The organism is Actinoallomurus rhizosphaericola (genome assembly GCF_024055675.1).
In the GTDB taxonomy this organism is placed as follows: Bacteria; Actinomycetota; Actinomycetes; order Streptosporangiales; family Streptosporangiaceae; genus Actinoallomurus; species Actinoallomurus soli.
The window spans coordinates 1-57,671 of record NZ_JAMXMW010000010.1 but is presented as its reverse complement, the minus strand read 5'-3'; the positions used below and the strand labels follow the sequence as shown (position 1 = coordinate 57,671).

Below are 57,671 nucleotides of genomic sequence, written 5' to 3'. Positions count from 1 at the left end.
GGCCTTGAACCGCGTCATGCCCGTCGTGTCGAACTTCAGGTAGCCGTTGCCCGGCTGGGACGGCAGCTCGTACGCGTCGGGGACGCCCAGCACCACGCGGCTCTCCATCGCGGAGAACGTCCGCAGGCCGATGCGGTACGACAGGTGGGTGTCGAGGCCGCGCAGCTTGCCCTCTTCGAGGCGCTGCGAGGCGAGGAGCAGGTGCACGCCGAGGGACCGGCCGAGACGGCCGATCATGACGAAGAGCTCGGCGAACTCCGGCTTCGCGGACAGCAGCTCGGAGAACTCGTCGAGGACGACGAACAACGTCGGCATGGGCGGGATCTGCGCCCCGCGCTCCCGCGCGGCCTCGTAGTCGCGCAGTGAGGCGTAGTTCCCCGCGGCGCGCAGGAACTCCTGGCGCCGGACCATCTCGCCGTGCAGCGCGTCGTACATGCGGTCGACGAGCGGGAGCTCGTCCTCCAGGTTGGTGATGATGGCGGAGACGTGCTGCAGCGACTCCATCCCCAGGAACGTCGCGCCGCCCTTGAAGTCGACGAGGACGAAGTTGAGCACCTCGGAGGAGTGGGTGACGGCGAGGCCGAGCACGAGCGTCCGCAGCAGCTCCGACTTGCCCGAACCGGTCGCGCCGATCACCAGGCCGTGCGGGCCCATGCCGCCCTGCGCGGACTCCTTGATGTCCATCTCGACCGGGCGGCCGTCGCCGTCCACGCCGATCGGCACCCGGAGCCGGTTGCGCGGCGGCCGGGGACGCCACAGCACCGAGGTGTCGATTCTCGTCGGGTCGTGCAGACCGAGGAGGGAGGTCAGGGTGAGGTTCGCGGCCAGGGCGCTCTGCTCGGGCTCGCTGGCGCTGCTGGTCCGGAGCGGGCAGAGCTGCCGGGCCAGCCCCTCCATGGCCGGGATGCCGAAGAAGTCCGGCTTTCCCAGCCGGGAGGCGACGTCCTTGCCCGTACGGTCGGTCCTGAGCATCTGCAGCGACTCGGACGTCACTTGCAGGCGGAGCATGGTCGCCTCGGAGGTCGGCGTCACCGATCCGCTGAGGTCGATGACGGTCACCCCGTCGATGCCGTCCGCGCTGATCTGGCTGTCGACGCTGACCATGCCGCCGTCGATCACGACGACGTGGTACGGCAGGTCGTCCGCGGAGATGCCGGGCGTGAAACGCGGCCGGTTCTTCAGGTCCGCGCCGAGCATCTCCTCCAGCTCGGACAGGGACTTCGTCATCAGGCGCACGGGCCCGGCGGCGTCCGTACGGTCCGGGTGCATCGCGTGCGGGAGCCACTTCAGCCAGTCCCACAGCGGCATCCGCTCCGGGGAGGCGCAGACGCAGATCCGCAGGTCGTCGGGGGAGTGGAAGGAGGCGACCTGGGCCAGGAGGGCCCGGACCATGCCGCGGACCGCCTCGGGGTCGCCCATCGGGACGATGCGCGCGAAGGAGGACAGGGACACCGCGATCGGCAGGCTCGGGACGTTGGAGTGCGCGCGGATGAAACGGCGCAGCGCCCCGGCCGTCATCGGCTCCAGGTCCTCGACCGGCTTGGTCTCCGGCGGGATCAGCTGCACCGCGAGCCGCTGGGGTCCGCTGCCGATGCGGACGTTGCCGAAGTCACCGTCGGACGCCCGGCGCTCCCACAGCCGGGCGCTCATGACCAGGGACCACAGGGACTCGGGGGCCGGGCTGTTCCATTCCAGGGCCTCGCGCTGCTGCGCGGCCGCCCGGCGTACCTTGCGGCGTACCTGATCGAGGTAGCGGAAGTAGTCGCGGCGGGCGCCGTTGAGGCGCTGTTTGCGGTCTCCGCTGCCGCGCCCGATCTGGCCGAGCATCATCCCGAACATGGACAGCGAGAACATCCCGCTGGACACATAGCTGATGGGACTCGCGCCCGGAGTCACGACCATGAACACCATGGCGCCCGCGCCCGCGAGCATCGGCAGAAATGTCAGAACCTGCTGGAACCCGGCGGACGCGGTCTCCGGCACCTCCGGTGGCGATTCGAGGAGCACCTCGCCTCGCGGCATTTCCGGCGGCGGCCGGCGTTCCTGCCTCCGGACGATGACCGTCCCCAACGGAGTACCTCCCGAGGCCGCTGGCGTTGTGCAGAAGTTAGCGCCATCCTATTAAGCCGGATGATCGTGTTTGGTCAAGATCCGTCGTTAGGGGAGAAGTGAGCCCGACAGCAAGAGCCGACCTGTGCCGGGTCACGATCGTCGCGCCGGGCCGACGCATAGATCTGTCGCTGCCGGCCGAGGTGCCGCTCGCGCACATGCTGCCGACCCTCCTCCGCGTCTCCGGAAACGACCTGGCCGACCGCGGGCTGGCCCACGCGGGCTGGGTGCTGCAGCGGATCGACGAACCCCCGCTCGACACGGGCAAGAGCCTCACGCAGCTCGGCGTACGAGACGGCGAGATCCTGCACTTCCGGCCGCGCATGGCGCTGATCCCGGAGATGGCGTTCGACGACGTGGCCGACGTCGTCGCGACGGGCAAGAAGGACCGCAGCGACCGCTGGCACACCGAGACCACCCGCCGGTTCGGCCTGGGCACCGGGGCCGCGGCGCTCGCCTTCGGCGTCGTCCCCCTCCTCGCCGGCGGACCGCCCTGGCGGATCCCGGCGATCCTCGCCGGCATGGTGGCGCTGCTCCTCGTGCTCCTGGGCTCGGCGATGTCCCGGGCGGTCGGCGACTCCGTCGCCGGCGCCGTACTGGGCTACTCCGCGCTCCCGTACGCCTTCGTCGCGGGCCTCCTGGTGCCCGCCCGCCCCCACCTCCCGCTGGCGCACGTCGGCGCTCCGCACCTGCTCACCGCCTTCGCCGCCGTCACCGTGCTCGCCGTCCTCGCCGGCTTCGGCATCGCCGACGGGATGCCGTGGTTCATCGGGATGGCGTTCGCCGCGCTGATCGGCACCATCGCCGGAGGCGTCGCCCTGGCCTTCCCGAGCCTCGACCCGGCCGGGGTGGCGGCCGCGACCGTCGCCATCGCGGTGGCCCTGAGCGCGCTCATCCCCACCCTGTCGTTCCGGTTCGCCCGGGTCCCGCTGCCGCCGATCCCGGCGAACGCCGAGGACCTGCGCAGCGACGCCACGGTCGTCGACGGCCAGGCGCTGCGGCGGCGCACCATCACGGCGGACCGGTTCGCGACCGGGCTGGTCGCCGGGATCGCCCTCATCGCGGTCGCCGCGCACCTGTTCCTCGCCTTCAGCTCCGGCTGGCCGGGGCCGGTGATGAGCGCGGTGGTGTCGGTGACCCTCCTGCTGCGGGCCCGGATCTTCCGCGGCCGGTCGCAGCGGGGCTGGATGCTCATCGCGGGTCTGGCCGGGTTCGGGGTGCTGGGAGTGTCCCTGTCGCTGCGCGGGAACTCGACCGGCGCGCTCCTGCTGCTCCTCCTCGGGGCCCTGGTGGTCGCCGCGATCTCCCTGACGATGGGCATGTGGCTGCCCGGCCACCGCCCGACCCCGTTCTGGGGCCGGGCGGGTGACATCGTCGACGCGATCGCCGTCGTCGCCCTCATTCCGCTGGCCCTGGCGGTCCTGCACGTCTACTCGAAGATCCGCGGCCTCGGCGGCTGAGCGGCGGGAAGAAGGACAATGAACGAGTTCGGGCACCTGGCCAACCTCGACATCGATCGGCTCATGCGGATCGCGGAGGAGCAGGCCGGCCGCGTCGAGGAGATGCAGCGGCTCGCGGCCGAGATCCAGGGGGTCGCCGAGTCCCGCGACAAGCAGGTCAAGGTCGTCTGCACCGTCAATGACGGCGTCGCCGACATCAGCATCTCCCCGCGGGCGATGCGCATGCCGTCGGGAGAGTTCGCCGAACTGCTCAAGACCCTCATCCGGGACGCGCAGAAGAACCTGAACGACCAGCTCCACGAGCTCATGACGGAGGCGTACGGCGAAGAGGCGAACCCTCTGGCGCTGGCGGCGAACCAGGAGGCGATCCAGGAGCGACTGCACCAGGCCGCGGCCGCCTACGACCGTACGCTGAACGACGCGATGTCCGAGATGGAGCGCATCGCGAAACAGCTGGGGCTCTGACGCTGGATCAGGCTGACATCGGGCCCGAAGCCGGTTTGACGCCGGGCCAGACGGTGCCCTGCGGCTTGGAGGCGCCGAGCTCCATGTTCTTCATGTACCCGCCGCCGTAGTACAGGGCGCCGAGTCCGAGAAGGCCCTTGATCGACTTCATCAGGTTCGCGGCCTTCCCGAGGAGGGTGAGCAGGCGCGTCAGCAGCCGCTGGAACGTCGTCGTCGCGACGCGCACGGTCGCCATCGCCGCGCTCTCGGTGGCGACGTTCGCGCCGGGAAGCCAGAGGGTTCCGGCGACGGCGGTGGCGCAGGCGACGCAGATGCCGCCGATCGTCATGGACAGCAGGCCGGCGCCCATGTACGCCCTGGCCAGGGCCGCCAGCGAGTCGGCGATCCCCTTGTGCCCCTGCGACGTGCTGTCGAGACCCATCTTGTACGGTTCGACGGCGGTCGACTCGAACGTCTGCTTGGCCTCGCCCTTCCAGCCGTCCTGCTGCGAGACCCGGTCCACCGCCTGGATGAGCTCGGTCTTCGCCTTCTCCGCCTGCGCGGCCGAGGCATTGTGCCGATCGCCGGCATGCCAGATCTGCGCGGGGTCGGAGATCGCCGTCCCGAGCAGGAGCGCGAGCGGGATGGCCGAGGGCACGAAGATGCTCGAGTAGCCGACCATGGCGGCACCCGTGACACTGGGCGCGGAATCGATGAAATCGTCGAGGGCCATTCTTCTGTGCCTTCCTACTGCGCACCGGACTGCTGAGCCAGCCGGTTGGCGTAATCCTCGGCGTCGCCGTAAGTGGACGTTGTCGACTGCACGTTCTTCAGCCACCCGCTCAACGACGTGTGCCCATCGGCGAACTGCTGGGCGCCGGCGTCTCTCACCTCGGTGTGGGTGCCGGCGAGGCCGGTGACGGCGCCGACCACCCCGAGACCCGGATAGCCGATGTTGATCTGCGACGCGCTCTTGTGCGCGTCCTCCATCGTCTGGGTCGGCCCTGCGGCGATGTCCTTGTTGAGCTTGTTGAGGGAATCCTGGGTCACGCCGAGAACGCCGTCATCCCCCGTCCCGGTGCCCTGGTCCTTCCCTTGGTCCTTCCCCTTATCGCGGCCCTGGTTCTTGTCCTGGCCGGTGCCGTCGGTGGACGTCTTGTCCTTGGGGTTGGTCTGGTCGGCGCCTGTGCCACCGCCGCCTGCGCCCGTGTTGCCGAGGCCCGGTGGAACGTCGCCGCCACCGCCGCCCCCGCCCGTATCGGAGCCGGTGCCCTTGCCGGGAGCCTTCGGCAGATTGAGGTCACCGAGACCGCCGGTCCCGTTCTGGCCGTTCGGGTCCGTGGCGCCGGGAGGCTGAGCACTCGGGTCGGTGGCGCCGGGGACGGTGGGATCGGTCGCGCCCGGCTGCCGGCCGTTCGGATCGGTGGCGCCGGGGGGCTGCTGGCCGGCCGGCTGCTGAAGCCCCGACCAGGGCTGCGATTGATCCGGGTTGTGCTCGTGGGCATTGATCTTGAAATGCCCGTCCTTGTCGCGGGTGATGTTCAGATCGACGTGCTTGTCCGGTTGCACGTGGACCTTGATGTCGTGCGGGTTGCCGTGGCCCTTGGGGATCTCGACGTCGAGACTGCCGTCGGCGTGCGGCGTGACGTGCAGCTTCAGGTCGTGGGGGTTGCCGTGACCCTTCGGGAAGTCGAGCGTGTACGTGCCGTCGGCGTGGTCGGTCCGGACGCCGTGGAGCATGTCCTTGCCCGAGCCGTACACCGCCAGGTCCGCCTGAGCGCCGTGGTCGCCCGGCGTCTTGAGGTGCTGGATCGACGCGTCGTCGGTGGAACCGCCTTGGGTGGAATTCGCGGGCGTCCGGGCGGTGGGCGTCGCCGAGGCCAGGCCGTCGGAGACGGGCATGGTGTCGGTGGACGCCCCCGTGGCGAGGCCGTCGGCGACGGACCCGGTGTCGTTCTGCGAGGTGGGCCGGCCGGCGCCGGTGGGGGCCGCCGTGGCGAGGCCGTCGGCGACGGGCATGGTCTGCGCGTTCTGGCCGCTCCCGTAGTCGCTCGGCGGAGCGCTCTGACCGGTCGGGTAGGCGGTCATCTGGTCGCCGGTCGCACCCGACGGCACGTAGGAGCCGTTCTGGTAGACGGGCTGCCCGGTGTTCGTGTACGCGGCCGGTTGTGCCGTGGAGGGATATCCGGCCGACTGGGCGAGATCGGTGTACGCGGTCGGCTGACCGTACTGGAGCCGGGTGTCCTGCGGGGTGAAGGTGACGGTCGTCGGCCCCTGCGGGGCGATGTCGACGCTCAGGCCGTTGTCGCCCGCGGCGACCTGGTGCCCGTCCACGGAGATGAGCGCGTCGGGAGACGAGTCGTACCCCAGCTGCGCGGCCGTGGCCGCACCGCCCGGTGCCACGTTGTAGGTGTACGCCCCACCGGCCTGGTCGGCGGCCGTGTACACGGCCGTGTCCGGACCCGAATTGAGCAGGGTGGCGATGCGGCTTTGCGGCCCACTCATCCTTACCTCCGCCGGACAGGGAGTCACAATCCACGATGATCGAGAGTTGACATTAGATTACGGTGCTGGCCCTAGGGTTCCGCAACGCCAGAAATCGGAGGTCCGATGCAGACCCGTCGTGACCTGTACCAGGCGCACCGCCTGATGATGCAGCGCGTCGGCATGGCCCTCCTCGCCGGTGAGCCGGACATGCCAGAGCCGCCCACCCGGCGGCTGAACGTCCTGATGTTCGGCGGCGCCATGGCGGCGATCCTCATCCTGGCGGGGTTCGGGATCTGGGGTCTGCTGTCGCCGGGGGGAGCGACCGGGCTCGAGAAGGCCGGGACCCTCATCATCGAGAAGGAGACGGGGACCAAGTACGTCTTCGGCCAGCAGGACGGCAAGCTCTATCCGGTGGCGAACTACACGTCCGCCCGGCTGATCCTGGGCACCCCTCAGATCGAGCGGCGGACGGTCTCGCAGGCGTCGCTCGCGAAGTTCGACCGGGGCCGGCCGATCGGCATCCTCGGTGCCCCCGACTCCCTTCCCGACGCGGCGCACCAGGTACGGAGCCCGTGGTCGATCTGTGTGCAGGACGCCCCCACGAGCCAGGGCGGCACCCGTTCGTACTCCTCTCTCGTGGTGGGCCGGAGCGTCGGCGGCCGGACCCTGGGCGACGGCGAGGCGGTGGTCGTACGCGGCGGCGGGCAGGCGTGGGTCGTGTGGCGAAACCAGCGGATGAGACTGCCCGCCGCGCTGGTGGTGCCGCTCGTCGGCACGCAGCAGCCTCCCGAGGTGTCCACGACCTGGCTCAACGCGGTGCCGCAGGGGCCGGACTTCCAGCCGCCGCCGGTTCCCGGCCGCGGTGAGCTCGTGCCGGGGCCCGGTGGCCAGAAGGCGGCCGTCGGCACCTTCTACGTCGTGCGAACGGTCGGCGGGGACGAGCACTGGTACGTCCTCATGAACGACGGGCTCGCCCCGATCAAGCAGAGCGAGGGGTGGCTGCTGCAGAACGATCCGGAGAGCGCGAAGGCGTACAAGGGCGGCCGGCCGGAGCCGATCTCGCTCGCGCCGGCGACGGCGAACGCCTCGCCGCGGTCGAGTCAGAAGCCGTCGGCGGACGGGATGCCGGAGACCATGCCGAAGGTCGCGATCTACGATCCGGCCACGCCCCTGTGCTCGGTGTACGCCGACACCACCCGTGGGTCGCTCGACGCGCGGGTCTCCGTCGGCGGGACGGTTCCGCCGCCGAACCAGGCCGCTCCCGCCGCGGCGGCGGGGACCGGCAAGGTCGCCGTCGTCGACCAGGTGGTGCTGCCCCCGGGCTCCGGCGCCCTCGTCGGTCTGCTGCCCGGCGCGAACCAGCTGAACGCCGTCTCGTCGTACTCCGTCCTCACGGACCAGGGCCTGCGTTTCCCCGTGCCCTCGGCGGACGTCGCCACGAAACTCGGCTTCGACGTTAAGAAGGTCGCGCCGGTTCCAGCGAATCTTCTCTCCCTAATCCCCGTGGGACCGTCCCTGGACCCCCAGCAGGCGTCCCTGCCGCTGACTTATCCCAGGTCAGCGGGGGGCCAGCCGTGACCGACCGAAAGATTACGGCCGCGACCAGCGTTTATATCAATTCGATAACGTAGCTCATTCGCCTTGACTTTTGCCTAATGCCTGGACACGTAGTCATGAGTTCCGTATCGTGATCTGAGGTTGGCGGTCGCCGAGGGACTCGGAGGCGTCCATCCTGTGGGGGTGGGGGCACCGGGGGCGTCCGACCACTTGTCGGCCACTTCCACGGAGGTTTTCATGGCGCAGCAGAATCAGGTCTCGTTCACTCAGGAGCAGGGTGACACGGCCGCGAAGCGGCTCGACAAGGCTCACAACGTCATCTCCGGTCTCCAGACCCGTCTCCAGGGCCACCACGACGAGCTCATGAAGAACTGGCGAAGCAGCGCGGCCGCGCCGGCGTTCACCTCGGTCTTCAACGAGTTCAACGCGGACTTCACCAAGATGCTCAACGCCCTGCAGGAGATGCACCAGAAGCTGAGCAAGACCACACTCAACTACGTCAGCAACGAGACGGACCAGAACAAGCTGATCCACAACCGGATGTCCGCGCTCCTCAACGGTGACACGTCCATCCACCAGGGCACCGCTCAGTAACCTCATCCCGACCCGACCGTAATTCAACTCGGAGGTACGAAATGGCGCCCGGAAACAACGGCGACTACACCGACGTCAACTTTCACGGAATGGCGCAGGCCGAGGCCGACTTCTCGCTGGTCTTCCGTGCCGTGGAGGACGAGCTGCAGGACCTGAACAAGGACCTGAAGAACATCCTCGGCACCTGGGTCGGTGACACGCACAACGCCTACGGCCAGGTCTACGACAAGTGGAACAAGGCCGCCGACGACATGAAGAACGTCCTCGGCCAGCTGGGGATCACCATCAAGGACATCCACTCCGGCTACTCCGAGGCCGAGCTCCACAACGCTCGTCTCTGGCAGTGACCGGGTGAAGCGGGCCTCGGCTGCCCGGACGCATCCGAGGCCGGCCCTTCACAGGCGGCGATGGCCGGAAACCGCGGCCTGCCGGCCGCATCCGTCAGAGCGCTGATCGCGGCCCCCTCGGTGGGGGCACGGATGGATTCCCGCCGGAGGGGAGAAACATGACTCGAAAAGATCTCGATGGCCCGGCCTACCCCTGGCCCGGGAACAAGCCGTGGCCCGGCACCGAGAACATCAAGGACGACTTCGAGAAGAACCACAAGGACCGCGTCAAGGACGGGTGGTACATCGACGCGGAGGGTGTCTCCGTCATCAGGCAGCGACTCCAGCGGCGGAGGGAGGAGCTCGACACCGAGGTCCGCAAGGCCCTGGACGCCGCGGGAGCCGCGGAGCAGGTGGCGTACGGCACGTTCATGTCCACCACGGGCCTGCACTCGAACGTCTCCTACGCGCACGGTTTCATGACCCAGGCGCTGCAGAACGTCCTCGAAGGGTTCGACAAGGTCCTCGAGCGTCTCAGCCATACGCAGACGACCGCCAACAACGTCGAGATCGACAACGTCAGCGTGGTGTACAAGAACATCAAGACGGTGGACGTTCCCAAGGACCTCACCGAGAACGGTCCGCCGCCAGGCTCCGACCCGGGGAAGCAGACCAATCCCGGTCAGCAGACCAAGCCGGGTAGCTACTCCTAGGGGCGAGGACGATGTCGGAACTGCAAGGGGAGATGTTCGGCGGCGCGCTGAAGGGCGACGCGCCGGTCGATGACGCGTCCGATTACTCCGCGGAGGAGATCCGGGACATCGCGCTGGCGATGCAGCCGTCCGCCGTCTCCAAGTCGGGGCAGGCGTGGCTCGACTTCCAGAAGGCGCTGCTCCGCGGGCCCAAGGGCGACAGCGTCGACCTGCTGGACTTCATCCAGAAGATAGGCGCCGACCTCAACAACGCCTGGTGCGGGCCGAAGAGCGGGGCGCCGGAGGCGCAGCAGCAGTTGGTGATGCTGTACCAGAGCATCCAGGCCTTGTCCGACGCGGCCGCGGGTCTCGGATACAGCGTCCAGGGCCACGCCGACAACCACATCAAGCCGTTCCAGGCGTACTTCCAGAAGGACGGCGACAAGCCGAGTCCGTTCTACAACGACGCCGGCGACGCGACGTTCAAGAAGGCCGGCACGGTGCTGCTGGCCGATGACAAGCCGGGTGCCGACGGCAAGTTCAAGTACTACAACCAGGACGGCTGGAACTTCTCGGCGACCGACAGCCAGGCGGACGCGCAGACCCGCGCCACCATCGACGCGGTCGCCCGGAACAAGCTCAACGAGCACATCCAGAACGTCAAGTCGACGTACGAGGCCCTGCCGGGCTGGCTGACCCTCACCCTGCCGCCGGGCACCCTGCCACCGGACAAGACCACGAGCTTCGACAAGCCCGGTGACAAGGTCAACCCGGATCCGACGCAGAATCCGGGCAGCCACCCGAAGGTCCCCTACAGCCCGACGGCGACCGGTCCGTCGAGTCACAACGGGAGCCCGTCGTCGTACTCGACGCCGAACTTCAGCACCTCGCCGAACGGGCATTCCGGCAGTGGTGGCAATACCTCGCTGCTCGGCGGCGGGACCCACGGCAGCGGTTCGACGAACCTGTCGGGGCTGCCCACGGGCACGGACCCGAACCTTCCGCCGACCAGCAACCCGTACTCCCCGGGCGGCAACCCTTCGACGAACCCGTCCTTTCCAAGCACCAACCCGACGGGTACGCCGCCGACCAACCTGCCCGTCGGGCTTCCGACGCCCACCGGCGATCTGCCGAACACCAAGCTGCCGAAGGGCTCCGATTACAAGCTGCCGTCCGAGAAGGCCGGCGGGTTCTCGGAGAAGTCGCCGTTCGGCGGTGTCGGTTCCAAGGGCGTCATCGGGAGCGGGGAAGGGCCCGTGACCTACGGGAACGGCGGCCGGATGCAGAACGCCGGCCTCACCTCGGAGGCCGCCACCGCCGCTCGCGCGGAACAGGCGGCCGCGATGGAGGGCGCGACGGCGGCGCGCGCCGGCAACATGATGCCGTACCCGATGGGCGCCGCCGGTGGAGCGGCCCCGCATCAGCAGGGTGAGCATCAGCGCCAGGCGTGGATGAACGAGGACGAGGACACCTGGGTGGGCAACGCAGGTGATTCGCCCATCGGAGGCGACGGAGTCATACGTTCCGTATGACCCGGCCGTATCTTTCGGTGAGGCTGACCAGGGTGGGCGACCCGACGGGGGTCGCCCACCGTATCGCGTTCACAGGGTGATCATTTGCGTGCGATGAGGAAGCTTCTGGCCGGCGCCGCGGTCATCGGAGCCCTGGGCATGTTCCCCTCTCCCGTTCAGGCGCTTCCTCGTGCCGACGCGCCCACGCCTCGATCGGACGAGTGGTGGTTTTCCCCCTGGTCCATCCCGACGAAGGTGTGGCCGATCAGCCAGGGACAGGGAGTCACCGTCGCCGTCCTGGACACCGGGGTGAACGGCGACATGCCCGAGATCGCCGGCGCGCTGGTGCCCGGTTCGGATATGACGGGTCACGGAACGGACGGCCATACCGACCTCGGTAAGACCGGTCACGGAACGGGCATGTCGGTCCTCATCGCCGGCCAGGGCGGCGGCACCACCCATCTGGTGGGCGTCGCACCGGAGGCCCGGATCCTGCCGGTGGTCGTGAGCGATGACTCCGCCTCGACCTCTGAATTCGAGCAGGCACTGGCGCGGGGGATCCGGTTCGCGACCGACCACGGCGCCAAGGTGATCAACATCTCCCAGGGAGACGACGCCGGAGTCGCGTGTCCCACCCCGGTGTTGGACGCGGTCTCCTACGCGGTCGCGCACGACGTCGTCCTCGTGGCGGGCGCCGGGAACGACGGCGACAAGACCAACCCGGTCATGTATCCCGCCTCCTGTCCCGGAGTCCTCTCCGTCGGGGCCACGGACGACTACTCGCGGCCGTGGAAGAGCACGGAGTCGAACCGCTACGTGTCGGTGGCGGCGCCCGGTGTCGACATCCCGACGGCGGGCAAGAGCGAGAGCTACTCCTACGCGCACTCCGCCGGCACCAGCATCGCGACCGCGCTCGTGTCCGGGGCGGCCGCGCTCGTACGGTCGGCGAACCCGTCGATGCCTGCGCGGGAGGTCGTCCGCCGTCTCATCGGCACCGCCCTGGACGTGAGCACGCCCGGCAGGGACGACCAGACCGGGTACGGCATCGTCCGGATCAACCGGGCGATGCAACCCGCCGCCTTCCCCGTGCCGGCCGGCTCGCCGAATCCTCCGTACGAGCGCTTCGACCAGTGGAAGCACCCGCAGAGCACGCCCACCCGCGCGCCCGTGGGTGCGGCGCCCGCCGAGAAGTCGGGCAAGGGCATCAGCACGAACTGGATCCTGTTGCTGGCGCTCCTGGGTCTCATCGTGCTGGCCGTCATCGGCACGCTGATCGGCCGGGCGAGAGGGGCGCAGAAGCCCGGGAGCGGCCGCCGGGACTTCCTCGGGTATCCGGGCGGCCCGGGCGATCCTCCCGACGAGCCCCCGGCTCGCGGACCGGGATTCACCATGCCCGACCCGGCGGCCCACGAGCCGCCCGGGCGAGGGCCCTCCGTGCCGCCGACGGCCTCCGACGACGCGCCGCCGGACGGGTTCGACGGGAGGACGCGGCCGACGTTCTACCCTCCGGCCGACGACGGACGGACGGGCGGTCCGCCCGCGCGGTGACCCTCCGATCGGGGGATCCGGGCGGCCGGCGCCGCGGTCGTACGGCCGGGCGAACGCATTACGATCGTGCCGTCGCTCCGCGTCAGGTTGAAACCGGACCCCTGTTGGGCGAAGCTTTCTACGCTGTGCCGTAAGGAGTATGCAAGGAGCACGGGACGTGGTCGATGTGACAGCCCGCGAGACGCGGTTACTGCGACAAGGCCGCGTCTACATCGGCTGGCGCTATGCCCAGGTGCACGGCGATCCGGGACCACCCCCGAAGCGCCCGACACCGCCCGAGGCCGAAGAGGTGGACGCGGAGTCACTGGCCGCCCACCGGCGCGAGGCACAGCTCTTCAACCGCCCGCTGCGGATCGTCGCCGGTGCCACCGGCGTGGGGGCGGCACTGTTCGTCACCGCGGGCCTGACCGGGGCGCTGCTCTGGGCGTTCGCCGCCGCGGGCCTGGTGGCGTGCGCCTTCGTGGCGCTCATCACCGGGTACGCCATCTGGCAGAGCGAGAAGTTCCTGCGCGCGCGGGCGGCCGCGGAGATGGAGCGTTTCGAACGCCGCCAGGAGGACCGCCGCCGTCGGCTGGAGGCCGCCCACGCCGAGCATGCCCGCGCGTACCGCGACTGGCAGAAGCGCCGGGAGGCGTTCGAGTCCCAGCACGAGTGGTACGCCGTGACGCTGCCGGCGGGCCTGGACCGGGTGGACGTCGCCGGCGGCACCCTGTCCGGGTGGTCGGCCACCGTCACCATGATGGGCGCGGCCCGGTTGGCCGCCGGATCTCAGGTCACCGTCCTCGACCTGTCGGAGGGCGCGGTCGCCAGGGAGCTGATCGAGCTCGGCAACGACCAGGGCGAGCGGCCCCAGGTCTGGGTACTGCCCGGTGACCTGCCGCAGCTCGACCTCACCCACGGGCTGGAGGCCGACCAGCTGGCCGACGTGCTGTCGCTGGTGGTCAGCGTGAGCGAGGAGCAGGGCAGCGCCCGCGACCTGTCCTTCGACAACGCGATCCTCGAGCGGGTCCTCGGCGTGTTCGGCGGCCGGGCGTCGATTCCCCGGATCACCGCCGCGCTGCGCGCGCTCGCGCAGGTCGGCGATCCCCGCGACGACCTGCGCGCGGGCCTGCTCACCGACGAGGAGCTCGCCAAGATCACGACGATGTTCGGCCGGGGCGCCGCCGACCGGGTGGTCATCGAGCGGGCCTGGGCGCTGGAGTCCCAGCTGCGCAAGCTCGACAAGCTCGGCTCCAGCCCGACGCTGCTGCCGCCGAGCCGGCTGCGCGTGATCGCCACGGATCGGCGCGCCGGGGTCCTGACCAACCGGGTCCTCGGCACGTACGTCACCGCCGCGCTGACCCACGTGCTGCGCGGGTCGCCGCAGGGCAAGCCGTGGGAGCACACGTTGCTGGTGTGCGGTGCGGAGAAGCTGCGCGGCGACGTCCTCGACCGGCTGATCGACGCCTGTGAGGCCACCTCGACCGGCCTGGTGCTGATGTACCGGTCGCTCCCGGCGCACGTGAAGGAGCGGCTCGGCCGTGGCCACGCGGCGGTCGGTTTCATGCGGCTCGGCAACGCGGAGGACGCCAGGGTCGCGGCCGAGCACATCGGCGTCGAGCACACGCTGGAGGTCGCCGAGCTGACCGAGAAGGTCGGGGACACCGTCGGTATCCAGGACGACGGCGCGTACGTCAGCACGGTGGGCCCCGCCGCGCCGCTGCCGGTCTTCAACGGCCACGAGCCCACCGACGCCGCGCTGCCCGACGGGATCGGCCGGGCGACCTCGTGGGGACAGGGCACCTCCCTCGCCGCCGAGGCGGGGAAGGGCTCACGGGAGTTCGCCGTCGAACCGCGTGAGCTCCAGCAGCTGGCGCCCACCGCGATGATCTTCACGCACGCGGACAGCTCGGGACGCCGCATCCTCCTCGTCGACGCCAACCCGGGCATCATGACGCTGCCCACGGCGAACATCCAGGAGTTCGAAGAGGCCACCGACCCGTCCCGCGCGCGCCACGCCAAGCCCGACCTGCCGCAGGACGCCCCCCGCCCCACGCCCAACCTCGGGCCGCCGCCGGAGCGCCTGGACTTCCGCAAGAAGAAGCGCTGAGGAGCCATACGCCAGAGGACGCGAAGAAGACGAAAGGGAGGATGTGCGCCGTGACTCCTAGCCTTGAGCTCCCCGGTTGGCTGGAAACGGTCCTGAACGACCTCGGGTTCTGGTGGCCGGACCAGAAGGAGGGTGGGATCTACGACATCGGGCAGTCCTACCTCAACTTCTCTGATCATCCTCGCGCGCACGCCCAACAGGCGGACCAGCACGCTCAAGAGGTCCTCTCCGCGAACAGAGGGCAGGGCATCACCGCTTTCCACGAGTCGTACCAGCAAGACGGCGGACCGTCGACGAATCTGCACAACGCGTCGCCCAGCCTCGTTGCCGCCGGTGCGGCTCTGATGGGGGTGGCCGCGATCGTCCTCGTACGGAAGGTGGTCACCACGGCGCAGGTCGCGTCGTTCGTGGCGGAGGTGGCATCGGCCGTCGCGGAGGCCGTTCCGACCGCGGGGGCGTCGCTCGCGGAGATCCCGATCTTCAGAGAGATCACGCAACGCCTGATCAATGCGGCCGAGAACGAGTCGATGAACGCCATCCTCACCTGAGTTCCGGCCGGGGAGACGCTCAGTGGGTAAGAAGGGACTCGGCAAGGCGGGCGCGCGAGCGGCGCGTACGATCATCGACAAGGTCGTGGAGAATCCGAAGGCGTTCCGCGAGGCCGAGGAGCTCGGCGGAGACGCGGCCAAGGCGGGAGCGCGCGGCGCCGCCCGGACGTCCGGTAAGCGCAACATTCCGCATGGATTCAAGGACTTCGAGGAGTTCCAGGACTTCGGTACCCGCCTGAACAACGGTCTCCGGGAGAAGTATCCGGACGCTCAGTCGGCGTTTCAGGGGAGTTCCGTCACAGGCCGGGGCCACGACAGTGGCCTTCCGTTCGACCAGGGGCGTACCAGTGACTATGACATCGCCATCTCGGGGGACAGCCTGGCGCAGGCGGCCGAGCGCAACGGGATAGAGTTCCGCTCCGGCGGGCGTAACACTCCGCCGCTGGACGAACGAGAGATCGAGCAGCTCGGTCTGACCGACCTGGTCGACGACCTGAAGACACGCGCCGGGCGCCCGGTGAACCTCATGATCTATCGGAACCTCGAGGAGGCCGTGGCGGCCAAACCGAGCATCAGGGTCTGGTTCTAATGAAGATATTCGATCTCTACGGCATTCGCGCCGACGACGTCGGCGTCCACCTCCAGGACCTGTCGCGGTCACTGCACGTCGAGTGGGAGAAGCGGTTCAGCGACTACATCGGCACGTACTACCGGGCCGTCGCCAACCAGTTCGGGGCGAGCAGCATCGAAGTCCGGCCCAACCGACTGCCGGACGAGAACGGTCTCAAGGAGAAGGGGTTCCCCGAGTACACCTTCCTGCTCTACGTCAACCGGTCCCCGCGTGCCGACGAGATCAGAGCCCGGCTCTCCCTGCTCCCGGAGTGGAGCTTCCTGCGGCGCGACGTCTTCGACTGATGCGACCGCCGCGTCGCCGGCCCGATGCCGCGGCGCTCAGGCGGGGGTCAGGATCACCGCTCGACCGTCGGTGTTCACGACGTGCCCTGCGCCGAGCCGGGAGACCGGCCGGTCCTCCCAGCCGACATGGCCGCAGAGCGTCAGCGGGATCCTGCGGCGCTCGATGAACGACCGGATCTCACCGTTGCCGAGCTGACCGGGGAGGTCGCCGCCGGGGCCCTCGTGCAGCAGCAGGATCGACGGATCCGTGCCGGCGACCGCGTCCAGGGTCTTCATGAAGACGTCCGGGCTCCGCCGGTGCGGCTGACCCGGGTCTCCGATGATCCCGCCGATCCCGCCGATGCGGGTGCCGCCGCGTTCCACCGTGGCGCCGTCCAGCAGGACGGCCGACGGCACCTCCTCCGCCAGGTCCTCGGCCGACACCACGTCATGGTTTCCGGCAATGCCGACAATCCAGGGACATCCCGCCAGCGCGAACGCCAGCCACGCGTCGACGACATCGCCACTGACGCCACGCCGGTCGGCGCCGGGCGCGGAGTAGAGATCACCGCACAGCAGCACGCCGAGCCGGTCGACCGGAGGAATGAGCCCTTCCTCCGCCCAGATCGGCAGGTAGTCCGCGAGCGTGATGGCGAGGAGCTGGGACGCGCCGCCCCAGGGAGACGTCGCCACTCCCTGCAGGTCCGACGCGGCCAGAACCGCGTCGCAGCCGTCGGGCACGGCGGCCACCCGGAGGCGCTGGACGGGGAGCATGGCGCGCTCGGCGCCGTTCGGCCCTGCGCGGAGGTAGGAGATCTCGGCGATCCTCTGCGGAGTGTCGTCGAGGACTAGCACCGGACCACCCTACCGGGGGCCATCCGAATGTCTCGGGCCATGCCCGCGACGCCCCGACTATCCTTTGGTCGGCGCAGATGGTCGTGCTTGTTTGGGAGGTTCACCGATGACCGAGCTCGACCCGTCGGGGCTGAATCGAATCCTCTCCGAGACGCGGCGCATCCTCGAGTCCACGCCGAAGAGAACGGCCGATGGCACCGGAAACCTGCCCACCGCCATGTGCGAGGGTGCCGACGGAAAGCTGAAAGTGACGGCCTCTCTGGTCGGATCACGGCCTCGTCTCACCGATGTGGAGCTCGATCCGCGGATTCTGCGGATGCCGGCGGCGGAGATCGCGCAGACGATCATGGATACGGTCAACGCCTGTCTCACCGAGGTGATGCAGGAGGCCGCCGCTCTTGACGAACTGCCGCTCGTGGACACCAAGGCGGTCGCCGACCAGGTCGGGCAGCTTCAGCAGGAGGCGATGCGCGAGATGCAGGTGCTCTTCTCCGGGATCGGCGAGGCAATGCGGAAGATCGAGCAGATGGCGCGGGAGGCGCAGCGATGAGCGACTCGGATCCTCTGATCGTCGACAGCTCGCACATTCGCCGTAAGGCATCAGATCTTCGACTGACGGCGCGGTCGTTCGACGGCCATCATGCCGCGTTTCAACAGGAGATCGCCTCCCATGGCAATCCGTTCGGCGCGGACGACCTGGGCGCGATTCTGACAGAGTCGCATCAGTACCTCTTCGGATCCGTGACGAACTGCTTCACGAGCAATGCTCAGGCGCTGCACGGCCATGCCGACCGTCTTGAAGAATTGGCCACCACCTACGAGGCGTCCGAGCGGGCGAACGCCGCCCGGGCGATGCGGCCGCCGTCCGGCCCTCCACGCTGACCACCGCGCCGCCTGAAATCATCGTGAACGGTCGGTTCACCGCGGCCGAACACAGCGTGCACGGGCGGGGCCTGTGCAGCGTTCGCGCAGGTCACCCTCCTGTTGAGGGTGAAGGTCCGGGGTGAATCCCGCGCTTGACGAATCCGGTGACCGCGAGACCATCCTCTGGGCAAGGCCATCCGTGGCCCGGAGGTTCCGTACCGGGGGACCTCGGTTCGTGGCGCGGGCGGTCGGTCGTTTTGGAGGTCGGGGGGACATGGCGGCGTTCGACCAGGACGTCATCGCGGACTATCGGGAACGCTTGAAGGAACTGCAGCGGTTGCAGCACGACATCCGTGACCTGACCGCGACCGCGCGGACCCGCGACGGCGGCGTCGCGGTCGAGGTCGGAGCGCACGGCGAACTACGCGACATCCGGTTCGACTCACGGGCGCTGCAGCGGATGAACGCCCAGCAGTTGGGCCGTACGGTCATGACCCTCGTCGCCGAGGCGACGCAGGAGGCGACCGGTCGGGCGAGGGAGATGACCGCGGCGTTCCTGCCGGAGGAACTGGCCGCCCGGCTCCGCGACGGCGAGGACGACCTGATGGCGTTCATGCCGGACGCTCCGCGTTCCCCCGACCTCACCCAGGAGTGAGCGTGACCGCGGGTTACACGGCCACCCCGCACACGTGGATCGCCTCGGGTCACGGCGTCGGCGCGGCGGCGGACTCCCTCGCGCAGGCCGTCGACGTCCTGTGCGGTGCGCTCGGCGCGCTGGGAGACTGCTGGGGCAACGACGACATCGGACGCAATTTCTTCAACGGGGACGACAAGACGGCGGGTTTCCGGGCGTCGCGCGACGCGCTGCTGGCGGAGCTCGCGGACATGGTGAACCTCCTCCGGGCGACGGGCGGCACGCTGATCCTGGCGGGCCACCGGTATCGGCTCGCCGAAGAGGCCGCCACCCTCGGCTCGGAGCTGCCGAAGGGCGCCGACGAGGGCGCGATCGCGGCGAAGCGGCCGTACCGGCTGCCGCCGGTGGCCGGCGGGCTCGTGGAGTCCGATCCGCCGCCGCACGGCCGCGAGCACATCCTGCGCATCCTCCAGACGCTCGTCGCAGGCTGCCAGTGGCCGGACGGCAACATCATCTCCTTGGCGGCGATGCGGGACGCGTTGTACGAGGCGGCGCGATCGGTGGAGGCCGTGGCCGACGAGGTCGGCGGCCACGCCCGCAACGTCAGCGCCAACAACGGCGGGCAGGCGGCCGAGAAGTTCGCCTCGTTCGCGGCGGCACTGCAGGGCGGCGGCGAGCGAGGCGGTCTGCTGTGGCTCGCGGCCGCCTGCAAGCGGCTGGGCGACGCGGTCGACTTCCTGATCCGGCAGAAGAAGGCCGCGCGCGTCCAGTTCGATCGGTCGCTGGAATTCCTCGCGGCGACGTGGGCGATCGCCGGTGCCATCTCGTGGCTCACCGACGGGGCTTCGATCGGAACCGCGACCGCGATCACCGAGGCTCAGGGCTCCCTCCTGGCGGCGTTCCTGCGGACCGTCGCCAAGGTCGTGCTCCAGGGCATGTGGTACGCAGGCGGCCTCGACCTCGTCGGCCAGAAGGCCCGGATCGACGAGGGAGTGCAGGACGGCTTCCACACCGGCGAGTTCCTCAAGGCGCTGGGGGAAGGGGGCGCGGCCGCCGGCGTGATGGGCCTCGCCGGCACGGCGGTCGCCGCGCGCAGCAACGAGCTCACCCGCGCCATGGCCGACCTGATGAGCGCCGCGGGGGTCAAGGGCGCGGCGTCCCGCCTCCTGTTCGCCGGCACGACGGGGACGATGGGCAACGTCGTGGCGCAGCTCGCATTCGAGAACGGCCACGTGGATCTCGCCCAGGCCGCCGGGTTCGGCTTCGGCATGGCCGGTATCGGCGCCGCCGGAGAGGCGGGAAAGCACTTCGCCGACAAGTTCTCATCGCCCGGCCGTCCCGCTGGGGACTCCGGGCCCGGGGGCTCCAGCCCCGGGCAACAGGGCCCGACGATCCCCGACTCCCGAGACCATCACGCCTACTACAAGAACGGCATCGGTTACGACATCGAGGGCCAGGTCGTCGCGCGCGACGGCGTGCCGGTGTCCGGTACGACCGGCGACGACGGCGGGCCCACCGGCCACCCCGGCGGCGCGGGCGCGACCCAGGCCGGGAGCGGCCCGTCCTACGACGGGAGCCGGCCCTACAGCGGTGGTCAGGCGGGCGGTGCGGACCGCGCCGGCGGCGGTGGCACGTCCCACGGGGGCGGCCCGTCCTATGACGGTGGCACCTCCTACGGGGATGGGCGGACCAGGGGGGACGTCGTCGTCCGTGACGCGGGTACGGTCGCGCCGGCCGGTGCCACGGGCCACGTCGACCTCGCCGGCATGGGCGGCCGAGAGGCCGGCACCGGTCTGCCGGCCCGTGTCACCGAGCCCGGCCTTCCGGCCCCCGTGACCGGCGGCGGGCATTCCGTGGAGCCGATCGTCCCCTCTGCGCCCGCGCCGAGCACGGGACCCGTCCTCTTCGTCACGCCGGGGGATGGGGGCGGCACCGGAGAGGTTCCCGGTCCCGTCGGCGAGATCGCCAGGCTCCCGGCCGGTCCCTCCGCCACCCGGCCCGTGCTCCCACCCGCCCCGTCGGCCACGTCGCCGGCGCTGCCGACCGGGCCCTCAGCGACGTCGCCGGTCCTTCCGCCGGGCCCGTCCGCCACGGCACCGGTCCTTCCGCCCGGCCGGTCCGCCACGTCGCCGGTCCTTCCGCCGGGCCCGTCGGCCACGTCGCCGGTCCTTCCGCCGGGCCCGTCGGCCACGTCGCCGGTCCTTCCGCCGGGCCCGTCCGCCACGGCACCGGTTCTTCCGCCCGGCCCGTCGGCCACGTCTTCGTCGCCTGCCCCCGGCCCGTCGGCCACCGCGCCGGCGCCTCGGCCCGGGACGGACGACACGTCGACCGGTGAAGCACCTCGGGGACCTGCCGTCGCGCCACCGACCGGAACGACGACGAAAGCACTCACGGAGCCGGCCGAAAGGACGGCGGCAGAGGCCCACCCGACCACTGAATCCGGCACCGAGGGCGGGGACGGCCGATCCGTACCGCCGTCCGGAGCATCACGCGGCGTGCCGGCAGGGCCGTCGTCCGGCTCCGATCGGGGCGGAGTGTCCCGGATCCAGCGGCTGCTGAACTTCTCTCCCGAGGAAGCGCACCAGCCCGCACCGGAGACGCCGCCGGACCGTGCAGACCACCCGGACGAGACAGGCATCCCCGCGGGTCGCCAGGAGCCGGCCGGAGACCCCGCCGCCGCACCCGCGACGACGCCTGAGACGCCCGCACCTCCGACGGAGACGGGCGGCGACGGGCCCGCCCTGGAGCCGCGGCCCGAGATCCGTCCGCCTCGGTACACCGACTACGGCGCGCTCGGAGACGCGACCGCGGTCCAGGGCGTCAGCCTGCCCGCCGACCCCCGAGAGGTCGCGCGGCGGTGGGCCGAGAACCTCCCCGACTACCTCCCGCCACGGGTTCGCGCCGACATCGAGACACGGGTCCGCGACCATCTGAGCGACCCCGACGTCGACCGGTGGACCGACCTGCTGCAGAACGGCATCGCGTTCGAGTCACGCGGGCACGTCGTGTGGCTCAAGCCGAAGCTCGACACGTTCACGCACGTCGAGACGCCCGGAGGGGCACGGCAGTACGCGGTGTCCTTCGGCGGCACCGGCGCGGGGAGCAGGGAGACCGTACGCGGGCAGCGCGGCACCTCAGGCGGAGTCGTCGAGTTCCTCGACAACTCCGATGGGCTGGAGCGCGTGAGCCTGCCGGGGCCGGGCGTGAGCAAGGTCTCGGGCCGGTCGCACACCTCCACGGCCGAGGTCATGGCCGGTCACAAGGCGGTGGCGTTCAGACACGACTTCTTCACGTCCACCGTGAATTACGAAGTCCACGTGAACGGGAGTGAGGCGGGGATCGGCGCCGTCGTCGACGGCCTCTCCCTGACCGTGCCCTTCCCCGAGCAGTTCCACCGTGAAGGAGCCACCGGCGCCGGTGGGGACCGGCCGCCGATGCCCCGCCACCTGGTGACGTCGGACCGGGCGCCCGGGATCCGCAAGCACGAGGTCCGCGTGAACGCGGTCCAGCCCGACCGGCTGGTGACGGAGTTCCAGCGCCGCGCGTTGCAGGCGGGCATGTCGCCCAAGCAGGTCGCGGAGGTCGTCAACCGCAATCTCACCGGTCACATCGGTCAGCAGATCCTGCTGAACCGCAGCCGTGACCTGCTCAACGGCGAACTGGTCACCCCGGACGCCACCATCACGTCACGCGTCCTCCGCCTCGAACACCTGCCCGACAGTGACACACCGATCCGCGAGGCCGTCCTGCGCGACGACCAGGGCCTGCTGACGACGACGAACGACTCTCGGCAGTTCGGCCACAAGTGGAACGTCATGTTCGGCATGAAGCTCGGCGTCGACAACCCGGCGGCGAAGTTCTTCGCGCGGATCGGCGGCAACTACCAGGGCGGCAAGAACCACGTCCTCTCGTACTCGCACACGACCCTGCCGAAGATCACCCTGGTGCGGAAGGCCGAGATCGCCCGCTACCACGCGATCGTGCGGTTGGAGGTCCAGACCCGATTCGGCGACTTCCCCGTCGACATCCCCATGGAGCTGGCCGTACGCGCGTCCGAAGCTCCCCAGTTCGAGCGGGATCTCCTCGGAGACGTCAAGACGGAGGGGCTCGCCCCTCCGGATTCGGCGGCTCCCGCCCGAGAGCCGGGCTCCGGCGGTCACACCCCCGATCCGAGCTCCGCCACGCACACCTCCGGCTCGGGCTCCGGCGGGCGTACTCCCGAGCAGGGCTCCGCCGCGCACCACCCCGAGCCGGCCCCCGCCGAGCACAACCCCGAACCGGCCCTCGCCGAGCACACCCCCGAACCGGGCCCCGCCGGGCACCACCCCGGGCCGGGCTCCTCTCCTGTCGTGCCGGCGGGTCCGGAGCATTCGCCGCCGGTCGCACCGCACGAGCCGCATCCCGCGGAGCCGGTGCATCTCGCGGCGGGGCGCGGGGCCGGGCTGGGCAAGCTGACCGGCCTGCCGGGATCCGAGCGGGTCGTCACCGAACTCCGCGAGGCGATTGACACGGCGCTGCCGCACCTGTCGGAGCCGGTACGGCGGCAGCTCGCGCGGGACCTCGAGGCGCGATTCGGCCGCTCGGCCATGGAGGGCGTCTCGCTCGCCGACCTGCTGCACGGCCAGTCCCACGAGATCACGATCGGCCGGCACCGGATCGAGATCGCGCACCGGGCCGAACTGGGTGGACGACGGTCCGTCGAAGAGTTCGACATGACGGTGAACGACCGGAAGGTCGCGGGGTCGGGAACGTCCACCGGGCAGAACAGGTCGTCGGGCGGTGGTGTGGAGGTCGCCGGCAACGTCCGGTTCCAGGTGGGGAGGTTCGGAGTCGACGCTCCGAAGGTCTCTCTGCACGGCGGCCGCAGCCGGTCGAAGACCGTGAGCTTCATGGGTGGCACCACGGAGTACCGCCGGACCGAGACCGACGGGCCCGTCACGCAGATCACCAAGGAGCTGCGGCACGAGGTCGGACTGCGGGTGTACGACGGCGGGAAGCGGCTCGCCGACCGGTCGTGGACGATCCACGGAGACGACGTCTCCGCCCAAGCCGTGGTGCCGCGGGAGCACGCCCCGGCGGCCAGGGCGACACCGCAGGAGATCGCGAAGGCCGGCCGGGTCGACCGCGTGGACGCCCTCCCCGAGGACCGGATCGACTTCGCCGGCCAGACCACCGGCGTCTTCCCCGGCTTCGCGGCGGCGCACGATCTGCCGTTCGAGGTCGCGCGGATCGAGGCGGAGGCGAACGGCCGGCCGGCGCCGGCCGATCTCCTGGAGGTCCCCACGGAGATCCTGGAGGCCACCCGGCCGTCGTCGCTGGAGGCGCACCTCGCCGAGTTGACGTCCCGGGACGGGTGGCGCGTCCAGGTGACCCAGCCGGACGGCACCAGGCGGGCCGTGACCCTCCGGGCGAGTTTCGGCCGGCCGGAGCACGCCGTCGCCCGGACCGGCATCGAGATCGAGCACTACCGGGCCGCCAACACCCGGATGAGGGCCGGGACGAGCACGGACATCCGGGCCGAAGGCGAGTTGAAGGCGGGATTCCGTAGCAAGATCAAGACGGCCGGAGCGGAGTACAAGGGCGTCGGCGAGGTCGGCGGGATGGCCGAGGTGGACCGCCGGACGGGCGCGAGCGAGTACACCGGCGCGAGCGACGTCATCCGGGGTACCTACAGCAGCGCCGGGCTGACCCACTCCTTCGGCGGCTCGGACCTGTACCTGTCGGTCACGCCGGACGCGCCGGCCGGGCGGCCCGCGCCGACCGCTCACCTGCGCGTGCACGGCGGCGCGGACTTCATGATGCCGGACCGGATCGCACGCGATCACCACCTGGCCGCGCCGCCCGACGTCCACGTCCACGAGGCCGAGACCGAGGGCGAGCCGGCCGCTCCGGAGCCCGTCACCCCGCAGCCGGTGAGCGAGTCGCGGACGTACCGGCCCGACCTCGCCGTCACCTCCGCGCACGTCGAGCGCTTCGACGGCCGGGACGTGCTGCCGAAGGTCGAGGACGTGCTGGAGACCCGGGGGCTCCTGCCCGAGGGCGACGACGTGGCGCGGGAACTGCTCCGGACGGCGTTCGGCGAGCAGGCCCTGGCCGCGAACATGGCGTCCCTGCGCAGGGGCGTCGTCCAGTGGTATCCGGTCGAGTCGGCCTACGGCTTCACCCGGCACGTCGGCGTCCGCGTCCGCGCGGTGCTGGAGGACGGGACGCACACGGCCGAACGCCCGGACGTCAGTCACATGGCCCGCAATCAGGGGCTCAGCGGATCCGAGGCGGGCGGGGAGCGCGGCTTCGGACACGGCTGGAAGGGGCTCGTACGGGGTGTCGCGGAGGGCATCGGCGGCGGGCACGGTCACGGGAAGGGCGGCACCGGCGGAGGCCAGTTCGGCGGCGGGCGGATCCACCGGTCCGAGAGCGGGCACAGCGACGGAGTCGGCAGGAAGGACATCGACCGGCGGCAGACGCGGGAGGGCTCGCAGGAGTTCACGCACGGTCTCCGGTTCGAGATCGAGGTCGTCGAGTCGAAGGAGCCGCCGTACGGCCTCGAACAGGGCATCGGCGCCGTCCGCCGCGGTGCGGACGCGCTGGCGCGGTTGACCGGCAACGAGGCCGCCGCGCGGTACTTCGACCGTCACCTCTCGGCGGAGACGGAGACCGCCACGGCCCGGGGCAGCGTCCGGCTGGTGGTTCCGCACCACCTCACCACCGTCGCCGGCGAGGGCGCCCACACACCGGGCTGGGAGTCGGTCACCGGGCGGTTCGCGCGGTGGGCGGACCACACGGCGCCCACCGCGGCCAATCGCACTCTCGGCGACATGGTGGGCCGCATCTCCTTCCCGGGCGCCGAGGTCGTGCACCACTACGCGCCGATCGCCGCGCTGCCGCCGGAGCGCCGCGGCCCGATCCCCGCGCAGACCGAACGGCCCACCGGGTTCGAGCTGAGCCGGCCGCAGGGCATGACGCTGTGGCGGCAGACCGACCCGGCGACGCTGATGTCGAAGATCACCTCGCTGCTCGACCACACGTACGAGGTGGCCGGCCTGCGGCCGGGGGAGCACGTCACCGTGGGCATGAACGTCGTCGCGCTGAAGGAGGACGCCCAGGCGCTGCTCAAGCGGCGGGAGTACACCCAGACCGCGACCAACCAGCGGGACGGCGCGTCGACGGCGACGGACTCGAGCATGCGGGGGGCCGGGTCGGCCGGTTCCCCCGGAGGCCACGGCGTGATGGTCTCGCACGGCCGGGGCACGGGGTCGGGCGTCGCGCGGGAGGCGGACGGTTCGCACATCCGTGAGCGCAACATCGAGGTCACCGACGAGAACGTCATGTACTCCGCGGACGTCGTCCTGGTCTTCCACCGGGACGGTGCCCCGGACCTGCTCGTCGACGTCTCGGACGCCCTGCACATCCGGCTCACCGAGGACGACGCCGCCGAACTCGGCCGCCGCCACCCCGGGCTGATCCGCCGCCCCGCGGGCATCGAGAACCCACCGGTGCCCGGGACCGGCGACCTCCTGGCGTCCCCGGGGAACCAGGAGCCGGAGCCGGTGAACCGCCCCGACGCGGGATGATCCGAGACCCCCCGAAGTGATCATTGACGGGGTTCCGGCACCGGGCCTAGATTCTCGTACCGACTGGTCGGTATGCACCGAGGGAGGCTCGTTCCGTGCCCACTGTCGAGACCGTACGCGGTGCCGTCGACGTCTCCGCGCTGGGGCGGACGCTGATGCACGAGCACGTCTTCGTCCTGTCCACCGAGTACGCCCAGAACTACGGTGCCGGGGCGTGGTGGGACGAGGAGGAACGCGTCACCGACGCGGTGGCCAAGCTCCGCGCCATCGTGGCCAAGGGGATCACCACGATCGTCGACCCGACGGTGTGGGGTCTCGGCCGTTACGTCCCGCGCATCCAGCGGATCGCCGAGCAGGTGCCGGACCTGAACATCATCGTCGCGACCGGGCTCTACTCCTACGACGCGCTGCCCTTCCAGTATGAGAACCGGGGGCCGGGGCTGCTGGTCGATGTGCCGGAGCCGATGGTCGAGGACTTCACCCGCGACATCGTCGAGGGCATCGGGGAGACCGGTGTCAAGGCGGCGTTCCTCAAATGCGCGATCGAGGCCAAGGGCCTCACGCCGGGCGTCGAGCGGATCGCCCGCGCCGTCGCGCGCACCCACTGCGAGACGGGCGTGCCGATCACCGTGCACACCTCAGCGCCGGCCCAGACGGGCCGGCAGGCTCTGGCCCTGTTCCGCGAGGAGGGGGTCGACCTGTCCAAGGTGGTCATCGGGCACGCAGGGGACAGCAACGACCTCGACTACCTTATGGAACTGGCCGATACCGGGGCGATCCTCGGGATGGACCGGTTCGGGCTGGACATTTACAACCCCACGCCGGACCGCGTCCGTACGATCGCGGCCCTGTGCGAGCGCGGCTACGCCGACCGCATGGTGCTCAGCCACGACGCGAGCTGCTTCATCGACTGGCTGGGCGGCAACCAGGACCAGATACGGTCCGCCGCGATGCCCAACTGGAACTACGAGCACATCAGCGACGACGTGCTGCCCGCGCTGCGCGAGCTGGGCGTCTCCGAGGCGCAGCTCGACCAGATGCTCGTCGGCAACCCGCGACGCTACTTCACGACGGCTGGCATGGCGGGCGCGGCCCTGTAATCCTTCCGGTGTGGCAGGTGTGACCGGGGGACTCCAGGGGCCGTGGTACCGCATTCAGGCGATCCTGTCGCCCGCGCACGCCGCGTCGGCGGAGTGGGACTTCGTGACCGTGCTGCCGGCCGTGTTGTCCGCGGCGCAGAGCCGGCGGCCGTTCGTCGTGGGCTGGATGTCGCGCGGCGGCGGGGCGCCGCTCCAGCTGATCACCAACGCCGGGCCGCTGCACCTCACGCACGACCGGCAGCAGGGGCTGCTGTTCCCGCACGGCGCCCGCGGCGTACCGATCGGCGACGAGTGGCTCGACGACGCCGCCGCGATGACGTGGACCCGCTGCCCGGCGCGGCTGGCGCCGCCGCTGGCCTCGTCCCGCGCGGACACCGGTCCGAGCCTCTTCGAGTCGACGCTCGTGACGCTCATGGACCGGCCGTTCGGCTGGCTCGTCATCGCCGAGCAGTGCGGTGAGCAGGTGCTCCGCGACCAGGTCACCGACCTGCAGTACGAACTGCAGATGCGCCGCCGGGGCGACGACGAGCTCGCCGTCGAGCGCCTTGAACGCCGCCTCGCCGAGCTCGACGCGTTCCAGGAGGCCGGCCTGTGGAACGTCCGGGTCCTCGCGGGCGCCGAGTCGGCGCAGGCGCTCGAACAGATCGCCCCGGTGCTCGTCGGCTCGGTGGAGCTGAGCCACCACCCGTACCGCCTCCGCTCCGGCGCGCGGCCCGTACGCTTCCACGAGGCCGTGCACGTCGACACCCAGGACCAGGACCTGCGCTCACCGTTCGCCGCGACGGCGGGCGCCCTGTCCGCGCTCGCCGGGCTGCCCCGCCGCGAGGTGCCCGGCCTGCGCGTCCTCGACGCCGGCTACTTCGACGTGACCTCCGAGGTCGGCGCCGAGATGGCGGCCGACGGGCCCGGGGTCGGGCTCGGCGCGATCCTCGACGGCCAGGACCGCCGGGTCGGGACCTTCACGGTGCCGCTGCAGACCCTCAACCGCCACGTCTTCGTCACCGGGTCCACCGGGTCGGGCAAGTCGCAGACCGTCCGGCACCTGCTCGAACAGCTCACCCGCAGCGGCATCCCCTGGCTGGCCATCGAACCGGCCAAGTCCGAGTACGCCGCGATGTCCGGCCGCGTCGGCGCGCCGGTCACCGTCATCAACCCGTCCGACCCCGCTGCGGTGCCCCTCTCGGTGAACCCGCTCGCGCCCGAGCCCGGATACCCGGTGCAGGCGCACATCGACATGGTCCGGGCGCTGTTCCAGGCGGCGTTCGACGCGGAGGAGCCGTTCCCCCAGATCATGTCGCAGGCGCTGCAGCGCGTGTACGAGGCGAACGGCTGGGACGTCGTCACCGGCCGGGGCCGCCCCGGCTCACCGATCGAACCGGCCGTCCCGACCCTGGAGCAGCTGCAGAACGCCGCCCTCGACGTCATCGGCGACGTCGGCTACGGCAAGGAGCTGATGGCCGACGTCCGGGGCTTCGTCGACGTACGGCTCCGGTCGCTGCGCATCGGCTCGGCGGGCCGGTTCTTCCAGGGCGGCCACCCCGCCGACATCGCGGGACTGCTGAGCCGCAACGTCGTCCTCGCCATCGAGGACGTCGCCAACGACGAGGACAAGGCGTTCCTCATGGGCACGCTGATCATCCGGATCGTCGAGCACCTGCGGCTGCAGGCCCGCAGCGGGCGCACGCCGAGCGGCCTCGGCCACGTGATCGTCATCGAGGAGGCGCACCGCCTGCTGCGCAACCGCGGCGAGAACAGCGCCGGAGCCCACGCCGTCGAGCTGTTCGCCGGAATGCTCGCCGAGATCCGCGCGTACGGCGAGGGCATCGTCGTCGCCGAGCAGATCCCCACCAAGCTCGTCCCCGACGTCGTCAAGAACACCGCGCTCAAGGTCGTCCACCGGCTGCCCGCCCACGACGACCGCCGCCTCGTCGGCGCCGCCATGAACCTCGACGACCACCAGTCCCGCGAGGTCGTGTCCCTGCCGCCGGGCGTGGCCGCCGCCTTCGCCGACGGCATGGACCGGCCCGTACGGATCCGCGTGCCGCTCGGGCAGGACCGCGAACGCGTGCTGCCCGGTCCCGTCCCGCCGGTCGCGGGCCGCCGGTCGGCCGCCTGCGGGGAAGAGTGCCGCGACGGCCGGGCGTGCTCGCTGTACGAGCTGCGGGAGGCCGACCTGCTCGCGTCGGACGCCGCGTGGGCGTGGCTCCGGGTGTGGGCGGACGCGCTCGTCCTGGCCCACGTGGCCGACCGCCCGGTGCCGGCCGTACCGGCCGACCTCCGCCTCGAATGGGCGGCGCAGCCCGCACGCCTGCGCGAGTGCGCGCTCGCGACCGTCCTCGACCGCGCCGTCGGCCGTCGCTCGGAGGCGCTCCGCACCGCGTACGCGCCGGAACGGCTCACCGCCACCGTCGCGGGCGTCGCCGACCGGCTGCTCGGCGGGGAGACGGGCCTGGCGGGCGTCCGGCCCGGCGCCGAGTGGGTGATCCCGCAGCTGCGCTGGCTGCACGAGATGGACCGGCTGTTCCCGGCCGGGCAGGGCGTGCCGGACAAGTACGCCCCCGCGCCGCCGCTGGACTACGAGCTGCCGGGGCTCCGGGAGCCCGCGGAGCCGCTGTTCGGCCACCGGGTCCGCGCGCTGCGCCGGCACCCCCTCTCGATGGCCCTGGACGCGAACCGGCCGATCGCCCGGACGGCGATCCTCGGCGGCGACGAGTACGCCGAGTTCGACCGCGACCTCGCGGTCGTCGCGATCGGCGTCGACGCCGGCGAACGCCTCCGGCACGTCGCGGACACGATGCGGGCGGCCTGGCTGCCCCACGTCCTGTCCTGGCCGGAGCGCCTCATCGCGCGCCTCGCCGACCCCGACGCGGCCCCGCCCTTCTCCACCCCCTGACACCGCCCGTACGAGACCTTCGGGGCAAGCGCCCCCGGCTGAGAGCCGTGAATCGGGGCGAAGGGGGCGTTCCATCGGCCTTCGCCGCGCCCCGCGCGCGCCGACCTCTGCGAACTCCGCCGCGCCCCGCGCTCGCCGACCTCTGCGCTCTCCGGCGCGCCCCGCGCCCTCCGCCGGGATCTTCCGACTCCAGCGCCCCTGCCTGCGTCCCCGTCGGCGACTGTCGGTGCCGTGCCGGATACTGCCGGTCATGTGGAGATGGGCTCTCGTCGGTGCGGGACTGCTCGCGGCGGTCTGCGCCGTCCACGCGGCCGGTGGGCCGGCGATCCCCTGGAACGACCGACGGCCGCCGGAGGCCGCCGCCGAGAGGGGCGGAGGCGAGAAGGCCGGAGCCAAGGCCGTCGGAGCCGAGGCGGCCGGTGACGAGGCGATCGGAGGCGGCGGCAACGGGGACGGGGGCCGCGGGGCCCGAGGCGTCGGGAACGGGGACGGAGTCGGCATGGGCGGTGGACGCGGAGGCCACGTGGGTGGCGGGAACGGGGACGAGGGCGGCGGGGGCGGGCCGGGGCCGCCACACGACGCGCGGAGCGCGCGCGTCGTGCGTGTCGTCGACGGGGACACGCTGCTCCTGCGGATCGACGGCCGGAGCCGGCGGGTCCGGCTCATCGGGGTGGACGCGCCGGAGACCTGGGCCCGCCATGACTGTTTCGGCGCCGAGGCGACCCGTGCCCTCCGCCGGCTGACCCCGGCCGGCGCCGAGGTGCGCGTTGCGGGCGACCGAGCCCCCGACGACCGGTTCGGCCGCCTGCTCCTCCACCTGTGGACGAGCAGGGGCGGTCTCGTCGCCGCGAGCCTCGTACGGAACGGCTTCGCCCGCGCGCTGGTCGTTCCGCCCGACACCCGCTACGCCGCCGTGCTCGGCGCCGCGGAGGCCGCCGCGCGCCGCGCGGGCGTGGGACTCTGGGGAGCCTGCCACTGATCGCGGGGGCGCGCCGGGCGGGCGTGGGACTGTGGGGAGCCTGCCGCTGATTTGGGGGAACACCGCGTGGCCACGGGCTTGTGCACAGCCTGTGGATAACCCTGGGACTTCCGCCCCGCTCCCGGTCGGCGATCTTCGATGGGAGGCGGTGGCCGGGTGTGGCCTGACTCGGGTGTTGTCGCTGTGCCGCTATGGACCTGAGCGCCGTGGCGGCTTAGCGTCCGGCCCATGTTCTGCTGTCGGCCCGGCCGCCGGGACCTGCTGCGCCTGAGCGTGATCCTTTCCGGGTTCTCCCTCATGCCGGTGATCGGTGAGACGCGGGCGCGGGCGTCCGACGTACGGCCGGTCAACCTCGAGCTCGTCACGCTCACCGAGACGAGCGCCGTCTTCACCTGGTACACCGGCGTCTCCGGGACGGACGACGGCCTCGGCCGGATGCGGCCCGCCGCGGCCGACGGCGAGATCCTGATCGGCACGCGGCCGGGACGGCTGACCCGCGTCATCGGCGAGACCGCCCGTACGCCGTACCACTACGTCGAGGTGACCGGGCTGGAGCCCGGCCGGACGTACTACTACCAGGCGCGCTCGCGAGGGCGGACGGCGTCGCAGACCTCGGTGGCCGGTGCCGCCGGCACCCCTCTGGGCGGCGACACCTTCTCGTTCACGACGCCGCAGCCGCCGCCCGGGCGCTTCCTGTTCTCCATCGCGCTCTGCAACGACCTGCACCTGGGCGAGACCGTCGCGGGGCTGGTCGGCGGGCTGCCGTTCAAGGGGATCTCGCAGGCTCCGGGGCGGCCGCCGTACCCGAAGATCATGGCGGAGGCGATGGTCCGGGACGCGCGGAAGCGCGGCGCGACCTACCTTCTCGCGGCCGGGGACGTGTCCTCCGAGGCGGTGCCCGGCGACCTGGACGAGGCCAAGCGGATCCTCGACGGCTTCGGCACCTACCGCCGCGACTACCTCGTCGCGCGCGGCAACCACGACCGCGCCCACGACGGCGACGCGTACGCCGCCTGCCGGGTCGGCCAGTGGCAGGGCCACGACTGCTTCCGCGACGTGTTCTCCGACGGGCCGACGTACTTCAGCCACGAGTTGAGCGGCCTGCGCGTCATCGGGCTCGACACCTACGACAAGGCGGGCAACGGAGGCGACGCGGGCGGCCTGTCCGAGGAGCAGTTCGCCTGGTTCGAGGCCGAGCTGAAGGCGCACAAGGACCAGCCGACGCTCGTGTTCGGTCACCATCCCCTGCTGTCCCTCGACGACCCGCTCGCGGCGGGCGGCGGCACCTCGCTCAACGTCGGGCAGACGGTCGCGGTCATGGCGGCGTACGAGCGGACGCCCGGCGTGTTCCTGCACCACGCGGGGCACACGCACCGCAACAAGCGCACGGTCCTGCCCGGCAGCCGCCACGTGACCCAGCAGGAGGTCGGCGCGACCAAGGAGTATCCCGGCGGATTCAACCTGCTCCGCGTGCACAGCGGCGGCTACGCGCTGAACTTCTACAAGACCCGTGACGACCTCGCCAGAGAGTGGAGCGAACGCAGCCGGCAGGAGATCAACGGGCTGTGGCCGCAGTTCTCGTTCGGCCCGTCGGTCGCCGACCGCAACAGCGTGACCGCCCGCGACCTGTCCGGCCTCCGCCCGGCCCGCTGACGCATGCCCGTACGATTCGCCGTCTGTGGACGCGTGCCCGCCTGGCCCGCGGTCTGCGGACACATGACCGTACGGCCCGCGGCAGGCGGGCGGGTGCCCCTCGGCGTCAGTAGACGAGGGCCTGGGCGCCTTCGGTCATGACCTCTTCGACGAACGTCGGCGCGCCCGCGATGCGGATGCCGGGCAGCACCTCGTCGTCGGTGATGTCCCGGCGCGCCGCGCACTGCGTGCAGACCGTGACCCGGCCGGCCGACAGTACGATCCCGAGCAGGTCATCCAGCGGGGTCGCGTGCGGCAGCTCGAACTCCTTGGCCCGCCCCGGCAGTGCGAACCAGGATGATTCGCCGGTCAGCCAGAGGGAAACGGTGACACCGCTGGCGACGGCGGCCGCCGCCACCGTGAACGCCTGGTTGCAGCGCTCGGGCGCGTCGGCGCCCGCCGTCACCTTGATGACGAGTGATCGTGCCATATCCGGCACACTAGTCGCCCGGGCCGGAAACCGGCACGCGCCGCGAGATGATCAGCGGCAGCAGTGCGGTCTTTCCAAGGACCAGGTCCCCCAATTCGGTACGAGCGGCTCCCACGACCCGGAGCGGCTCACCGGCCACGACGACGCGTTCCTCCACGAGGAAGCCGATGGTCCGGTCCCGGTGGCGCGGGCGCGGAGGGGCGCCCAGCAGCGCCGCGAGCCGCGCGGCCAGCGGTCCGTACGGCGAGTCTTCGAACTCCGCGAACGACGGCTCGGCCGGCTCCAGCGCGGCGCCGTGCGCGTCGACGCGTACGGCGGCGGTGTCACCGGCGACGTACAGCGGGCCGCTGGTCCGCTCCGCCGCCTTGAGATCGCGGACGACCCGGGTCGGCCCGAGCGGCCCCGGCCGCCAGGCCCAGTATCGCTCGGAGACGGTGACGGAGTACCAGACGCAGGGCCGCCCGGACAGCGGCGCCGTGAGCGGGCCGGCCGGGCCGGCCACGGCCTGGCCGGTGACCTCGCGGGGCGCCCCCGGCGCGTTGCCGACGAGGGGTTCGGCGGCTCCCAGGGCCCGTCGTCGGCGCGCCTCGCCGATCTTCTTGGCCATCGCGTCGGCGCCCGCCTCGACTCCGGCCGTGATCAGTGTCATCAGCGCGTACAACCGTCCTCCTCGAACCCGGGACCATCAGACGCGGCGGGGGAGCGATCGGTTCACCCGTGGATCAGTTTCACCGCGAGCCAGATCAGGCCGCCGGCGATGACCGCCCCGCCGAGGACGTAACCGGTCAGGAAACGGGCCCGGAGCGCCGCCGACAGTGCCTCCTCCGACCGCGTCGAGATGAGGAACGGCCCGGTGGCCGGGTCGCGCATGACGAGCCGTCCGTCCTCCGCCGCCGCAGCGCCAAGAACATACATCGGCTGGCCGTCCGGGATGATCCACTCCTCGTAGCGGTGGCCCTTCACGTTGCTGAAGTTGACCCGCAGGTGCAGGCCGAACAGGTTGACCTCGGTGCCCGCCGGTTCGTAGTGCGACAGGGATCGGGCGACATGGTCGACCGACCGGCCCTCGTGCACCACGGTGATCTCCCCGGTCGCGTCGCGGACGCTGAACGGCGCTCCGTACGTCTCGTCGTGCACCGTCCGCTCGCGCGTCGTCGTCACCGTCTTGCCGTCGCGCTCTTCATGGTGCTCGTAGCGGACGGTCACCTTGGTGCGGTGCCAGACGCACGGTCGCCCGGAGAACGGCGCCGTGACCGGACCCCGCGGTCCGGGCGCGGCCGTGCCCTTGACCTCGCAGGTGACGGGCCGCTCGTACTCGGCGATCTCGGCGCAGGTACGGGTCGGGGTCGCGGCCATCGCGGTGTGCCTGCGCTGCTGGACGTACGCCCAGCCGAGGACCGCGACGCCGAGCAGAACAACGATCAAGGGGACCGGCACGCCGCTACCTCCGGGGGGTCATTTCGGGCATCATCCTGCGTCGCCGGCGGGTGTCGCCGCCCGCGCGGGGGCCACTACGCTGGCCGAACATGGAACCTGAGCTGCATCCCGACCTCGAGCCGTTGGCGTTCCTCCTCGGAGACTGGGAGGGCGCCGGGGTCGGCGGCTATCCGACGATCGAGAGCTTCCGTTTCGGACAGGAGATCTCCTTCAGCCACATCGGCAAGCCGTACCTGATCTACACGAGCCGCACCTGGCGGTTGGACGATGAAGGCAACCTCGCGGCTCCCCTCGCCCGCGAGACCGGTTACTGGCGCGCGCACCCGGGCGGGAAGGTCGAGCTCGTCCTCGCGCACCCGACCGGCATCGCCGAGATCTACGTCGGCCAGGCGGCGTTCAACCGGGTGGAGCTGGCCACGGACATCGTGGCGCGTACCGAGACCGCGAAGGAGTACACCGCAGGCAAGCGGCTGTACGGGCTGATCGGTGAGGACCTGGGCTACGCGTACGACATGGCGGCGGAGGGGCAGGCCCTGCAGTCGCACCTGTCGGCCCAGCTCAAGCGCGTGTCCTGAGGGGCATGGGGGAGCCGGGCCCGGCCCGGCTCCCGGGCCGGGCCCACGTCTCGGCCGGCGTCGCGAGGTCCTCGTCATCCACGAGCGGTCGCCCGGCGTCGAACGATTCGAGTACTTCCGGCACCTGGAGCGCATCGCCTACGGGAAGGTGCCGCCGGAGAGTCTCCTGGACGTGCAGGAGCTCGCAGCCGGTGACGATGCCGCACGCGACCCCACCGGTCCACGACCCGGCAGGAAGCCGGCGCCGATCACTTGGGTGCGGTCTCGCGGAGAGTCCGGAAGAACCTCCTGACGTCGCTGACCAGGAGCTCTGGTTGCTCCATCGCTGCGAAATGCCCGCCCCGCTCGTACTCCGTCCACTGCACGATGGTGTTCGTGCGGTCCGCGATATGCCGCAGCGGGACGAAGTTGTCCCGCGGGAAGACGGCCAGCGCGGTCGGCGCCGTCGACGGCTCAGGAGGCGTGCCCCAGTAGGCGGCGTGCGCCCGTTCGTAGTAGATGCGGGCCGAGGAGCCGGCCGTGCCGGTCAGCCAGTACAACATCACGTTCGTCAGCATCCGGTCGCGGTCGACGGCGTCCTCCGGACGGTCCTGGGAGTCCGTCCACTCCTTGAACTTCTCCGCGATCCAGGCCAGCTGGCCCACCGGCGAGTCGGTCAGGCCGTACGCCAAGGTCTGCGGCCGGGTGGATTGCAGGTCGGCATAGCCCTGACGCTCGCGGCTCCATGCTTTGAGGCGTTCCCAGGAGGCCAGCGTGCGCTCACGCTCGTTCGGGGACAGCGCCTTCAACTCGTCCGCGTCTGGTTCCTGGGCCTGGAAGGAATCCGGCAACAGGTTCAGATGGACACCGATGACACGATCGGGCCGGGTGCGGCCGAGCTCGCGGGAGATGACGGCTCCCCAGTCACCGCCCTGGACTCCGTATCGTCCGTATCCCAGCCGCGCCATCAGCTCCGCGAACGCCGCGGCCACTCGCTTGAACTCCCAGCCCGGTTGCCTCGTCGGCCCGGACAGGCCGAACCCGGGGATGCTCGGGAGCACCAGATGGAACGCGTCGGCCGGGTCGCCGCCGTGCGCGCGTGGGTCGGTGAGCGGGCCGGCGACATCGGTGAACTCGACGATCGAGCCCGGCCAGCCATGCGTCATGAGCAGCGGGAGCGCATCCGGCTCGGGCGAGCGGAGATGGGCGAAGTGGATGTTCGCACCGTCGATCGTGGTGGTGTACTGCGGCCATCGATTCAACTCGGCCTCTGCGGCCCGCCAGTCGTACACGTGCCGCCAGTAGTGCGTCAGCTCCTTGAGGTAGTCGCGTGGGACGCCATAGGACCAGCCCACACCCGGCAACTCGTCCGGCCAGCGGGTGCGGTCGAGACGCTCGCGGAGATCGTCCAGATCGCTCTCGGGGACGTCGATACGGAACGGGTGGATGCTCTCGTCGGCCCGTGTGGTCATCTCGCGCATGCTACGCCCGGGCTTACGTCAGTGGATCCTCCGGGAAAAGGACAACCCCCGGGCTGCTCCTGCTGTCGCAGGGGTCGACAGGACTGGGTCGACCGGCCCGGGGGTCGGGTGTCTGCCTGGTATTCGCCGGCCGCGTCCTCGGCCGGTCGCCTCACCCGCTTCGGGGCGGGGCTGAGGGGGGACAGCGGCTAACGGACAGCCACCTCACGAGTCCTCGTACTATGCATACTTTCGGACCACCTCCTTTCCCGCTTAGCCCGCAGATTAGGTCGCCGCCGAGCCGAAGGCAAGTCGATTTTCCGGACGTTCCGTCCGGCCGGTCATCCGCGAGGCCCGGCGGGACGGCGGCCGGGGACATAAACTCGGCGTCGTGGCGGAACCATGGCACGAGGAGCTGAGGGCGCGGGGCTATCGCGTGACCCCGCAGCGCCAGCTCGTGCTGGAGGCGGTCACCGCGTTGCGGCACGGCACCCCCGAGGAGATCTGCACCGAGGTGCAGCGGACCGCGCGCGGCGTCAACATCTCCACGATCTACCGGACTCTGGAGCTGCTCGAGCAGCTCGGGCTGGTCAAGCACACCCACCTGGGGCACAAGCCGCCGACCTACCACCTGGCCACCGAGGCGGACCACGTCCACCTGGTGTGCCGGGGGTGCGGCGAGGTCTACGACGTCACACCGGCCGTCGCGAAGGGTCTGGTCGACGTCCTGGAGCAGGACTACGGCTTCGAGACCGACGTGCAGCACCTCACGGTCTACGGCCGTTGCCGCGACTGCCGGACGACGTAGTCTTGCGGTCATGGACAGCCCGCTGCTGAGCACGCCCGGAGCCGTACCGGCCGATTCGCCGGACGAGGGGGTCGCCGCGCACTACGGCGAGCCGTTCGCCGAGCAGCGCGCCCTGGAGTCGGGGGCGGCGATCGTCGACCGGAGCAACCGCGGCGTCGTACGGATCGCGGGCGCGGACCGCCTGCGCTTCCTGCACAGCCTCACCAGCCAGCACCTGGAGGCGCTTCCGCCGCACACGCCGACCGAGGCCCTGCTGCTCAGCCCGCACGGCCACGTGGAGCACCACCTCGTCCTGGTCGACGACGGCGAGGCGGTCTGGGCGCACGTCGAGCCGGGTGCGGCGGCGGAGCTCGCGCGCTTCCTGGACTCGATGCGGTTCATGATGCGCGTCGAGGTCACCGACGAGTCCGACGCGTACGCCGTCGTGACGCTGACCGGCGCGGAGCCGCCCGCGGACGCCCTGGTGACGACGGACGGCCTGATCGTGCCGCGCAAGGAGCTGGAGCGCGACTGGCAGGCGCGACCGGCGGGCCTGTGGGCGTACGAAGCGCTGCGCATCGCCGCGCACCGGCCACGGTTCGGGCTGGACACCGACCACCGGACGATCCCGCACGAGGTCGGGTGGATCGACGTGGCCGTCCACCTCGACAAGGGCTGCTACCGCGGCCAGGAGACGGTCGCGCGTGTCCACAACCTCGGCCGCCCGCCCCGGCGGCTGGTGTTCCTGCACCTCGACGGGAGCGTCGACCGGCTGCCGGCGCACGGCGAGCCGATCGAGGCCGGCGGCCGTACGGTCGGGTTCGTCGGTTCCGCCGCCCGCCACTACGAGCTCGGGCCGATCGCCCTCGGCCTGATCAAGCGGAACATCCCGGTCGACGAGCCGCTGCTGGCCGGTGGGGTCGCGGCCGCGCAGGAGGTCGTCGTCCCGCCGGACACCGGAGCCAACGCCAAAATCGATCTTCGACGCCGATAAGTCCGTAAATCGCCGAGAACCGGATCATGATGGGCGGCGCACATGGCAGGGTTTTCTCCGTCGGACGAGACATCGACGAGGAAAGATCACATGGGGCGACGGCGGCGGCGGGTGCGCGAACCCGGCTACGTCTGGTGGATCGGGATCGGCGTGCTGCTGGTGGCCGCCGTGCTGCTGACGTCATGGCGGCTGGCGCTCATCGCGCTGCTGTGCTGGTGCCTGTATGAGTTCTCACTCGTGCCGACGACCTGCCGGGTGATGACCCGGCAGGGGTTCGCCTGCCACGAGCCGATCCGCGGGCGCCTGTTCGCGTGCTCCGCCGCGCACCAGCAGGTGAAGAACGACGCGTTGTGGGGCGCGGTGCGGCTGCCCAACCCGTTCCGGCGGGAGAGCGCGGCCGACCCGAACCGCGACACCGGGGTCGTCGTCTACTCCCCGACCGTCCGCGCCAAACTGGCGGAGAACGACCGGAACGTCCTGGCCTTCGCCGCCGCCGGCACCCTCATCGCCCTGATCGCCGCCCTGGTCGGCCTGAGCTCCTAGGGCTTCGCGCGAGACAGCGCTGTGCGGATCGGTCGACGTCCCGGCGTCACAGTCGTTGCCGCGAATGTTACGTTCGCCGGTGCGATCCGGAGCCGTTCGCCCGGGATATCTCTGTACTCCTTGCGGAGTCGCCGGCGATGCGGGCCCTGCCCTGCGGCATCGTTCGCGATCGATCACGGTCGGCTGGTGCGCGCCGCGACGTGTGACCGTGACTCAGGTATCCGTATCCTTCGGATGTCGTGGTGAAGCGTAGACGAGATGGACGATTCGTTTGTTCTGATCGACGAGGTACCGTACGCGACCGCCCGCGGTGACCTCGTACTCCCATTGCGGGTACTCGGCACCGGCGAGGATCGCCGTGGCCAAGCGGCCGCGCAACCGGTGCTGTCGATCAGGATCACCCGAGGAGAGCGGGTTGCTTCGCAGCGCCTCGTAGCATCGCCGAGTGTTACCTGGAGCCTCGTTACACAGCTCCGCCCAGCCCTTGGCCGCGTCGTTGGTGGCGAAGCGGAGGCGCCACTCGTCACCGACCGGCGGTGGCGCGACGTCGTCGCCACGCTTCGGGCTCACGGCTCAGGAACCTCTCCGAAATCTTCCCCGGGCAGGGGCGCAGTGAGCTGAGCGGTCAGTTCTGGATCGGCCAGAATCCGTGCCGTGGCGCGCCATTCCACGATGACACGATGCAGGCTGGCATGTACGTCCAGCTCGGCCGCGTCACGAATCGCATTCACAAGGTCGACGACGAATTCGCGCACCTCGGCAGCCGAGAGGTGTCGGACCCAAGGGAACACCTGCGGAAGGGCGAGCAGGACGGCGCGAGCTCCTTCGTCGCTGCTGATCAGCGCGGTGAACAGGCGGGTGGTGACATCCGCGGTCTCTTCCCGCTGCCGGTCGTGGTGTTCGGTGGTGAGGTACAGATCCTCACCATCGCGTCGTGTGACGTGCACGCGCTGAGCACGCTCGACGGTCTCGGCGACCCGCTTGGAGTTCTTCGACAGCTCGGAGAACGAAACGACAGGAGTTGACACGGCCACAGGCTAGTTCGGAATATGTTCCGAAGTCAACCAGTCTCGTTTCTCCCCGGCCGGCACTGGCGGAACCACCACGGCCCCGCCGCGTCGACACGGATGCGGATGTCGTCGTTGAGCGGCGGTGCGGACGGTTGACCACCCGTAGCCGGCGGCAGGGTGTGGCCGACGGCCGGGACCTGCCGGCTTACGCCGCGCACCCCGGGAACTCCTTGATCAGACTTCGACGATCAGGGTGATGGGGCCGTCGTTGAGGAGGGAGACCTTCATGTCGGCGCCGAAGACGCCCGTCTCGACGTGGGCGCCGAGGCGGCGCAGCTCCGCGACGACCTCGTCGACCAGGGGCTCGGCCACGGGCCCGGGGGCCGCTGCGATCCAGGACGGCCGGCGGCCCTTGCGCGTGTCGCCGTAGAGGGTGAACTGGCTGATCACGAGCAGCGGCGCGCCCAGGTCGGAGCAGGACGCCTCAGGGGCGCCCTCCGCCGCGCCGTCGAACACCCGCAGCCCCCACAGCTTGGCCGCGAGCTTACGCGCCTGCTCGGGGGTGTCGTCGTGGGTCACGCCCACGAGGGCCAGGAGGCCCGGTCCGTCGATGGCGCCGACGACGCGACCCTCGACGGTCACGTCGGCCCGGCTCACACGCTGAACGACCGCTCGCACGCCCCGCATTCTGCCGTACGCGCCCGACACCGGCGCCCGGCCGGCGGCTTTGCCGAAGATTTTCTCGCCAAAAGCGCTCTGGTCTTGAAATCATGCTGTCCATGGCCAGAACGCTGATAACAGTTGCACCGACCGGGGCGGAGACCGACAAGGCCGACGCCCCGGCGCTGCCCGTCACGCTCGACGAGCTCGTGCAGACCGCGAAGGAGTGCGAGGCCGCGGGCGCCGCCGTCATCCACGTGCACATCCGGGACGCCGAGGCCCGCCCGACCCTGGACCTCGCGCGGCTGCGGGACACGGTCGCAGCCCTGCGCGCGAGCACGAACCTCATCGTTCAGCTCTCCACGGGCGGGGCGGTCACCGACCCGTACGAGGACCGGCTCCGGGTCCTGGACACCGAGCCGGACGCCTGCTCGCTGACCTGCGGCACCGTGAACTTCGGCGACGACGTGTTCATGAACCCGTGGTCGTTCATGGTCGAGCTGTACCGGCTGACGCAGGAGCGGCAGGTCGTGCCGGAGTTCGAGCTGTTCGACCTCGGCCACATCGCGTCGCTGCACCGGCTGCTGGACAAGTACGGCCCGCCGTACGGAGGCCACGTGCACTGTGACCTGGTCATGGGCGTGCCGGGCGGGATGCCCGGGGACGCCCGGACGCTGGTCGCCGCCGTCGAGGCGCTGCCCGCCGGGGCCACCTGGGCGGCGACGGGAATCGGCCGGACGACCCTGCCGGTGATGTACGCGGCGCTGGCGGCCGGAGGCCATCTGCGCGTGGGCATGGAGGACACGCTGACGTACGCCAAGGGGCGGCCGGTGACGGCCAACGCCGAGCTCGTGGAGCGGGCGGCGACCCTCGCGCGGATCGCCCAGCGCGACCCGATGCCGGCCGACGAGGCGCGGTCGTTCCTGGGCGTCCGGCCACGCCCCGACCGGCCGTAGGCTCCCGGCCGGCGACTTCGCGACCCCGCTTGCCGCTGCGCGAGCACGCCTGCGTACGCTCCGAAACATCCCCAGCACACCGCCGACCCCCCGAAGAGAGAGCATGCACCCCGTCCTCGTCGAAGTGGAACGTTCCGGTTTCGTGGAGTCCCGGCACCGGGGATCGGTGGCCGCACTCGCCGTCGACGGCTTGCCGGCGGTCACCATCGGGTCCCCGGACGACCCGGTCTTCCCCCGTTCGGCCAACAAGCCGATGCAGGCGGTGGCGATGGCCCGCAACGGCCTCGCCCTCGAAGGCGAGCTGCTCGCGCTGTCGTCGGCCAGCCACTCCGGTGAGGATTTCCACGTCGCGGGCGCCCGCGAGATCCTCGCCGGCGCGGGGCTCACCCCGGACGACCTTCAGTGCCCGCCGCAGTGGCCCCTGGACCTGGAGGTCGCCGTCGGGTCCGAGAAGTCGCGGCTGCGGATGAACTGCTCCGGCAAGCACGCCGCCATGCTCGCCACCTGTGTCGTCAACGGCTGGCCGACGGGGTCGTACCTGCACGTCGACCATCCCCTGCAGGTCGCGATCCGGGAGACGGTCGAGGAGCTCACCGGCGAGCGGGTGGCGGCGACCGGCGTGGACGGGTGCGGCGCGCCGCTGTTCGCCGTCTCGCTGACCGGCGTGGCACGGGCGCTGCGCGCGATCGTGACCGCCGAGCCGGGCACGCCGGAGCGGCGCCTGGCGGACGCGATGCGCGCCCACCCGGAGTGGACCTCGGGCACCCGGCGCGACGAGTGCCGGCTCATGGCCGCCGTGCCGGGCCTGCTGGTCAAGTGCGGGGCGGAGGGCGTCGACGCGTTCGCGCTCGCGGACGGGCGCGCGGGCGCCATCAAGATCGACGACGGGTCGATGCGGGCCCGTACGCCGGTGACCGTGGCGACGCTGCGCGCCCTCGGCGTGGAGGTCCCCGACGAGCTGGCCACCGTCCCCCTGCACGGTGGCGACGTCATCGTCGGCGAGATCCGCGCCGTCGGGATTTAGGCGGGACCGGCGCCGCGGGGATCCGGCGGCCGGGGGTCAGGACAGGCTGCGGAACTGCCGGGAGGCGGAGATCGCGCCGGAGGTGGCGAGCGTGAAGCTGCGGATCGACTCGGCGAAGTTCGACAGGTCCCACTCGGCCGGGCCCTCGTACCAGTAGAGGTTGTCGGAGGGCCCGCTGTTGCCCGCGCCGACGTCGGCCACCGTGTGCGCCCAGCTCTGCACGACGTCGAACACCACCGCGTACGGCAGGTAGTGCGAGAAGAGCGCCACCCGGTGACCGGCGGGCGCGTCCGGGACGTCGCCGCGGAACAGGTGCGCACGGAACCCGAGCGTGTGCGCCAGCACGGTCGCGCCGCGGGTCGTCTTGGCCGGCATGTACTGCCCGCCGACGGCCAGCGCGGCACCCGCGATGATGACGGCCAGGCCGATCAGGGCGAGGTTCGTGTAGACGGCCAGCACGATCGTGCCGATCACGCCCAGGCCGGCCAGGATCATGCCGATGCTCGTCCAGCGGGTGCGCTCGGAGTCCGGCCGCCGGGCGAACCAGCCCTGCCGGACGACGTCCTCGTACAGGGCGCTCCGGACCGCCGCGAGCTGGTCGGCGAAGGTACCGCCGAGCTCGGACAGCGCCACCACGTCGCGCCCGTTGAACAGGGCGTCGTACAGGATCCGCTCGTACGGCAGCAGGTCGTCCGGCGCGCGCCGCAGGCGGCGCAGCTGCCAGTCGATGCGGCCGTACGTCTCGCGGGGCAGCTCCTCGATCAGGATGTAGCCGCGTACCGCCAGGTCGATGATGGTCGCGGTCACGTCGACGACGTCGGCCTGTTCGTCGATGAGCGTGCCGATCTGGCCGGGCCGCACGCCGTCCGGCGGGGCGAATCCCGCCGAGTCGAGAGGCGCGTGGTCTCCCTCGGCGGCCTTCTTGTTGACGATGCGCGCGTCCCTGCCCCGGGTGACGTAGAGCAGGCCGACCCCGCCGAGCAGGAGGACGAGCAGGCCGAGGAGCGTGCCGCCGGTGAGCCCGTTGACGGTGAACGCGGTGGTCACGGTGTGCCGCTGCTCGATGATCGGGCTGCCCTTGGCGGTGCCGAGCGGGTACCCCACCATGACCGTGACGTACTCGCCCGGCTGCAGGTCCTCCTGCCGGAACTCCGCCTGGGTGTGGGTGTGGTTCGTGAAGAACTGGGTGCAGCCGATGGTGCTCGACAGGTCGCCGGCGAAGCAGTTGAGGTTCTGCACGACGGCGCTGGAGTCGACGGTCACGCGGGTCTGCGCGGCCGGGACGTGCCAGCCGCCCGCGGCCACCCAGTTCAGCTGCTCGCCGGTCCGCAGGGTCGTCATCGTGCCCTTGACCGTGTAGGAGAGCTGGGCGGTCCGCCGCCCGGCACCGCCGCCTCCGGAGACCCGGAGGACCGCGCGGTCGCCCTGGTTCGTCAGCGTGCCGCCCTTGACGTCCCCGACGTCGTACCGGCGGTCCTGCCGGTCGTCGAGGTGCTTGCGGCGGATGAGGGTCCGCGCGGGCGCGGCCCCTTCGTAGATGACCGTCTCCTTGACCTGGAGGGTCCCGTCCGGCGCGACCGTGATCGCGACGGTGTCCTTGACGACCTGCCCGGACGCCGCCGACGCGGGGGCCGCGCCGGTGAGAAGGCCGGCGGCCATGAGGGGAGCGGCGACGAGGGGGGCGATCAGAAGCCGCGTGCGAACCAGCATGGCCCCGCAGCGTACCGGTGAAGTGGCGGCGTCTGCGTGACCTGCGGCACTGACGGTCTTGTGGAGAAGGCCGGAAACGCCCCCGCGAAAATGATCGGCCTTTTCGGCGATATGCGATGATTCTCGTCGCGGTCGCCCCTCCCGCGCGGAGTCCGGCGTGCCGGTCTCAGGGGGAGGAACGTACAGCAGTGGTAGGTCCCTATCGGCGGCGTCCGCCGGATGGCCCGGAACCGCAGGGCCCACCGTCCCGGTTGTGGCGCCGGCCGGCACGGGATCTCGGTTACCTGCCACCGCGCCGCCCGCACCGGCGGCGGCGGAGCGCGGCCGGCACGGTCGTCGGCGTGCTCGGCGGCGTCGCGGCCCTGTGCACGGCCGCGATCGTCGGCTACTCGCTGGCCGGCCCGGAGCACCCGGCGCCGGGAACCGGCGCCGGCGAGGACCTCACGCGGCCCGGCAGCCGGCAGGCCGCGCTCGACGGCCCGCTGTACCGCAGCGGCGCGCTCGACCCGGTCGACTGCGCGCTGCCGCGGATCCGGGAGCACGACGAGGACTCGATGCGGGCGTTCCTCGACCGGCTGACGGACTGCCTGGACGACGCCTGGCGGCGGCAGTTCGCCAAGGCGGCCGTGCCGGACTTCACCGCGCCGCAGCGGGTGTTCTGGAGCGACTCGGGCAGCAGCCCGTGCGGGTCCTACCCGGCCCCCGGCGCCGCGGCGTTCTACTGCCCGGCCAACGACACGCTGTACGTCGGCCTCGACGACGTCGTGGAGACGGCGGGCGGCGAGCCGGTGTCGCACTACGGCGTGTACGCCCGGCTGATCGCGCACGAGTACGGCCACCACGTCCAAGAGGACGCCGGGATCCTCGAGTACGGGCACAGGCTGATGACGTCCGCCGCGGCCCCCGCCGCGAGCGAAGAGGTCAGCCGTCGCATCGAGCTGCAGGCGCAGTGCTTCGCCGGCGAGTTCCTGTCGGCGGAGCGCGACAGCCTCCCGATGACCTCCGAGCAGTACGAGGCGGTCCTGGCCGACGCGCGGGCGCGCGGTGACCAGGACGGGCCCGCCGACCGGCACGACCACGGCTCCGGAGCGCACTACGCGGGCTGGGTGGCCCGCGGCTACACGCAGCACGTCCTGTCGTCCTGCAACACGTGGACGGCTGCCCCCTCGGACGTTTCGTGACAGGAGGAGAGTGATGGCTGGACCCGGCTCATGGGGACCCCCGCCCCGGGGTCACGGCCAGGGCTACGGAGGCCACCAGGGCTACGGCACCCCGCAGGGTCACGGCGGCCCCCAGGGCTACGGCGCGCCCCAGGGTTACGGGCGGCAGCCCGGCCACGGACCCGGATACGGCCCGCCGGGCCCGCCCCGGCCGCCGTACGGCCCTGGATACGGCCGGCCCCCGTACGCCGCGCCCGGATACGGGTACGCGCCGCCGCCCCGGCGGCGAGGCGGCGGGGGCGTGCGCGCCATCGGCGTGCTCGGCCTGCTCGCGATCGTCGGCGTCGGCGGCGCGATGGCGCTGAAGCTGACCGGCAGGCCGGCGTACACACCGGTACGGCCGCCGGTCAGCGCGCCGACCGCCCCGTCCCAGAGCGCCGCCGACAGCCCGCTGTACAAGGTCGGCCGGCTGCCGTCGGCCGGCTGCCAGGGCCGGCAGATCACCCAGGGCGACCCGGCGTCGTTCCGCGCGTTCCTCGACGGGACCACCGACTGCCTGGACAAGGAGTGGGGGGAGGGCTTCGCCCACGCGGGCCTGAAGTTCACCGCGCCGACCCGGGTCTTCTGGTCCACGCCGGGATCGAGCCCCTGCGGGACGTACCCGTCGCCGGGCGTCGCCGCGTTCTACTGCCCGAGCAACGCCTCCATCTACATCGGCGTGACCGACGCGCAGAAGGCGGCCGGCGGGATGCCCGTGCGCTACAACGTGGCGTACGCCCGTGAGGTCGCGCACGAGTACGGCCACGCGATCCAGGACCAGACCGGGATCCTCGACTACAGCCAGCGGGCGCGGTCCGAGGCGACGACCACCGCGGGCCGCAACGCCGTGACCAAGCGGAGCGAGCTGCAGGCCCAGTGCCTGTCCGGCGTGTTCATGAGCTCGGTGAAGGGGACCTTCCCCGTGACGCCCGAGCAGTGGGCGGTGGCGCTGCGCGACTCGTACGAGCGCGGTGACGACGGGCGCCCGGCCGACCAGCGGGACCACGGCACGGACGCGCACTACCGCGGCTGGGTGCAGCTCGGCTACAACCACGGCACGACGTCGGCCTGCAACACCTGGGCCGCTTCACCCTCGGCGGTGAACTGACCGACACCCCGGAACGCCATCTACGCTGGCGGGGTGACGTTGGTGTGGGTCACGGGCAATTCGGGGACGGGTAAGTCCACGGTCTGCGGGGTGTTGCGAGCGCGTGGCCACGTCGCGCTCGACGCCGACGAGGACGGCTTCAGCCGCTGGATCGACCGGGTTGAGGGCGAGGTCGTGATGGATCCTCCGTATCCGGTTCCCGAGGGCTGGCTCGATCGGTACGGGTGGGTGATCGTCCGGGAGCGCGTCGAGGCCCTCGCCGAGGAGTCTCGTTCCCGGGTCGCGTTCCTGTGCGGGTCGGCGGAGAACGAGGCGGACGTCCGCGATCTCTTCGACCTCGTCGTGTGTCTGGTGATCGACGAGGACACCCTCCGCCACCGGCTCGCGACCCGCACGACGAACGCGTTCGGTCGACATCCCGAAGAGCTCGCGGCGGCCCTGAAGTGGAATCCCCGGATGCGAGCGATCTACGAAGGCCGTGGCGCGACGATCATCGATGCGTCCAAGCCGGTGGCCGAGGTGGTGGACGGCGTGATCGACGTGGTTCGGGAGCGGACAGGACCGACCCGGGGTCGGGGGACGACCGGCGGGGCGAGGCGACGACCACCGCGGTGAGCCGCACTCGCGATGTGACTCGTTTCACCGCGAAGTGCTTGCAAGTCTGCTTGCAATAGCAAGCAGAGCGGCGCACAGTGGAGACATGGCGACTTCCAAAGTCGGCTCCATTGGGGAGTACATCCGAGAGCAGCGCAAGCGGGCCAAGGTCTCGCTGCGCCAGCTGGCCGAGGCGACGGGCGTTTCCAACCCGTACCTCAGTCAGATCGAGCGTGGGCTGCGCAAACCGAGCGCGGAGATCCTGCAGCAGATCGCCAAGGGCCTGCGCATCTCTGCCGAAGCCCTGTACGTGCAGGCAGGCATCCTCGACGAGCGAGAGACCGACACGGACGTCCAGGCCGCCATCCGGGCGGACGTGACCCTGTCGGAGCGCCAGAAGCAGGTCTTGCTCGACATCTACGAGTCGTTCCGCCGGGAAGGGGGACCCGGCGGAGAAGCCGCCACCGAAGCGACCCCACCGACTGAAGGGTAATTCAGACATGCCGAACATCACCGAGAAGCTGCGCGACTCGAAGGCGTTCTACGTCGCGGCCGGCGCCGGCGACCTCGCGGTCGAGAAGCTCCGCGAGATGCCGAAGAAGATCGACAAGGACCTGGGCGGCGTCGCCCTGTCCTACGTCACCCAGGTCGGCGGCCGCGCCGCCGAGGTCATGGACGAGCTGGCCGAGCGCGGCAAGAAGATCGTCGGTCGCGTGGAGCGGCAGAAGTCCACGCAGGAGCTGGAGGAGCGCGCCAAGGCCACCACTCGCCGGGCCCGGACGACCACCGGCACCGCCAAGGACACCGCCACGTCCGCGCGGGAGACCGCGAAGACGGCCGGCAAGGCCGCGACCGACGCCGCCAAGAAGGTCGGCGACTGACCCTCCGCGGCGAGCGCGGCGGAAAACACTGCGGCGAGCCGACGAGCGCGGCGGCGAGCACCGCGGTGAGCGCGGTGGACGACGTCGCGGCGCGTCCGAGACGCACCGGAGGCCCGGGCGGACCGATCCGTCCGGGCCTCCGCCCTTTCCGGTCGCGGCATCGGCAGGACCCGGGCCGAGCACATACGCTGAGCCCGTACGTGATGAGAGATGACGCGGCGCTCGTACGACGCCGCCCCGGTGCAGGGGGTCGATCGTGCTTCAACCAGCCCAGAGTTTCGTCGGAATCGTGTTCTGGGTCGTGGCCATCGCCGCCTTCATAGTCGAGATCTGGGCGTTCGCCGACGCCGTGATACGGCCGGCGGGCGCGTACGCGGCGGCGGGCAAGCTCACGAAGCAGCTGTGGCTGATCATCCTCGGCGTCGCGCTGCTGTTCGGCCTGGCCGGTGCGGTCCGCTTCGTCTCGATCATCCAGATGCTGCCGGTGATCGGCTTCATCGCCGCGGCGGTCTACCTCGCCGACGTCCGGCCCGCCGTGCGCCAGTACGGCCGCCGGGGCGGCTCCTCCTCCGGCCCGTACGGCCCCTGGTGAGCCTTCGCCCGTACGGCCCGGGGCGGCGACGCGTCCCCGGTGAGCGCCGGGTGCCGGACCGTCAGGGCTTGGTGAGCTTGAGCCTGCGCAGGTCCGCGACGAGGCATTCGGCGATGTGACGGGCGCCCGCCGTAGTGGGGTGGGTGCCGTCGGGCAGGATGTACTGCGGCGCGTTGCCGGTGCCCTTCGTGCGGTCCCCGGTGATCCACTGTTCCTGCAGCGGGTCGATGAACGGCACCTTCGTCTCCGTGGCGGCCTCCGCCATGGCGTCGCGGATCGCCGTGACCTCCTGGGGCGGGTCGCCCCCGCCCCACATCGGCCCGATGAGCAGGAGCCGCGTGCCGCTCCAGCGCTGCCGGACGGTGTCCAGCAGCCGCCGGGCCGCCTCGCCGACGTCCTGCGCCGGATGCCGCCGGTCGTTGTGGCCGCCCGAGACGATCACCAGGTCCGGGGCCGGCCGCCAGGAGAGCTGGTCGGTGAACAACTGCGCGAAGTCCTTGCCGACCTGGCCCTTCGCGATGAAGCCGGTCTGCCGGTAGCCGCCGAGGATGACCTGCCAGCCCAGGAGCCGGGCGGTCTCCGCGGCGTACGTCTGCTCCGGCTGCTGCCCGATCTTGCCGGTCGTGTAGCTGTCGCCGAGGAACATGACGACGGGGGCGCGCGTCGCCTGCCGTTTCGTCGCGCGGGCCGAGCTGTCGGCCCGCGCCCGCCGCTCCGTACCGCCGCAGCCCGTCAGCGCGAGCAGGACGACGGCGGCGGCGAGGCAACGAAGGGCGCGTCGTCTCAATCCCGCTCCTTGGGGGTCAGCGCCCTGTCGGGGCGTTCTAGGCTGCACTGCATGACGACACACCGGACGCGGCGGCTTGAGCTGACCGACCAGACGCTGCGCGAATGGGAAGCGGTCGTGCTCGACTCGGGACCCGGGGGGATCGTCCTCGACCGATCGGCATTTTATCCGGGTGGAGGCGGACAACCGCCGGATCACGGGGTTCTGCTGTGGCAGGGCGTGCAGACGCGGATCGTCGGTGCCCGCAAGGGCGACGAGCTCTACCTGCTCCCCGACGAGAACGACCCGCTGCCGCCGGTCGGCACGGCCGTGCGCGGCGCGATCGAGGACGAGCGCCGTACGAGCCTCATGCGCACCCACTCCGGCCTGCACGTGCTGTGCGGCGTCGTCTTCCGCGACTACGGCTGTCTCGTCACGGGCGGCAACATGGAGCCCGGCGTCGCCCGGATGGACTTCAACCTTCCCGAGGTCCCGCCCGGCTTCAAGGAGGCCGTCGAGGCGGCCTGCAACGCCGAGATCACCGCGGACCGGCGCATCGACGTCCGGACCCTGCCGCGCGCGGAGGCGTTCGCGATCCCCGACATCATCCGGACGGCGACGAACCTGGTGCCGCCGGAGGTGGAGGAGGTCCGCATCGTCGACATCGTCGGGCTCGACACGCAGGCCGACGGAGGCACCCATGTGGCCTCCACCCGGCAGATCGGCCGGCTCCAGGTCGCCAAGATCGAGAACAAGGGCCGCGGCTTCCGCCGCGTCCGCATCAAGATCGCCGACTGAGCCGCGTCGACCTCACCGCCGCGTCGACCGAACCGACCGGACCGCGGCGAGATCGCCGACTGGACGTGTCGAGGTCGCCGACCGGACGCCGGCGAGATCGCCGACCGGACCACATCGAGACCGCCGACCGGCCCGCGTCGAGGTCGCCGACCGGACCGCATCGGGACCGCCGACCGAACCGTTCTCCGCGACGCGCCCGGCCGGGCGATACCGGACCACGCCTTCGGTCGGGGCGTTTTCAAGCGTGCTCTAATCCCTTGCCGCTGATCGTCCGCAGTTGTCAGAGTCTGTGGCGCACCGAATTCCGTACTGCGACCGGATTTCATCTCGGCCCGAAAACTGCTTTCCGGGCCAAATGTATCCGGTGGCGGTCCGGACGGAGGGATTCTGAGGAGGAATCAATGCGTAAGCAGATTCTCGGATTGCTGGGCGCGGCCTCGATCGCCTCGGCAGCATTGGTCGCCGCCGCCCCGGTGGCGGGTGCCGCGGCGCCGGCGGCATCCGCAGGCCAGGTGTCCGCGCAGGCCAGCACGATCGGCGGCAAGATCTCCCGCAACGAGGTCATCCAGCGAGCGGCCTACTGGTACAAGCACCGCTCCAGCATCAGGTACAACTGGCAGGGCTCGTACCGCGACCCCGACGGCAAGCACCGGTACCGCACCGACTGCTCCGGCTACGTCTCGATGGCCCTTCACCTCAAGACCAGCGCGAGCACGGTCACGCTTCCCGGCTACGGCGTCAAGATCAGCCGTAAGAGCATGAAGAAGGGCGACTTCACCGGCATCCTGGGCGCGGGCACCGGCGGCGCCGCCGGTCACGTCCGCATCTTCGAGAAGTGGGCGAACAAGGCCCACACCGCGTACTGGGCGTACGACTTCGGCTCCACGCCGGTCAAGCACAAGGTCTACTACTTCTCCACGGACAAGCCCCGTAACGGCCACGGCTGGTCCGCCTACCGCTACAAGAAGGTCTACTGAGCCTTCCGCTCCACTCTCGGTGGCCCCGGCGGTCGAACCGCCGGGGCCACCGGCATGCGGTGCGGTCACATCGCCTGCCGGTCCAGCCCTTCGGCCGCGGCCGACGGCGGCTGCTCGATCGGCGTCCGCGCGGTCGACGTCAGCAGGCTCAGGCCCAGGTCGGTGATCTCATGGCAGACGGCGTAGCCGTCGCGTCGGGTGGTGATCAGGCCGGCCTCGCGGAGCACCTTCGTGTGGTGGCTCACCGACGCCGGTGAGATGCCGGCGGCCCGGGCGATGTCCGTGGTGCTGCAGCCGGTCATCGCCGTCCTGAGCACGGTCGTACGCGTCCGGCCGAGCAGCCCTTCCAGTGCTTCGCCCTTTCCCGGCTCCTCGGTCTGCGGCCTCCCGAGCCAGGTGCGCCGGCCGACGGGGAAGACCAGCAGGGGCGGCAGCTCCGGGTCCCGCAGCGTGATCGGGTGGTGCCGGCAGAAGTAGGACGGCACGAGCACCAGGCCGCGTCCGCCCAGCTCGACGTCCTGGTCGACATACTGGTCGACGTGCAGGATGGGGAACTCCCAGCGCGCGTACGGGTGGAGCGTGCCCAGCAGGCGCTCCACGCCGTGGTCGGCGAGTATCTGCACGAGTTGCGTGCGCTCGGACTCGATGTCGCGGGAGATCTGCTTCCAGTACGGCGCCAGCGCGATCGTGAAGAACTTCTCGACGTCCTGCGCGACCCGGCGTACGGCGTCCCGGGCGGCGAGGGACCGCGCGATTAACGGCGTGCCGCCCTGACGCGCCAATTCGGTGAAATCACGCGCGAGCTCGTCCGGGGTGGTGGCGAGGATCCTGTCGACTCCCGCGCCGAGGTCGGCGACGCCGCGGGTCGGAGTGAGGAAATCGGCCGAGTATCCGCGCGGGGGAGCGATTTCCAGGAGTGGCCGGAGCGAGGCGGGGATGCGGGGGCGGGTGTGCCGCCGCCAGGCGTCCAGGGTGACTTCCTCGTTGCGTTCCTGAAGTGCGTGCAGGCCCAGGAGAATCTCCCAGAGCACGTCCGCCGATGGGGCGACGGTGGTACGGGCGAGATCCTCGGACTCGAAATGGATCCGCAGCATTACGGCCCTCCGGTCGGAATCGGGTCCATGCGCGATCGGCACTCCACGTAGATCTAAGAAGGCGGAGATCGAAGAAATCAATACTCGATCGCCGCGAAATCCCCGGAATGCCGGCCGGCTCGGGACTCCGTCAGGTCGCCGGGCGGGTGAGGACGGGGACGGAGCCGAGGCCGTGCTCGACGATGGCGAGGGCGCGGTCGACGGCCTCGCGGGTCGCCTCCGGGGCGTATCCGTGGGCGCGGCAGTGGGTGATGACGGCCTTCATTCCGCCCACGAGCGCACCGGAGATCACGACCGCGTCGACCTCGTCGATGCCGGGGCAGAGCTCGGTCAGCCGCTCGACGACGTACTGCTCGGTGTCGTTCATCCGCTTGAGGGCGCGTGCCTGGAGCGATGGACGATCGAGGATGAGCTGGACCTGGATCGCGCCGTACTCGCCGTGCTCGTTGGCGATCGCCTCGATCATCTCCAGCACGATGCGGCGCATGGACTGCAGCGGGGTCTCGTCCGGGGGCCGGCGGTCGAGTCCCTCGCGCACCTCGGTGAGGCGTTCGTCGATCTCGGCGAAGACGACGTCCTCCTTGGACGGAAAGTAGCTGAAGAACGTGCGCGGGGACACGTCGGCGGCTCCGGCGATGTCCGCGATCGTCGTCTCCTCGTAGCCGCGCTCGGCGAACAGGCGGAGGGCGGCCTCCGCGATCGCCCGGCGCGTCTGGCGCTTCTTCCGCTCCCGCAGCCCCATGTGATCCATCTCACCAGAATATACACTCAGTGCGAACTTGCACGCGTTGCAATTTTGCGCGGCCCGTGCTGTTCTGTGACTATGTCGGGGATTCTGGAGAGGCTTGGGCGGTTCTGCGCCCGCCGTGCGCGGTGGGTGATGCTCGTCTGGCTCGCCCTCGCGGTCGGCATCGGAATCCTCGGCGTGGTCAGGGGCGGCACCTTCGTCCAGCAGGACCGGCTCCCCGGCACCGAGACCCAGCGCTCCATCGACCTGCTCCGCAAGAACTTCCCCGACCTGACCGGGCCGACGGCCACGATCGTGTTCCACCCGCAGCAGGGCGTCTCCCTGTCCGACTGGCGCGTCGCGGTGCAGGTCGGCAAGGCCATCCAGCAGGTGGGCGCGCTCCCGCGCGTCGCGATGGCGGAGAACCCCTACGGCGACACCGGCGGCGCCAAGGGCGCGAACGCCGTCGTCGCGGTCGCCCACTTCAAGGGCACCGCCCGCGACCTGTCCATCGACGACCTCCATGCCCTGGAAGAGGCGACCGAACCGGCCCGGCAGGCCGGCGTCGACGTCGAGTTCGGCGGCATCGTGACGACCATCCTCAACCAGCCCAAGGCCGGGCCCAAGGAGGGCGTCGGCGTCGTGCTCGCCCTCGGGGTGCTGCTCTTCGCCTTCGGCTCGTTCCTCGCGGCCGGCGTGCCGATCATCGTGTCCCTGTGCGCGATGGTCGTGGCGTACTCGCTCATTCACTTCGGGGCGTCGATCTGGCAAGTGCACCCGACGGCCCCCATGGTCGCGGCGATGCTCGGCCTCGGCGCGGGGATCGACTACGCCCTCTTCGTGGTCACCCGCCACCGGCAGCAGCTCGCCGAGGGCATGGGCATCGAGGAGTCGGTGGGCAAGGCCCTGGCCACCTCGGGGCACGCGGTCGTCTTCGCGGGCGGCACGGTGGTGTTCGCGATCTGCGGGCTGTGGTTCTCCGGGATCACGTTCATCGGCATCATCGGTCTCGCCACCGCCATCGCCGTGGCCTTCATGGTGGCCGCCGCGCTCACCCTCCTGCCCGCCGTGCTCGGCGCCCTCGGCACGAACATCGACCGCTACAAGCTGCCCCGGATCCGGCCGGACCGCTCGACGGAGCGCTGGGAGCGCTGGGGCCGCCACGTCGACCGGCACGCCTGGCCGTACGCGATCGGGGCGACGCTCGTCCTGCTCTTCCTCGCCCTCCCGGTGCTCACCCTGCGCTTCGGCATCATGGCCGACAGCACGCTTCCGCACTCCAACAGCGCGCGCCGGGCGTACGACGTGACGGCGAAGCAGTTCGGCCCCGGCTGGTACAGCCCGTTCGTGGTCGTCGCCACGGTGCCCGCTCCGGCCGATCCGCCGCAGGCGAAGGAGAGCACCAAGCAGGCCAAGGGGTGGACCGCCCTGCGGAAGGAGCCGGGCGGCCGGCTCACGGTCAGCCCGAACGACCGGCCCACCCCCAACCCGGAGGCCCGCCGCCTGGGCGACGACCTGCGGCGCAGCGTCCAGAAGGTTCCCGGCGTCGCGTCCGCCGAAGCGCCGCTGGTCGTCGGCGACAGCGCCACCGTCAAGATCGTGCCCACCTCGCCGCCCCAGGCCGCCGCGACCGCCGACCTCGTGAGCCACCTGCGGAGGTCGGTGATCCCGCCGGTCGTCGCCCGGCACCCCGGAGCCCGCGCCTACCTCGGGGGCGAGTCACCGGCGATCATCGACATCGCGACGATCGTGAAGCAGCGCATGCCGTACGTCGTCATCGCCGTCGTGACGGTCGCGCTCGTGCTGCTCGTCATCGCGTTCCGCTCGATCATCGTGCCGATCAAGGCCGCGGCCATGAACATGCTCTCGATCGGCGCGGCGTACGGCGTGGTGGTCGCGGTCTTCCAGTGGGGCTGGGGCATCAACCTGCTGGGCCTCGACGGGTCGGTGCCGATCGTGTCGTTCGTGCCGCTCTTCATGTTCGCGCTGCTGTTCGGGCTGTCCATGGACTATGAGGTGTTCCTGCTGTCGCGGATCCGGGAGGAGTACCTCCGCACCAACGACCCGCACGGCAGCGTCGTCACCGGCATCGCCTCCACGGCCCGGCTGATCACCTCGGCGGCGCTCATCATGATCTGTGTCTTCTTGTCGTTCCTGCCGCAGCCGGACACGACGGTGAAGATGATGGGCCTCGGCCTGGCCGCCGCCGTCGCCGTGGACGCCACCATCGTCCGCCTGGTCCTCGTACCCGCGCTGATGAGCCTCCTGGGCCACGCCAACTGGTGGTTCCCCGGCCGCCGCAGGCCCGCCGCACCGCCGGTCCCCACCGAGCACCGCACCCTCGAACACGTCTGATCCCGACCCGCCGAGCGGCCTGTCGGGAGGAGACGGCTTCCGTCCCTCCGCGCACGCGAGGTCTCCCGCGTCTGCCCGACGATCACGAACCGACCCGAGGCGCCGACCCCGCCGGAGGGCACCGAACGCTCGGCGAACGCCTGTACGAAGGCGGTGCTCGGCTGTGAATCGCGGCCCCGAAAGGCCGTTCTCCGCGCGCTTTGTACGCCTTACACCCGCACCCTGAGGCACGAGGCAGCGAGCAACCCGGCCGCCACCCCGAAGAGCGACAGCACCAGCGGCGAGGCAGTGGCGAGGCAGCTACTCGTTCTCGCGGTGGCCTTCGCCTCACCCTTGCTCGCGGCCGAGACTTTTCGTGGTGTGAGCGACGAAAATCCTCGGCGGTGATGGAAGCGGCCGCCGCGCCGCCAGCCGGATCGGGAGAACATGGGGGGCGGCGCGGATGAAGTGCTCGGCGAGGAACGCCGCAGATGCGGCGAGTCGGCGCAAGAGCCGGGCGCCCGGGTACCGCGGGCTCGTTCCCCGAACGTTCTGTACGCCGCCACGGCGTCGGGAACGCCCACGGCTGAAGTACATCGTCGGCGGCCCGGAACAGGTCCGTTGGGATCAACGAGACAGTCGACCGTGTGGGGAAGCGCTGGAGCGTTCGGCACAAGTCCGGCGCAGCGGAGGTGCCACCACTGACGTACCGGTCCCGGCAAATCGGTCATCGGCCCGTCAACGCCGACGGCAACGCGACCACGGCGGCGCCAATGTCACCGCGAGGCCGGATGCGGACCGGTCGTCGCCGTGGTCACGGGCGGATACCGCTGACAGACAGCGGTATCCGCCAGAGGATCACGTCGCGTCATGGCGCTGCGGGCGCTTCACGCGATGGCCTTGAGAACCTCGGGTAGCGAAGTGACGCCCTCAGAAGCGAGGAAGTGACCGGCCCCGGGGACCACCTCCGCGGAGACCCCGAGGAGATCGGCGAGACGATCGGTGTGGTCAGGCGGAACGATCGGGTCCGCGTCCGACCGGATGACCGTGAGCCGGCCGATGCGGTCGCCGAGCCCGTCCACGTCACAGCCGTCCCCGATATAGGAGTCCAGCTCCGGGAGCGCGGGTAGTCGGTCGAGGAATCCGGCGACGAGCACGAGGGTGCCAAGGTGCCAGGCGCCCGGGACCGAGCGCAGATGGCGGAGCACGGTCAGGCACCCCAGGCTGTGCGCGACGACTATCGCGTTCTCGTCAGGAGTTCCGACCTCGGCGCGTACGGCTTCCACCCACTGCGTGGGCTCCGGGTCTTGTGAGTTCGGAAGAGCCGGGATCGTGGTCGGAATGCCATCGGCTTCGAGCTGCTCGGCAAGCCAGCCGAACCAATGATCTGTGGGGGATGCGCCGTATCCGTGGATGATCGAGGCACGTCGCCGGGTTGTTCCAGTCGTCATAGCGCGGAACGGTATCCCTTCACGCCGGCGTGAAGGTCAAGCCGACCAGGAGGAGCCGACGGTGCTGATCAGCGAACTCGCTCGGCTGACCGGCGTGAGCGCGCGAGCGCTACGCCATTACGAGGACCGAGGACTGCTGGTCCCCGCACGCGATGACAACGGTTACCGGGACTACTCCGAGTCCGATGTCATTCGCGTGGCCCAGATCAGAATGATGATCTCCGCTGGTCTGGGAACGTCGACCATCCAGCGGTACCTCGACTGCGTCCGCACCGGCGAACACGGCACTCACCTTGAGATGTGCCCGGGCCTGCGGGCCGAGCTGGACGCCATGGCCAGACGCCTCGACGCTCAACAGGCCGAACTCGCAGAGAGGCGGCGACGATTGTGCGCGCTCGCCGCGGCGACATCACCGAAGCCGGCCGCCGGGAATGCCGCTACCTGAACGGGCCGTTCGCCACCCTCGGCCTCGACGACGAGAGTCACGTGCCGTCGAGGAGCCTCCGCGTCGTGACGTCATGGTCACCGATGGGCCGGGGCGCGGCAACGCGACCACGGCCGTGAGGCCCGATGCGGGTTCTCGTTGCCATGATCACTGGCGGGTGCTGCTGTTAGAGGTCCTAACAAAATGATCACTTTGGTCCCACGGTGGCTGCCGGGCAGCTTTGATCATCTTCCGTGAAGAAGGGCGAGCAGCCTCCGTGGATCGTGCGGGACAGCCTGTGGGAGCGGATCGAG

Annotated in this window: 52 protein-coding genes (1 of these 52 running past the window's edge); 36 read left to right on the top strand and 16 right to left on the bottom strand. The window is 71.1% G+C overall.

Annotation, left to right across the window (positions count from 1 at the left end):
• Positions 1–2,007: the 5' portion of a type VII secretion protein EccCa gene (gene eccCa, locus NE234_RS22435; RefSeq protein ID WP_406567048.1), read on the bottom strand. 1,899 nt of this gene lie to the left of the window's left edge; 2,007 of the gene's 3,906 nt are visible here — the first part of the coding sequence; its start codon is at positions 2,005–2,007; its stop codon lies beyond the left edge, outside the window.
• Positions 2,008–2,168: 161 nt separating this feature from the next.
• Between eccCa and eccD the strand changes: the two genes are divergently transcribed.
• Both eccD and NE234_RS22425 read left to right on the top strand, forming a co-directional pair.
• Positions 2,169–3,569, top strand: coding sequence for a type VII secretion integral membrane protein EccD (gene eccD, locus NE234_RS22430; RefSeq protein WP_252782459.1), 1,401 nt, complete (start codon positions 2,169–2,171; stop codon positions 3,567–3,569).
• An 18-nt stretch (positions 3,570–3,587) separates the two neighbouring features.
• Positions 3,588–4,034 carry a YbaB/EbfC family nucleoid-associated protein gene (locus tag NE234_RS22425; protein WP_252782458.1) on the top strand — a complete coding sequence of 149 codons (447 nt, stop codon included), beginning with the start codon at positions 3,588–3,590 and terminating at the stop codon, positions 4,032–4,034.
• 7 nt (positions 4,035–4,041) lie between these two features.
• Here the strand turns inward: NE234_RS22425 and NE234_RS22420 are convergent, their stop codons facing one another.
• Complete coding sequence (locus NE234_RS22420; protein WP_252782457.1) at positions 4,042–4,746, bottom strand: hypothetical protein; 705 nt, start codon at positions 4,744–4,746, stop codon at positions 4,042–4,044.
• 14 nt (positions 4,747–4,760) lie between these two features.
• Positions 4,761–6,518, bottom strand: a complete 1,758-nt coding sequence (locus NE234_RS22415; protein ID WP_252782456.1) for a hypothetical protein — start codon at positions 6,516–6,518, stop codon at positions 4,761–4,763.
• A 105-nt stretch (positions 6,519–6,623) separates the two neighbouring features.
• Between NE234_RS22415 and eccB the strand changes: the two genes are divergently transcribed.
• The 10 genes from eccB to NE234_RS22365 all read left to right on the top strand — a co-directional run bounded on the left by eccB (position 6,624) and on the right by NE234_RS22365 (position 16,280).
• Entirely contained in the window at positions 6,624–8,078 is a 1,455-nt protein-coding gene (gene eccB / locus NE234_RS22410; protein ID WP_252782455.1) for a type VII secretion protein EccB, read from the top strand.
• A 216-nt stretch (positions 8,079–8,294) separates the two neighbouring features.
• Complete coding sequence (locus NE234_RS22405) at positions 8,295–8,651, top strand: WXG100 family type VII secretion target (RefSeq protein ID WP_252782454.1); 357 nt, start codon at positions 8,295–8,297, stop codon at positions 8,649–8,651.
• Between the two features lie 41 nt (positions 8,652–8,692).
• Positions 8,693–8,998 (top strand): WXG100 family type VII secretion target, encoded by a 306-nt coding sequence (locus tag NE234_RS22400; protein ID WP_252782453.1) that lies wholly within the window; start codon positions 8,693–8,695, stop codon positions 8,996–8,998.
• Between the two features lie 158 nt (positions 8,999–9,156).
• Entirely contained in the window at positions 9,157–9,690 is a 534-nt protein-coding gene (locus NE234_RS22395) for a hypothetical protein (protein WP_252782452.1), read from the top strand.
• An 11-nt stretch (positions 9,691–9,701) separates the two neighbouring features.
• The gene (locus tag NE234_RS22390) at positions 9,702–11,201 is read left to right on the top strand and encodes a hypothetical protein (protein ID WP_252782451.1); all 1,500 of its coding nucleotides are present in this window, start codon (positions 9,702–9,704) and stop codon (positions 11,199–11,201) included.
• A gap of 93 nt (positions 11,202–11,294) precedes the next feature.
• On the top strand, positions 11,295–12,728 hold the full coding sequence (locus NE234_RS22385; protein ID WP_252782450.1) for a S8 family serine peptidase: 1,434 nt from the start codon (positions 11,295–11,297) through the stop codon (positions 12,726–12,728).
• A 157-nt stretch (positions 12,729–12,885) separates the two neighbouring features.
• Positions 12,886–14,817 carry a DUF4231 domain-containing protein gene (locus NE234_RS22380; protein WP_252782449.1) on the top strand — a complete coding sequence of 644 codons (1,932 nt, stop codon included), beginning with the start codon at positions 12,886–12,888 and terminating at the stop codon, positions 14,815–14,817.
• Between the two features lie 50 nt (positions 14,818–14,867).
• On the top strand, positions 14,868–15,365 hold the full coding sequence (locus tag NE234_RS22375; protein ID WP_252782448.1) for a WXG100-like domain-containing protein: 498 nt from the start codon (positions 14,868–14,870) through the stop codon (positions 15,363–15,365).
• A 22-nt stretch (positions 15,366–15,387) separates the two neighbouring features.
• On the top strand, positions 15,388–15,954 hold the full coding sequence (locus NE234_RS22370) for a hypothetical protein (protein WP_252782447.1): 567 nt from the start codon (positions 15,388–15,390) through the stop codon (positions 15,952–15,954).
• A complete protein-coding gene (locus NE234_RS22365) occupies positions 15,954–16,280 on the top strand; it encodes a hypothetical protein (protein ID WP_252782446.1) in 327 nt (108 codons plus the stop codon). Before NE234_RS22370 ends, NE234_RS22365 begins: the two co-directional genes overlap by 1 nt.
• 36 nt (positions 16,281–16,316) lie before the next feature.
• On the opposite strand, the gene NE234_RS22360 is transcribed toward NE234_RS22365, so the two are convergent.
• A complete protein-coding gene (locus tag NE234_RS22360; RefSeq protein WP_252782445.1) occupies positions 16,317–17,114 on the bottom strand; it encodes a metallophosphoesterase family protein in 798 nt (265 codons plus the stop codon).
• Positions 17,115–17,220: 106 nt separating this feature from the next.
• Between NE234_RS22360 and NE234_RS22355 the strand changes: the two genes are divergently transcribed.
• The 8 genes from NE234_RS22355 to NE234_RS22320 all read left to right on the top strand — a co-directional run bounded on the left by NE234_RS22355 (position 17,221) and on the right by NE234_RS22320 (position 32,808).
• Positions 17,221–17,664: a hypothetical protein gene (locus NE234_RS22355; RefSeq protein ID WP_252782444.1), complete on the top strand. Its 444-nt coding sequence runs from the start codon at positions 17,221–17,223 to the stop codon at positions 17,662–17,664.
• Positions 17,661–17,996 (top strand): hypothetical protein, encoded by a 336-nt coding sequence (locus NE234_RS22350; RefSeq protein WP_252782443.1) that lies wholly within the window; start codon positions 17,661–17,663, stop codon positions 17,994–17,996. Before NE234_RS22355 ends, NE234_RS22350 begins: the two co-directional genes overlap by 4 nt.
• A 256-nt stretch (positions 17,997–18,252) precedes the next feature.
• Positions 18,253–18,633: a YbaB/EbfC family nucleoid-associated protein gene (locus tag NE234_RS22345; RefSeq protein WP_252782442.1), complete on the top strand. Its 381-nt coding sequence runs from the start codon at positions 18,253–18,255 to the stop codon at positions 18,631–18,633.
• A 2-nt stretch (positions 18,634–18,635) separates the two neighbouring features.
• Positions 18,636–26,183 (top strand): WXG100 family type VII secretion target, encoded by a 7,548-nt coding sequence (locus tag NE234_RS22340; RefSeq protein WP_252782441.1) that lies wholly within the window; start codon positions 18,636–18,638, stop codon positions 26,181–26,183.
• Between the two features lie 95 nt (positions 26,184–26,278).
• Entirely contained in the window at positions 26,279–27,283 is a 1,005-nt protein-coding gene (locus tag NE234_RS22335) for a phosphotriesterase family protein (RefSeq protein ID WP_252782440.1), read from the top strand.
• A gap of 10 nt (positions 27,284–27,293) precedes the next feature.
• On the top strand, positions 27,294–30,176 hold the full coding sequence (locus NE234_RS22330; RefSeq protein WP_252782439.1) for an ATP-binding protein: 2,883 nt from the start codon (positions 27,294–27,296) through the stop codon (positions 30,174–30,176).
• A 250-nt stretch (positions 30,177–30,426) separates the two neighbouring features.
• The gene (locus NE234_RS22325; RefSeq protein ID WP_252782438.1) at positions 30,427–31,155 is read left to right on the top strand and encodes a thermonuclease family protein; all 729 of its coding nucleotides are present in this window, start codon (positions 30,427–30,429) and stop codon (positions 31,153–31,155) included.
• Positions 31,156–31,383: 228 nt separating this feature from the next.
• Entirely contained in the window at positions 31,384–32,808 is a 1,425-nt protein-coding gene (locus NE234_RS22320) for a purple acid phosphatase family protein (RefSeq protein WP_252782437.1), read from the top strand.
• 106 nt (positions 32,809–32,914) lie between these two features.
• On the opposite strand, the gene NE234_RS22315 is transcribed toward NE234_RS22320, so the two are convergent.
• Genes NE234_RS22315 through NE234_RS22305 form a run of 3 tightly spaced genes read right to left on the bottom strand, consistent with a single transcriptional unit; the run spans position 32,915 to position 34,714 of the window.
• Positions 32,915–33,277 (bottom strand): DsrE family protein, encoded by a 363-nt coding sequence (locus NE234_RS22315; protein WP_252782436.1) that lies wholly within the window; start codon positions 33,275–33,277, stop codon positions 32,915–32,917.
• Between the two features lie 10 nt (positions 33,278–33,287).
• Complete coding sequence (locus NE234_RS22310) at positions 33,288–33,938, bottom strand: E3 ubiquitin ligase family protein (protein ID WP_252782435.1); 651 nt, start codon at positions 33,936–33,938, stop codon at positions 33,288–33,290.
• A 50-nt stretch (positions 33,939–33,988) separates the two neighbouring features.
• On the bottom strand, positions 33,989–34,714 hold the full coding sequence (locus NE234_RS22305; RefSeq protein ID WP_252782434.1) for an E3 ubiquitin ligase family protein: 726 nt from the start codon (positions 34,712–34,714) through the stop codon (positions 33,989–33,991).
• Positions 34,715–34,803: 89 nt separating this feature from the next.
• Here NE234_RS22305 and NE234_RS22300 point away from each other — a divergent pair, with 89 nt between their 5' ends.
• Positions 34,804–35,289 carry an FABP family protein gene (locus NE234_RS22300; protein WP_252782433.1) on the top strand — a complete coding sequence of 162 codons (486 nt, stop codon included), beginning with the start codon at positions 34,804–34,806 and terminating at the stop codon, positions 35,287–35,289.
• 248 nt (positions 35,290–35,537) lie between these two features.
• On the opposite strand, the gene NE234_RS22295 is transcribed toward NE234_RS22300, so the two are convergent.
• A complete protein-coding gene (locus NE234_RS22295) occupies positions 35,538–36,740 on the bottom strand; it encodes an epoxide hydrolase family protein (protein ID WP_252782432.1) in 1,203 nt (400 codons plus the stop codon).
• A 379-nt stretch (positions 36,741–37,119) separates the two neighbouring features.
• Between NE234_RS22295 and NE234_RS22290 the strand changes: the two genes are divergently transcribed.
• The 3 genes from NE234_RS22290 to NE234_RS22280 all read left to right on the top strand — a co-directional run bounded on the left by NE234_RS22290 (position 37,120) and on the right by NE234_RS22280 (position 39,052).
• Complete coding sequence (locus NE234_RS22290; protein ID WP_252782431.1) at positions 37,120–37,536, top strand: Fur family transcriptional regulator; 417 nt, start codon at positions 37,120–37,122, stop codon at positions 37,534–37,536.
• Between the two features lie 10 nt (positions 37,537–37,546).
• Complete coding sequence (gene ygfZ / locus NE234_RS22285) at positions 37,547–38,509, top strand: CAF17-like 4Fe-4S cluster assembly/insertion protein YgfZ (RefSeq protein WP_252782430.1); 963 nt, start codon at positions 37,547–37,549, stop codon at positions 38,507–38,509.
• Positions 38,510–38,599: 90 nt separating this feature from the next.
• Positions 38,600–39,052, top strand: a complete 453-nt coding sequence (locus NE234_RS22280) for a hypothetical protein (protein ID WP_252782429.1) — start codon at positions 38,600–38,602, stop codon at positions 39,050–39,052.
• 213 nt (positions 39,053–39,265) lie between these two features.
• On the opposite strand, the gene NE234_RS22275 is transcribed toward NE234_RS22280, so the two are convergent.
• The 3 genes from NE234_RS22275 to dtd form a co-directional block, all read right to left on the bottom strand.
• Complete coding sequence (locus tag NE234_RS22275) at positions 39,266–39,622, bottom strand: hypothetical protein (RefSeq protein WP_252782428.1); 357 nt, start codon at positions 39,620–39,622, stop codon at positions 39,266–39,268.
• The gene (locus NE234_RS22270) at positions 39,619–40,080 is read right to left on the bottom strand and encodes a hypothetical protein (RefSeq protein WP_252782427.1); all 462 of its coding nucleotides are present in this window, start codon (positions 40,078–40,080) and stop codon (positions 39,619–39,621) included. The genes NE234_RS22275 and NE234_RS22270 overlap by 4 nt, the downstream gene beginning before the upstream one ends.
• Positions 40,081–40,296: 216 nt before the next feature.
• Positions 40,297–40,740, bottom strand: a complete 444-nt coding sequence (dtd, locus tag NE234_RS22265) for a D-aminoacyl-tRNA deacylase (protein ID WP_252782426.1) — start codon at positions 40,738–40,740, stop codon at positions 40,297–40,299.
• Positions 40,741–40,841: 101 nt separating this feature from the next.
• Between dtd and NE234_RS22260 the strand changes: the two genes are divergently transcribed.
• On the top strand, positions 40,842–41,678 hold the full coding sequence (locus NE234_RS22260; RefSeq protein ID WP_252782425.1) for a BKACE family enzyme: 837 nt from the start codon (positions 40,842–40,844) through the stop codon (positions 41,676–41,678).
• A gap of 103 nt (positions 41,679–41,781) precedes the next feature.
• Complete coding sequence (locus NE234_RS22255) at positions 41,782–42,702, top strand: asparaginase (protein WP_252782424.1); 921 nt, start codon at positions 41,782–41,784, stop codon at positions 42,700–42,702.
• A 36-nt stretch (positions 42,703–42,738) separates the two neighbouring features.
• On the opposite strand, the gene NE234_RS22250 is transcribed toward NE234_RS22255, so the two are convergent.
• Entirely contained in the window at positions 42,739–44,412 is a 1,674-nt protein-coding gene (locus NE234_RS22250) for a DUF2207 domain-containing protein (protein ID WP_252782423.1), read from the bottom strand.
• Positions 44,413–44,753: 341 nt separating this feature from the next.
• Between NE234_RS22250 and NE234_RS22245 the strand changes: the two genes are divergently transcribed.
• From NE234_RS22245 to NE234_RS22220, 6 genes are all read left to right on the top strand, one after another.
• Positions 44,754–45,593, top strand: coding sequence for a neutral zinc metallopeptidase (locus NE234_RS22245; protein ID WP_252782422.1), 840 nt, complete (start codon positions 44,754–44,756; stop codon positions 45,591–45,593).
• A gap of 13 nt (positions 45,594–45,606) precedes the next feature.
• Positions 45,607–46,719: a neutral zinc metallopeptidase gene (locus tag NE234_RS22240; RefSeq protein ID WP_252782421.1), complete on the top strand. Its 1,113-nt coding sequence runs from the start codon at positions 45,607–45,609 to the stop codon at positions 46,717–46,719.
• 33 nt (positions 46,720–46,752) lie between these two features.
• Positions 46,753–47,334 (top strand): AAA family ATPase, encoded by a 582-nt coding sequence (locus NE234_RS22235; protein WP_252782420.1) that lies wholly within the window; start codon positions 46,753–46,755, stop codon positions 47,332–47,334.
• An 85-nt stretch (positions 47,335–47,419) separates the two neighbouring features.
• Positions 47,420–47,806, top strand: a complete 387-nt coding sequence (locus NE234_RS22230) for a helix-turn-helix domain-containing protein (protein ID WP_252782419.1) — start codon at positions 47,420–47,422, stop codon at positions 47,804–47,806.
• Between the two features lie 7 nt (positions 47,807–47,813).
• A complete protein-coding gene (locus NE234_RS22225) occupies positions 47,814–48,194 on the top strand; it encodes a hypothetical protein (RefSeq protein ID WP_252782418.1) in 381 nt (126 codons plus the stop codon).
• A gap of 256 nt (positions 48,195–48,450) precedes the next feature.
• A complete protein-coding gene (locus tag NE234_RS22220) occupies positions 48,451–48,786 on the top strand; it encodes a DUF2516 family protein (protein WP_252782417.1) in 336 nt (111 codons plus the stop codon).
• A 61-nt stretch (positions 48,787–48,847) separates the two neighbouring features.
• On the opposite strand, the gene NE234_RS22215 is transcribed toward NE234_RS22220, so the two are convergent.
• Positions 48,848–49,573, bottom strand: a complete 726-nt coding sequence (locus tag NE234_RS22215; RefSeq protein ID WP_252782416.1) for an SGNH/GDSL hydrolase family protein — start codon at positions 49,571–49,573, stop codon at positions 48,848–48,850.
• A gap of 51 nt (positions 49,574–49,624) precedes the next feature.
• Here NE234_RS22215 and NE234_RS22210 point away from each other — a divergent pair, with 51 nt between their 5' ends.
• A complete protein-coding gene (locus NE234_RS22210) occupies positions 49,625–50,350 on the top strand; it encodes an alanyl-tRNA editing protein (protein WP_252782415.1) in 726 nt (241 codons plus the stop codon).
• Between the two features lie 401 nt (positions 50,351–50,751).
• On the top strand, positions 50,752–51,327 hold the full coding sequence (locus tag NE234_RS22205) for a hypothetical protein (RefSeq protein ID WP_252782414.1): 576 nt from the start codon (positions 50,752–50,754) through the stop codon (positions 51,325–51,327).
• Positions 51,328–51,392: 65 nt separating this feature from the next.
• On the opposite strand, the gene NE234_RS22200 is transcribed toward NE234_RS22205, so the two are convergent.
• Together NE234_RS22200 and NE234_RS22195 are read right to left on the bottom strand one after the other, a co-directional pair.
• A complete protein-coding gene (locus NE234_RS22200) occupies positions 51,393–52,421 on the bottom strand; it encodes an ArsR/SmtB family transcription factor (RefSeq protein WP_252782413.1) in 1,029 nt (342 codons plus the stop codon).
• A 130-nt stretch (positions 52,422–52,551) separates the two neighbouring features.
• Positions 52,552–53,172 (bottom strand): TetR family transcriptional regulator, encoded by a 621-nt coding sequence (locus NE234_RS22195; protein WP_252782412.1) that lies wholly within the window; start codon positions 53,170–53,172, stop codon positions 52,552–52,554.
• A 129-nt stretch (positions 53,173–53,301) separates the two neighbouring features.
• Between NE234_RS22195 and NE234_RS22190 the strand changes: the two genes are divergently transcribed.
• Positions 53,302–55,503: an MMPL family transporter gene (locus tag NE234_RS22190; protein WP_252782411.1), complete on the top strand. Its 2,202-nt coding sequence runs from the start codon at positions 53,302–53,304 to the stop codon at positions 55,501–55,503.
• 866 nt (positions 55,504–56,369) lie between these two features.
• Here the strand turns inward: NE234_RS22190 and NE234_RS22185 are convergent.
• Positions 56,370–56,933, bottom strand: a complete 564-nt coding sequence (locus NE234_RS22185) for an RBBP9/YdeN family alpha/beta hydrolase (RefSeq protein WP_252782410.1) — start codon at positions 56,931–56,933, stop codon at positions 56,370–56,372.
• Between the two features lie 61 nt (positions 56,934–56,994).
• Here NE234_RS22185 and NE234_RS22180 point away from each other — a divergent pair, with 61 nt between their 5' ends.
• Positions 56,995–57,378 carry a MerR family transcriptional regulator gene (locus NE234_RS22180; RefSeq protein WP_252782409.1) on the top strand — a complete coding sequence of 128 codons (384 nt, stop codon included), beginning with the start codon at positions 56,995–56,997 and terminating at the stop codon, positions 57,376–57,378.
• The last annotated feature ends 293 nt before the right edge of the window (positions 57,379–57,671 follow it).

Bases quoted from the DNA above. Each gene is read 5' to 3' on its own strand.
- NE234_RS22425 (WP_252782458.1), top strand. From the start codon at position 3,588: ATGAACGAGTTCGGGCACCTGGCCAACCTCGACATCGATCGGCTCATG.
- NE234_RS22420 (WP_252782457.1), bottom strand. From the start codon at position 4,746: ATGGCCCTCGACGATTTCATCGATTCCGCGCCCAGTGTCACGGGTGCC.
- NE234_RS22415 (WP_252782456.1), bottom strand. From the start codon at position 6,518: ATGAGTGGGCCGCAAAGCCGCATCGCCACCCTGCTCAATTCGGGTCCG.
- eccB (WP_252782455.1), top strand. From the start codon at position 6,624: ATGCAGACCCGTCGTGACCTGTACCAGGCGCACCGCCTGATGATGCAG.
- NE234_RS22405 (WP_252782454.1), top strand. From the start codon at position 8,295: ATGGCGCAGCAGAATCAGGTCTCGTTCACTCAGGAGCAGGGTGACACG.
- NE234_RS22400 (WP_252782453.1), top strand. From the start codon at position 8,693: ATGGCGCCCGGAAACAACGGCGACTACACCGACGTCAACTTTCACGGA.
- NE234_RS22395 (WP_252782452.1), top strand. From the start codon at position 9,157: ATGACTCGAAAAGATCTCGATGGCCCGGCCTACCCCTGGCCCGGGAAC.
- NE234_RS22390 (WP_252782451.1), top strand. From the start codon at position 9,702: ATGTCGGAACTGCAAGGGGAGATGTTCGGCGGCGCGCTGAAGGGCGAC.
- NE234_RS22385 (WP_252782450.1), top strand. From the start codon at position 11,295: ATGAGGAAGCTTCTGGCCGGCGCCGCGGTCATCGGAGCCCTGGGCATG.
- NE234_RS22365 (WP_252782446.1), top strand. From the start codon at position 15,954: ATGAAGATATTCGATCTCTACGGCATTCGCGCCGACGACGTCGGCGTC.
- NE234_RS22355 (WP_252782444.1), top strand. From the start codon at position 17,221: ATGACCGAGCTCGACCCGTCGGGGCTGAATCGAATCCTCTCCGAGACG.
- NE234_RS22350 (WP_252782443.1), top strand. From the start codon at position 17,661: ATGAGCGACTCGGATCCTCTGATCGTCGACAGCTCGCACATTCGCCGT.
- NE234_RS22345 (WP_252782442.1), top strand. From the start codon at position 18,253: ATGGCGGCGTTCGACCAGGACGTCATCGCGGACTATCGGGAACGCTTG.
- NE234_RS22325 (WP_252782438.1), top strand. From the start codon at position 30,427: ATGTGGAGATGGGCTCTCGTCGGTGCGGGACTGCTCGCGGCGGTCTGC.
- NE234_RS22320 (WP_252782437.1), top strand. From the start codon at position 31,384: ATGTTCTGCTGTCGGCCCGGCCGCCGGGACCTGCTGCGCCTGAGCGTG.
- NE234_RS22315 (WP_252782436.1), bottom strand. From the start codon at position 33,277: ATGGCACGATCACTCGTCATCAAGGTGACGGCGGGCGCCGACGCGCCC.
- NE234_RS22300 (WP_252782433.1), top strand. From the start codon at position 34,804: ATGGAACCTGAGCTGCATCCCGACCTCGAGCCGTTGGCGTTCCTCCTC.
- NE234_RS22295 (WP_252782432.1), bottom strand. From the start codon at position 36,740: ATGACCACACGGGCCGACGAGAGCATCCACCCGTTCCGTATCGACGTC.
- ygfZ (WP_252782430.1), top strand. From the start codon at position 37,547: ATGGACAGCCCGCTGCTGAGCACGCCCGGAGCCGTACCGGCCGATTCG.
- NE234_RS22280 (WP_252782429.1), top strand. From the start codon at position 38,600: ATGGGGCGACGGCGGCGGCGGGTGCGCGAACCCGGCTACGTCTGGTGG.
- NE234_RS22260 (WP_252782425.1), top strand. From the start codon at position 40,842: ATGGCCAGAACGCTGATAACAGTTGCACCGACCGGGGCGGAGACCGAC.
- NE234_RS22255 (WP_252782424.1), top strand. From the start codon at position 41,782: ATGCACCCCGTCCTCGTCGAAGTGGAACGTTCCGGTTTCGTGGAGTCC.
- NE234_RS22250 (WP_252782423.1), bottom strand. From the start codon at position 44,412: ATGCTGGTTCGCACGCGGCTTCTGATCGCCCCCCTCGTCGCCGCTCCC.
- NE234_RS22240 (WP_252782421.1), top strand. From the start codon at position 45,607: ATGGCTGGACCCGGCTCATGGGGACCCCCGCCCCGGGGTCACGGCCAG.
- NE234_RS22230 (WP_252782419.1), top strand. From the start codon at position 47,420: ATGGCGACTTCCAAAGTCGGCTCCATTGGGGAGTACATCCGAGAGCAG.
- NE234_RS22225 (WP_252782418.1), top strand. From the start codon at position 47,814: ATGCCGAACATCACCGAGAAGCTGCGCGACTCGAAGGCGTTCTACGTC.
- NE234_RS22210 (WP_252782415.1), top strand. From the start codon at position 49,625: ATGACGACACACCGGACGCGGCGGCTTGAGCTGACCGACCAGACGCTG.
- NE234_RS22205 (WP_252782414.1), top strand. From the start codon at position 50,752: ATGCGTAAGCAGATTCTCGGATTGCTGGGCGCGGCCTCGATCGCCTCG.
- NE234_RS22200 (WP_252782413.1), bottom strand. From the start codon at position 52,421: ATGCTGCGGATCCATTTCGAGTCCGAGGATCTCGCCCGTACCACCGTC.
- NE234_RS22195 (WP_252782412.1), bottom strand. From the start codon at position 53,172: ATGGATCACATGGGGCTGCGGGAGCGGAAGAAGCGCCAGACGCGCCGG.
- NE234_RS22190 (WP_252782411.1), top strand. From the start codon at position 53,302: ATGCTCGTCTGGCTCGCCCTCGCGGTCGGCATCGGAATCCTCGGCGTG.
- NE234_RS22185 (WP_252782410.1), bottom strand. From the start codon at position 56,933: ATGACGACTGGAACAACCCGGCGACGTGCCTCGATCATCCACGGATAC.